The 57,200-nt window shown below is 71.2% G+C and carries 48 protein-coding genes and 1 pseudogene (1 of these 49 running past the window's edge); 27 read left to right on the forward strand and 22 right to left on the reverse strand.

Annotated elements, in window-relative coordinates:
- Window positions 1-40 precede the first annotated feature (40 nt).
- The 3 genes from WME97_RS07115 to WME97_RS07125 form a co-directional block, all read right to left on the reverse strand.
- Window positions 41-2,353 (reverse strand): di-heme oxidoredictase family protein, encoded by a 2,313-nt coding sequence (locus WME97_RS07115; protein ID WP_437550523.1) that lies wholly within the window; start codon window positions 2,351-2,353, stop codon window positions 41-43.
- Window positions 2,354-2,432: 79 nt separating this feature from the next.
- Window positions 2,433-4,010 carry a DUF1552 domain-containing protein gene (locus tag WME97_RS07120; protein ID WP_437550525.1) on the reverse strand — a complete coding sequence of 526 codons (1,578 nt, stop codon included), beginning with the start codon at window positions 4,008-4,010 and terminating at the stop codon, window positions 2,433-2,435.
- Between the two features lie 52 nt (window positions 4,011-4,062).
- Complete coding sequence (locus WME97_RS07125; protein WP_437550527.1) at window positions 4,063-5,523, reverse strand: DUF1592 domain-containing protein; 1,461 nt, start codon at window positions 5,521-5,523, stop codon at window positions 4,063-4,065.
- A 348-nt stretch (window positions 5,524-5,871) separates the two neighbouring features.
- Between WME97_RS07125 and WME97_RS07130 the strand changes: the two genes are divergently transcribed.
- Entirely contained in the window at window positions 5,872-6,708 is an 837-nt protein-coding gene (locus tag WME97_RS07130) for a LamG domain-containing protein (RefSeq protein ID WP_437550529.1), read from the forward strand.
- A 3-nt stretch (window positions 6,709-6,711) separates the two neighbouring features.
- Here the strand turns inward: WME97_RS07130 and WME97_RS07135 are convergent, their stop codons facing one another.
- From WME97_RS07135 to WME97_RS07150, 4 genes are read right to left on the reverse strand one after another with little or no spacing between them, the layout of a single operon-like run.
- The gene (locus WME97_RS07135) at window positions 6,712-7,731 is read right to left on the reverse strand and encodes a hypothetical protein (RefSeq protein ID WP_437550531.1); all 1,020 of its coding nucleotides are present in this window, start codon (window positions 7,729-7,731) and stop codon (window positions 6,712-6,714) included.
- 9 nt (window positions 7,732-7,740) lie between these two features.
- Window positions 7,741-8,649, reverse strand: a complete 909-nt coding sequence (locus WME97_RS07140; RefSeq protein ID WP_437550532.1) for a hypothetical protein — start codon at window positions 8,647-8,649, stop codon at window positions 7,741-7,743.
- Complete coding sequence (locus tag WME97_RS07145) at window positions 8,642-9,268, reverse strand: RNA polymerase sigma factor (RefSeq protein ID WP_437550534.1); 627 nt, start codon at window positions 9,266-9,268, stop codon at window positions 8,642-8,644. Before WME97_RS07145 ends, WME97_RS07140 begins: the two co-directional genes overlap by 8 nt.
- Window positions 9,265-9,438: a hypothetical protein gene (locus WME97_RS07150; RefSeq protein WP_437550536.1), complete on the reverse strand. Its 174-nt coding sequence runs from the start codon at window positions 9,436-9,438 to the stop codon at window positions 9,265-9,267. The genes WME97_RS07145 and WME97_RS07150 overlap by 4 nt, the downstream gene beginning before the upstream one ends.
- Window positions 9,439-10,236: 798 nt before the next feature.
- On the opposite strand from WME97_RS07150, the gene WME97_RS07155 reads away from it, so the two are divergent.
- The 6 genes from WME97_RS07155 to WME97_RS07180 all read left to right on the forward strand — a co-directional run bounded on the left by WME97_RS07155 (window position 10,237) and on the right by WME97_RS07180 (window position 19,673).
- Window positions 10,237-11,007 carry a hypothetical protein gene (locus WME97_RS07155; RefSeq protein WP_437550538.1) on the forward strand — a complete coding sequence of 257 codons (771 nt, stop codon included), beginning with the start codon at window positions 10,237-10,239 and terminating at the stop codon, window positions 11,005-11,007.
- 1,286 nt (window positions 11,008-12,293) lie between these two features.
- Entirely contained in the window at window positions 12,294-12,920 is a 627-nt protein-coding gene (locus WME97_RS07160; protein WP_437550540.1) for a hypothetical protein, read from the forward strand.
- Window positions 12,911-13,948, forward strand: coding sequence for a hypothetical protein (locus tag WME97_RS07165; protein WP_437550541.1), 1,038 nt, complete (start codon window positions 12,911-12,913; stop codon window positions 13,946-13,948). Before WME97_RS07160 ends, WME97_RS07165 begins: the two co-directional genes overlap by 10 nt.
- 62 nt (window positions 13,949-14,010) lie before the next feature.
- Window positions 14,011-14,577 carry a response regulator gene (locus WME97_RS07170; protein WP_437550543.1) on the forward strand — a complete coding sequence of 189 codons (567 nt, stop codon included), beginning with the start codon at window positions 14,011-14,013 and terminating at the stop codon, window positions 14,575-14,577.
- A gap of 5 nt (window positions 14,578-14,582) precedes the next feature.
- Window positions 14,583-17,432 carry a response regulator gene (locus WME97_RS07175; protein ID WP_437550545.1) on the forward strand — a complete coding sequence of 950 codons (2,850 nt, stop codon included), beginning with the start codon at window positions 14,583-14,585 and terminating at the stop codon, window positions 17,430-17,432.
- Window positions 17,433-17,525: 93 nt separating this feature from the next.
- Window positions 17,526-19,673 (forward strand): TonB-dependent receptor plug domain-containing protein, encoded by a 2,148-nt coding sequence (locus tag WME97_RS07180; RefSeq protein ID WP_437550547.1) that lies wholly within the window; start codon window positions 17,526-17,528, stop codon window positions 19,671-19,673.
- A gap of 181 nt (window positions 19,674-19,854) precedes the next feature.
- Here WME97_RS07180 and WME97_RS07185 read toward each other — a convergent pair whose 3' ends face one another.
- Entirely contained in the window at window positions 19,855-21,165 is a 1,311-nt protein-coding gene (locus tag WME97_RS07185; protein ID WP_437550549.1) for an ABC transporter substrate-binding protein, read from the reverse strand.
- A 387-nt stretch (window positions 21,166-21,552) separates the two neighbouring features.
- Between WME97_RS07185 and WME97_RS07190 the strand changes: the two genes are divergently transcribed.
- On the forward strand, window positions 21,553-23,253 hold the full coding sequence (locus tag WME97_RS07190; protein ID WP_437550551.1) for a hypothetical protein: 1,701 nt from the start codon (window positions 21,553-21,555) through the stop codon (window positions 23,251-23,253).
- Between the two features lie 102 nt (window positions 23,254-23,355).
- Here WME97_RS07190 and WME97_RS07195 read toward each other — a convergent pair whose 3' ends face one another.
- Window positions 23,356-24,543, reverse strand: coding sequence for a hypothetical protein (locus WME97_RS07195; protein ID WP_437550553.1), 1,188 nt, complete (start codon window positions 24,541-24,543; stop codon window positions 23,356-23,358).
- A 453-nt stretch (window positions 24,544-24,996) separates the two neighbouring features.
- On the opposite strand from WME97_RS07195, the gene WME97_RS07200 reads away from it, so the two are divergent.
- The 6 genes from WME97_RS07200 to WME97_RS07225 all read left to right on the forward strand — a co-directional run bounded on the left by WME97_RS07200 (window position 24,997) and on the right by WME97_RS07225 (window position 31,947).
- Complete coding sequence (locus WME97_RS07200; protein WP_437550555.1) at window positions 24,997-26,049, forward strand: FG-GAP repeat domain-containing protein; 1,053 nt, start codon at window positions 24,997-24,999, stop codon at window positions 26,047-26,049.
- A gap of 139 nt (window positions 26,050-26,188) precedes the next feature.
- Window positions 26,189-27,412, forward strand: a complete 1,224-nt coding sequence (locus tag WME97_RS07205) for a DNA polymerase IV (protein WP_437550556.1) — start codon at window positions 26,189-26,191, stop codon at window positions 27,410-27,412.
- Between the two features lie 29 nt (window positions 27,413-27,441).
- Window positions 27,442-28,695 carry an outer membrane protein assembly factor BamB family protein gene (locus WME97_RS07210; RefSeq protein WP_437550558.1) on the forward strand — a complete coding sequence of 418 codons (1,254 nt, stop codon included), beginning with the start codon at window positions 27,442-27,444 and terminating at the stop codon, window positions 28,693-28,695.
- Between the two features lie 45 nt (window positions 28,696-28,740).
- The gene (locus WME97_RS07215) at window positions 28,741-29,943 is read left to right on the forward strand and encodes an MFS transporter (protein WP_437550560.1); all 1,203 of its coding nucleotides are present in this window, start codon (window positions 28,741-28,743) and stop codon (window positions 29,941-29,943) included.
- Window positions 29,944-29,953: 10 nt separating this feature from the next.
- The gene (locus WME97_RS07220; protein WP_437550562.1) at window positions 29,954-30,424 is read left to right on the forward strand and encodes a hypothetical protein; all 471 of its coding nucleotides are present in this window, start codon (window positions 29,954-29,956) and stop codon (window positions 30,422-30,424) included.
- Window positions 30,425-30,852: 428 nt separating this feature from the next.
- Complete coding sequence (locus WME97_RS07225) at window positions 30,853-31,947, forward strand: hypothetical protein (protein ID WP_437550564.1); 1,095 nt, start codon at window positions 30,853-30,855, stop codon at window positions 31,945-31,947.
- A 544-nt stretch (window positions 31,948-32,491) separates the two neighbouring features.
- Here WME97_RS07225 and WME97_RS07230 read toward each other — a convergent pair.
- Window positions 32,492-33,004 carry a hypothetical protein gene (locus tag WME97_RS07230; protein ID WP_437550566.1) on the reverse strand — a complete coding sequence of 171 codons (513 nt, stop codon included), beginning with the start codon at window positions 33,002-33,004 and terminating at the stop codon, window positions 32,492-32,494.
- Between WME97_RS07230 and WME97_RS07235 the strand changes: the two genes are divergently transcribed.
- The 5 genes from WME97_RS07235 to WME97_RS07255 all read left to right on the forward strand — a co-directional run bounded on the left by WME97_RS07235 (window position 32,964) and on the right by WME97_RS07255 (window position 37,582).
- Entirely contained in the window at window positions 32,964-33,806 is an 843-nt protein-coding gene (locus WME97_RS07235) for a hypothetical protein (protein WP_437550567.1), read from the forward strand. The genes WME97_RS07230 and WME97_RS07235 overlap by 41 nt on opposite strands.
- A gap of 246 nt (window positions 33,807-34,052) precedes the next feature.
- The gene (locus WME97_RS07240) at window positions 34,053-34,598 is read left to right on the forward strand and encodes a dihydrofolate reductase family protein (RefSeq protein WP_437550569.1); all 546 of its coding nucleotides are present in this window, start codon (window positions 34,053-34,055) and stop codon (window positions 34,596-34,598) included.
- Window positions 34,599-34,907: 309 nt separating this feature from the next.
- Window positions 34,908-35,993, forward strand: coding sequence for a hypothetical protein (locus WME97_RS07245; RefSeq protein ID WP_437550571.1), 1,086 nt, complete (start codon window positions 34,908-34,910; stop codon window positions 35,991-35,993).
- Between the two features lie 304 nt (window positions 35,994-36,297).
- Window positions 36,298-37,158, forward strand: coding sequence for a HipA family kinase (locus WME97_RS07250; RefSeq protein WP_437550573.1), 861 nt, complete (start codon window positions 36,298-36,300; stop codon window positions 37,156-37,158).
- Complete coding sequence (locus tag WME97_RS07255; RefSeq protein ID WP_437550575.1) at window positions 37,136-37,582, forward strand: DUF3037 domain-containing protein; 447 nt, start codon at window positions 37,136-37,138, stop codon at window positions 37,580-37,582. The genes WME97_RS07250 and WME97_RS07255 overlap by 23 nt, the downstream gene beginning before the upstream one ends.
- 50 nt (window positions 37,583-37,632) lie before the next feature.
- On the opposite strand, the gene WME97_RS07260 is transcribed toward WME97_RS07255, so the two are convergent.
- The 8 genes from WME97_RS07260 to WME97_RS07295 form a co-directional block, all read right to left on the reverse strand.
- Window positions 37,633-38,556, reverse strand: coding sequence for a DUF808 domain-containing protein (locus WME97_RS07260; RefSeq protein WP_437550577.1), 924 nt, complete (start codon window positions 38,554-38,556; stop codon window positions 37,633-37,635).
- 189 nt (window positions 38,557-38,745) lie between these two features.
- Window positions 38,746-39,657 (reverse strand): ribosome biogenesis GTPase YlqF, encoded by a 912-nt coding sequence (ylqF, locus tag WME97_RS07265; protein ID WP_437550579.1) that lies wholly within the window; start codon window positions 39,655-39,657, stop codon window positions 38,746-38,748.
- Between the two features lie 30 nt (window positions 39,658-39,687).
- Window positions 39,688-40,398, reverse strand: coding sequence for a DsbA family oxidoreductase (locus WME97_RS07270; RefSeq protein WP_437550581.1), 711 nt, complete (start codon window positions 40,396-40,398; stop codon window positions 39,688-39,690).
- Between the two features lie 90 nt (window positions 40,399-40,488).
- Window positions 40,489-41,316 carry a hypothetical protein gene (locus WME97_RS07275; RefSeq protein ID WP_437550582.1) on the reverse strand — a complete coding sequence of 276 codons (828 nt, stop codon included), beginning with the start codon at window positions 41,314-41,316 and terminating at the stop codon, window positions 40,489-40,491.
- A 660-nt stretch (window positions 41,317-41,976) separates the two neighbouring features.
- The gene (locus tag WME97_RS07280) at window positions 41,977-42,687 is read right to left on the reverse strand and encodes a GNAT family N-acetyltransferase (RefSeq protein ID WP_437550584.1); all 711 of its coding nucleotides are present in this window, start codon (window positions 42,685-42,687) and stop codon (window positions 41,977-41,979) included.
- A 73-nt stretch (window positions 42,688-42,760) separates the two neighbouring features.
- Entirely contained in the window at window positions 42,761-44,458 is a 1,698-nt protein-coding gene (locus tag WME97_RS07285) for a rhomboid family intramembrane serine protease (protein WP_437550586.1), read from the reverse strand.
- Window positions 44,459-44,595: 137 nt separating this feature from the next.
- The gene (locus tag WME97_RS07290; protein WP_437550588.1) at window positions 44,596-46,245 is read right to left on the reverse strand and encodes a protein kinase domain-containing protein; all 1,650 of its coding nucleotides are present in this window, start codon (window positions 46,243-46,245) and stop codon (window positions 44,596-44,598) included.
- A 284-nt stretch (window positions 46,246-46,529) separates the two neighbouring features.
- Window positions 46,530-47,303 (reverse strand): endonuclease/exonuclease/phosphatase family protein, encoded by a 774-nt coding sequence (locus WME97_RS07295; RefSeq protein WP_437555335.1) that lies wholly within the window; start codon window positions 47,301-47,303, stop codon window positions 46,530-46,532.
- Window positions 47,304-47,382: 79 nt separating this feature from the next.
- Here WME97_RS07295 and WME97_RS07300 point away from each other — a divergent pair, with 79 nt between their 5' ends.
- From WME97_RS07300 to WME97_RS07335, 8 genes and pseudogenes are all read left to right on the forward strand, one after another.
- Entirely contained in the window at window positions 47,383-47,853 is a 471-nt protein-coding gene (locus WME97_RS07300) for a GNAT family N-acetyltransferase (protein ID WP_437550589.1), read from the forward strand.
- 277 nt (window positions 47,854-48,130) lie between these two features.
- A complete protein-coding gene (locus tag WME97_RS07305; protein ID WP_437550591.1) occupies window positions 48,131-49,120 on the forward strand; it encodes a hypothetical protein in 990 nt (329 codons plus the stop codon).
- Window positions 49,080-49,238, forward strand: a pseudogene (gene tnpA, locus WME97_RS07310) (IS66 family insertion sequence element accessory protein TnpA); the annotation flags it as partial. The gene WME97_RS07305 and the pseudogene tnpA, both read left to right, overlap by 41 nt.
- A 3-nt stretch (window positions 49,239-49,241) precedes the next feature.
- Window positions 49,242-49,364: a hypothetical protein gene (locus WME97_RS07315; protein ID WP_437555699.1), complete on the forward strand. Its 123-nt coding sequence runs from the start codon at window positions 49,242-49,244 to the stop codon at window positions 49,362-49,364.
- The gene (tnpB, locus tag WME97_RS07320) at window positions 49,361-49,717 is read left to right on the forward strand and encodes an IS66 family insertion sequence element accessory protein TnpB (protein WP_437550593.1); all 357 of its coding nucleotides are present in this window, start codon (window positions 49,361-49,363) and stop codon (window positions 49,715-49,717) included. Before WME97_RS07315 ends, tnpB begins: the two co-directional genes overlap by 4 nt.
- Window positions 49,718-49,767: 50 nt before the next feature.
- Entirely contained in the window at window positions 49,768-51,660 is a 1,893-nt protein-coding gene (gene tnpC / locus WME97_RS07325; RefSeq protein WP_437546099.1) for an IS66 family transposase, read from the forward strand.
- 63 nt (window positions 51,661-51,723) lie between these two features.
- Window positions 51,724-52,572 carry a sensor histidine kinase gene (locus WME97_RS07330; RefSeq protein WP_437550595.1) on the forward strand — a complete coding sequence of 283 codons (849 nt, stop codon included), beginning with the start codon at window positions 51,724-51,726 and terminating at the stop codon, window positions 52,570-52,572.
- 153 nt (window positions 52,573-52,725) lie between these two features.
- Complete coding sequence (locus WME97_RS07335) at window positions 52,726-53,841, forward strand: DUF4185 domain-containing protein (RefSeq protein ID WP_437550597.1); 1,116 nt, start codon at window positions 52,726-52,728, stop codon at window positions 53,839-53,841.
- A 42-nt stretch (window positions 53,842-53,883) separates the two neighbouring features.
- Here the strand turns inward: WME97_RS07335 and WME97_RS07340 are convergent, their stop codons facing one another.
- The 4 genes from WME97_RS07340 to WME97_RS07355 form a co-directional block, all read right to left on the reverse strand.
- Window positions 53,884-54,459, reverse strand: a complete 576-nt coding sequence (locus tag WME97_RS07340; protein ID WP_437550599.1) for a TetR/AcrR family transcriptional regulator — start codon at window positions 54,457-54,459, stop codon at window positions 53,884-53,886.
- Between the two features lie 10 nt (window positions 54,460-54,469).
- On the reverse strand, window positions 54,470-55,093 hold the full coding sequence (locus tag WME97_RS07345) for a sugar O-acetyltransferase (protein WP_437550600.1): 624 nt from the start codon (window positions 55,091-55,093) through the stop codon (window positions 54,470-54,472).
- Window positions 55,094-55,164: 71 nt separating this feature from the next.
- Window positions 55,165-56,733 (reverse strand): AbgT family transporter, encoded by a 1,569-nt coding sequence (locus WME97_RS07350; RefSeq protein ID WP_437550602.1) that lies wholly within the window; start codon window positions 56,731-56,733, stop codon window positions 55,165-55,167.
- Window positions 56,734-56,882: 149 nt separating this feature from the next.
- Window positions 56,883-57,200, reverse strand: the 3' portion of a protein-coding gene (locus WME97_RS07355; protein WP_437550604.1) for a DUF58 domain-containing protein. Its footprint extends 978 nt past the window's final position; only the last 318 of its 1,296 coding nucleotides appear in the window; its start codon lies beyond the right edge, outside the window; it ends in the stop codon at window positions 56,883-56,885.

A 57,200-nucleotide genomic window follows, 5' to 3' on the forward strand; every position in this document is an offset into this window, starting at 1 on the left:
GGGGAAGGGGCGCCCGGAGCGAGCTCCGCAAGGCGGGGGCTCAGAGCGAGCGCAGGAAGGCGACCACCGCGTCGCGATCTCCCGCGGGGAGCGCCATGAAGCGCTGCTTCGCGGCGTCCGCCTCGCCGCCGTGCCACAGGATCGCCTCGACGACGTTCCGCGCGCGGCCGTCGTGCAGCAGCTGGGTGTGGCCGTTCACGGCCTCGAGCAGCCCGATGCCCCACAGCGGCGGCGTCCGCCACTCGCGCGGCCCCGCGAGGTGGTCGCTCGTCGACGTGTCCGCGAGCGCTTCTCCCATGTCGTGCAGGAGCAGATCGCTGAAGGGCTGGATGAGCTGATCCCGCAGCTCGACGAGCGGGTGGCGGCTCCCGGTCTTCATCGAGGGGACATGGCAACTCGCGCACCCTGCCTGGCTGAACAGCGCCTCGCCGCGCTGGACGGCCGGGTCCGCCGTGTCGCGGCGCGGCGGCACGCCCAGCATGCGCATGTAGACGGAGAGCCTGTCGAGATCCTCGTCGGAGAGCTCGGGATCTCCGCGTGTGCCGGCCTGACAACCCGTCTGCGCCTCGCCGCACTCCTCGACAGGGAACAGGCTCGTCGTCACGCCCATGTCCGCCACCAGCGCGTCGGCGACCTGGTGGGGCACGCTCACCTTGCCCGCCTTCCAGCCGAAGCGCCCCATCCGCGTCACCCCTGAGACCGGGTCCGGGATCAGGTTCGGACGGCCCGAGATACCGTCCTGATTGCAGTCCATCCCGTCTGCGCGCTCGAGCAACGCGTCCTCTGCGATCGCCTCCAGAAGACCCATGCCCACGAGCGGGCGTGCGACGCGGACCGAGTAGCTCGCGATCGGCCCTGCGGAGAGCCCGTCGAGGCGGAACGTGGGCTTTCGCAGGACGTACGGCGTGCCATCGGGGAACTGCCCGGGCTCCTCGGTATAGGCCACGGTGGCCGTACCCTCGCTTTCGACCCCGCCCTGCGCCTTGTCCTGCAGCTGCCGGCCGTAGCTCGGGTCGGCGGCGGGCCCGCCGTCCGCGTTCGCGCCTGCGCCGAACAGCTTCACGACGGCGGTCTCCATCGCCTCGCCGGGCTCGGGCGGGGCGCCGCGACCGTTGTTGATATGGCAGCCCACGCACGCCGCCTGGTTCGAGAGCGGCCCCGCCTTGCCCGCGTGCTCGTCGAAGACGGGGTTACCGCCCTCGCTGTGCTCGCCGGTGGCAAAATCGGTATGGAACAGGCGGCGCCCCTCGAGGAAGGGCTGGATAGAGCTCTCCTGGATGTTGAGCGCCATCTGCTCGTAATAGAGATGAGGCTCCTCGTAGATGTACGGTATCGTCCCGTCGCCGCCCGACAGGGCCGCCTCGTTCGGCTCGTTGAACGGCGTCAGCTCGCCGCTCCCGACGCGGTAGCGGAACGTGTCGCTGTAATAGCTCGTCCTCCCCTCGACGGTGCCCGCGTCAAGGAACACGCCGAACTCGAACTCCAGCAGATCTCCCGCGCGGATCTCCCTGCTGTCCCTGGCGTTGCGATCGACGACGAACTCCCAGTGGGTGCTCGTGATGCGCTCCATGCCGTTGTTCGAGTCGAACACGTTGCCCTCGCCCGAGTACCAGCAGCGGAAGTTGATGGTCTGGTTGAGCGATGCGTTGGCTTTGGGGAGCCAGGTGAACTTGACGGTGCTGCCGCCCGCCGGGATCGTGTCCTCGACGATGAACTTGTAGCTCCGGTTCTCGAAATAGCGCGGCTGGTACGGGCTGAACTCTTCCTCTTTCTCGTGGCGCCCGCGCACGCGCCCTGCGGCCTCGAGCGTGATCGTCCCATCGGCGGCCGTCGTGGTGATCGGCTTGCCCGCCGTCGCCGAGGGGAACAGCGGGGAGATATCGCCGTCCACGCCGGAGCACTCGCCGGGATCGACCTCGCCGCCGTCGCAGGCCGGCGCGGGCGGCGCTCCCGCGGAGAAATAAGCGAAGATCGCCTCGATGTCGGCCGTCGCGATCTGCTGCTCGCCGAAGGCCGGCATGCGCGCGTCCTCCGTGCGCCCCGTGCGCACCTGCGCCGTGAATTCTTCCAGGGTGCCCTCGAAGGCGAACAGATCGGGAAACCCGCCGGCCGGCTTGCCGTGGGCGCTATGGCACCCGCCGCAGTTCAGCGCGAACGCCTGCGGCAGCGCTGGCCCGTCGCTCGTCTCCTCGCAGGGCGGCGCGCCTCCCGGACCGCCCCCGTCGCCCGGTGAGGGCGACTCCGGCGAAGGCGACCCGTGCGAGGGAGATGCGGGCGACGGGTCGCTCGAGCACCCGAGCTCTGCTGCGCAGGTCACGAGCAGCCCGAGCGCGACATGGAGACCCCCGGACACCAACCGACATGAGCGGCTTTCGAACATCGCGTTTCGACCTCCGGTGTGAGCCCATCCATCGAGACCGTGATCCGCCGAGCTACCGCAGGATCTCCTCGAGGAGCGCGTTCGGCACGCCGCGGCGATCCTCGCCGAACGACGCGACGCCCAGGTTGTAGTACTGGTTCATGATGGTGAACCACAGATCGCGGAGCTGGCGATCCTGGCCGAGGGGGCCATACGCGACGTGCGCGTCGTTCAGGAAGACGCCGTCGCCGCCCAGGAGGACGATGGGCAGATCGTACGCGTCGTGGTCGTGCGTACGCATCTCGCTCATGTAGACCATCACCGAGTGATCGAGCACCGTCCCATCCCCCTCGGGGATCGCGTCGAGCCGCTGCGCGAGCTGCGCTGTCTTCTGGCCGAGCCAGCAGTTGATGGCTGCGAAATCGAGGTTGCTCTCCTCGACGACCGCGTAGCGGCCGCCCTCGTCCGTGGCGCCCAGGTTGCCGGGGCCGTGCTGGCAGGAGTGATAATGGAGGCTGCTGCCCTCCCTGTACTCGAGTCCCACCTTCGCGCGGACGTCGGCCGGGATGCACCGGTACTCGAACTCGGAGCGCGCGTCGTCGAGCATGTGGGTGATCACGCGCGTCACGTCGCACTGAATGGCCATGACGATGAGATCGATCATGACGTTCGCGTGATCCTCGTGTTTGTACTCGCCCGCTTCCGTGCTGTCGTTCTCGTTGAGCCCCTCCTGCTGCCCCGGCGGCTCGGGGACCACGCCGGGCTGGCCGATCGGGCTGCAGCCCAGGCTCGACGGGGTCATCGTCGACTGGACGCGGGTCACGTTCTTCTCGGTCTCTCGCAGGGCGTCCAGGTACTGCTGGACGATCTTGCGATCGTCCGAGCCGACCCGGCCCATGAGCGAGTTCGCGTCCGCGAGCACCGCGTCGATGACGCTCTTCTCGGTCGCGGCGCGGCGCTCCGCCTCGATCCTGGCCTGCTCGTCGGTCTGCCCTGGCACGGAGGGCGCGCTCGCGGCGCCCGCGTTGATGAGCGCGTCGAACACCGCCTTCGGGTTGACCGAGCGCTTCAGCGGCTCGCTCGGGCTCTTCCAGGAGACGGCCTGATTGTAGGCGTAGCTGCGCCCGTCGAAGAAGCCGGGCTTCACCCCGAGCCCCGTCTGAAGCGACGGGATGCGGGTCGCCTGCTCCGGGCCTGCCTTCTGCACGATCAGCTGGTCGACCGAGACGCCGTTGCCCACCCACTCGCCGAGGTCCTGCCCGGCGGCCCTCCCGAGCTCATCGGCGTCCACGCAGGTCGACAGCGCGGCCATGCAGCGCGAGTGGGACGGCTCGAGGAACGCGTTCTGCTGCTTGCTCCACGTGTGGTTGCCGAGGCGGCTTATCATGAGCATCTTCGACTTCACCGGCGCGAAGTGCTCGAGCACCCTCGGCAGCTTGAAATCGGCGCCCCTCAGCGTCTTGCCGAACGCGGGCGCCGTCTCCCACCAGTGGTGGGGCGCCCCGTTCGGGAAGGTGCAGAGCAAGAAGCGCTTGGGCGTGCCGGGCTCCCCGCCGCGCGCGGTGCGCGGCGCGAGGCTCTCGAGAAACGGCAGCGCCAGGCAGACGCCCGCGCCGCGCAACAGGTTCCTGCGTGTCATTCCGCGTTTCATGTGCGCATCGCTCCTTCGTGCCTGGTTCCGTGAGGAAACAACGCCTGCGGCTTCACTTCGCCCCGACCTTCGCCGCGCGGAGGCGGAACGCCTCGCTGGTCACCACCTGCTTCACCAGATCCGCGATCGTCCCCTTCTCCCAGCGCGCGGCGATCGCCTCGAGCGCGCCCCTGTCGCCGCCGCTCGGGCGCCGGCGCAACGCATAGGTGAAGAGCTGCTCGGAGGGGCAGATCCCCAGCTGGGGGTCCTTCTGGAGCTCCGGGATGAGGCCCGAGATGTCCTGGAACTTCGCGCCCCCGTACTCGCCAGTCGCGTCGACGGCGTCGCCGTTCGGGTACGCGGTCCGGTAGGCGCCTATCGCGTCGAAATTCTCGAGGCTCAGCCCGATGGGATCGAGGACATCATGGCAGCCCGCGCAGTCGGGCGACTCGCGGTGCTTCTCGAGCTTCTCGCGGACGTTGTCGACGGCGCCCGTGTCGCCTCCCGCGGCCTCGAGCTCCGGGATATCCACGCCGGCGGGAGGGGCCAGCTCGGCGCAGTAGAGCTGCGCCAGGATCGTCTTCGCGCGCGACGTGGGGGAGGTCCGATCGGCGCGGGAAGACAGCGTGAGGAACGCGGGGAGCGTGAGGAACCCGCCGCGCCCGGCCCCGGGGTCGTTCGCGTAGAGCGGCGCGAGCAGCGGGCTCTCCGGGTGGGGCGCCGTGAGGAACTCGGACCACGGCCGCTCGCCGGTCGTGAAGCCGGTGAAATAGGCGTTGGCCTGGTCGATCATCGCGCCCTTCATCTCGTCGTTCCAGCCCGGGAACATCGCTGTGTCGACGCTGTGGCTCGGGAGCGTGCGGGTCCCGAGCCACTGCCCGAAGAAGTTCTGGAAGAACGCGGCGCTCTTCGGGTCGGCCAGCATGCGGTCCACCTGCTCCCGGAGCTCGTCCTCGGTGGCCAGCGCGTCGCCCTCTGCGGCGTCGAAGAGCTCCTCGTCCGGGAGCGAGCTCCAGAGGAGGTACGAGAGGCGCGACGCGATCTCATGGCCGCCGAGGGCGCCCGGCGATCGCTTCGAGTCGGGGCCGACCTCGATCCGCAGGAAGAAATTCGGGGACGTCAGCAGGCTCCGGACGACGTGCTGCACCGCCTCGACGGGGGACATCTCGAGGGTGGTGACCGCGTCGTCGTACTGCGCCGCGTACCGGTCGACCTCCGCCGCCTCGAGCGGGCGCCGGAAGGCGCGCAGCCCGAAGCGCTCGATGATCTGGCGCGCGCACGCGTCGTCCGCGCCCGCGCCCTCCGCCGGGTCGCACACGAGGATCTGGGCGCGCTGCGCCTCGTTCGAGAACGCGTCGGCCGCCAGGTTCTTGGCGGCGTCGTAATACCCCTGGACGAGGACCTGCGAGAGGCTCGAGAGCGCGCTGGCGTTCGCGTCGAAGCCCTTCGCGCCGGAGGCCGGGAACCCGTCCGCCGGCCGCAGGCGCGTGCCCAGGAGGTGGGCGACGGTGTTGTTGTACTCCGATGCTGTCATGTGGTGCAAAGGCATCCCGCCTGGCGCGACGGCGGCGTCGTCTCCCGGTTCCTGCCCCGGAGCGTCATCACCTCCGAGGATGCCAGTGCACGAGACGCTCAAGAGACATCCCCCGGCGACGAGCCAGGGACTCGCGAACACTCGGTCAAGTCGGCACATCATGGTCGGCTCCCGCGTGTGGAATCAGCACTCTCCCCCTCGTCGCCGGAGCGCGCGCCTTTCGTGATCGAATCGACCGCACACCCGCGCTACGATCCGCCTGTGTCGTGCGCGCGGAAGACTACGATGATGGTGCTGCTCCTCGGCCTGTCCGGATGTGGGGCAGATATGGATATTGCGGTGGGCCGTATGACTCCGACGTCGGTTGTGGGCGGCGGCGGGGAAGGTGGTCGTGGCAGCGGGGAAGGGGGGCGTGGTGGTGGGGCGCTGAGCGGCGGTGAGGCGGGAAGCGGCGGCGAGGCGGGCGGCGGCGGGGAGGGGGGCGGCGGCGCGGCCCCCTGCGATGCGCTGCCGTCGCTGGCTCATCGGTACACGTTCGACGAGGTGGGGGCGGTCGTCGCCGATACGGTCGGCGGCGCCGACGGCGAGATCTTCGGCGGCGCGAGCCTCGACGGCGGAGGGGTGCTCACCCTCGACGGAGAGGACGACTACGTCGAGCTGCCCGCGGGTCTCCTCTCGGGGCTCCGCGACGTCACCGTCATGGTCTGGGTCGCCCGCAACGGCGGAGGGGCGTACCTGCGCGTCGTCGACTTCGGCATCGGCAGCACAGGGGAGAATCCCGTCGAAGGCGACTCGAGCGTGGGGCGGTCCTACCTCGTCATCACCCCGTCGACGGGCTTCGACCCGCCGGGTATCGCAGCGCTCGCGAGCGACAGCGGCGCCGCGGGCCAGGTGCAGGTCACCACCGCGCCCACGCTCGATGACGCCGAGATCCATCAGCTCGCCGCGGTCTTCGACGGCGCGGCAGGGACCCTTTCGCTTTACCTCGACGGTGCGCTGCTCGGCAGCACGCCGGTCGGCTTTCCGCTCTCGGCGATAAAGGACGCGAACAACTGGCTCGGGCGGTCCCAGTTCGATCAGGATCCGTATTTCGGAGGGCGGTACGACGAGCTGCGCCTCTACCGCGGGGCGCTGGCCGGCTGCGCGATCGAGGCCGCGTGGCGCGCCGGCCCGGAGTTGCCCTGAGGCTCAGAAGGCGAGAGCGAGACCGAGGCGCGCGCTGAGGCCCGCGGCCGGGGGGCGGTAGACGATGCCGTCGAGGTTCTCGACGACGAAGCGGGGCCGCCTCAGCGGGACGACGGCGTGCAGCGCGCCCTCGACGCTCACGGGAGCGGCGATACGCCATTCGAGCAGCGTCCCGAGCCCTGCCGCGAAGATCGGCGTCGTGAGGGTGAAGGGCTCGTCGACGTCCCGCCCCCTGGAGCGGAGCCAGTGCTGGCGGCCGAGCGCGCAGACGTAGACGCGGATGGGGCGCTCGAGCGGGAGCGCGCACGCGTCGACCTCGAGGAACCAGAGCCGGAACTCGGCGCCTGCAGCCTGCCCCGCGATGTGGCTCGAGCTCGACGGCACCACGCCGGCCGCGCCGTCCACGCGGAACCAGCCGCTGCGGATCCCGCCGCCCGCGGCGAGCCCGACGCCGATCGTCGGGACGAGCGCCTGCTCGATCTGCGCGCTCACCCAGAGCGCTCCCTCCACGTCGCGCTCGTTCGCGGCGGACGGCCGCGCCGCCGCGGGAGGTGGGCGGCGCGGCGTGGGAGGCGGCGGGCGCGGCGCGCTGGCGGCGGGGGCGGCGATCGCCTGGGGCGGCGCGGGCTGCGCGGCGGCGCTCCGCGCGACCGCGTCGGGATCGATCGACATCGCGACGATCAGCGCCGCTGCCCGCGACATGGACGCGCAGTCGTCGCCACGGATCACCCGCTCGCCCGGCGCCGGCGCGCGGATGCGCAGGTCGAGCCGGTAGCGCTCGTGGCGCTCGCGAGCGATCGCGATCTCGACCTCGATCGGCTGGCGCTGCTCCGACGTCCCCAGCAGCCGGGCGATCTCGCTCCGGACCTCGTCGATCGGCGGGCACCCCGCCGGCGCTTCCCAGCGGAGATCGATGGTGCGCGGCTCGGCGGGCGCCGCGAGCGCGCGCGCGGGCAGGAGCCCTGCCGCGGCGATCAGCGCCGGAACGATCGACGGCGCATGCGCCCACCTCGAGACGTGCACCCGCGCACTCTACTCCTCCTGTTCCTCCTGTCCGCACGCGGCGCGCACGCGCGTCGCGAGCGGCGAGCCCGGGCTCTTCGCGAGCAGCCTCGCCGCGATCGCCCTGCCGGACGGCGCGCGGCCGGAGCGGCAGAGCGCGATCGCGCGCGACGCCTCGCGCTCGGTCGACAGCACGCCCCGCGGGTACCGGCTGGCGTGCTCGTCGAGCTTCGAGAGCGCCTGCGCGAACTGGCCCGCCTGCAGCGCCTGCTGCGCGTCGCGGAGCAGGGCGATCTCCGCGTCGAGCCCCTCGGAGCCCTGCCTCGCGGCGGCCGCCGCCCGGGGCGCGCGCGACGCCGTCACGCGCGCCCCGGCGGCCGCCGGGGGCGCGGCGCTCGGCTCGGCGGGCGCGCCGGACGCTTCGGGAGCGTCGGCCTTGCTGGAGGCGCTCGCCTCGGCGGACGCAGGGGTCCCGTCGCTCGGGGCGCTGGAGGGCGCGGCGGCGCGCGCCGCTCGGGGCGCCTCGGCCGCGCTCTCCGCCGCCTCCTGCGCGCGTTGCGCACCGGGCGCCTCGCCCGGTGTCGGGAAGTAGAGCGCGGCCCCCGTCGCGAGGCTCACGACCAGCGCCGCCAGCCCGATCTTCATCGGGGCGCCGAGCAGCGTGATGGCCGCGCCTTTCGCGACCGCGGTGCTCGCGCCGGCGGCCATGCTCGCGGCGGCGGGGCCGACAGCGTGCGCGGCCGCGCCGGCGCTCGCGGAGCCGGCGGCTCCGGCGCTCTCGGCGCTCGCGGCCACGGCCGTGGCCGTGGCCGCCGTCCCTGCGAGGCCGAGCCTCGCCCACACGGCCGCGCGCGTCCGACGTCTGTCTTCGTCGGTCGGCTCGTCCTCGTCACGAAGGGCGTTCAGGAGCGCTCGCTCCCCGGTCCCCAGCTCATCCATTGCGGCCTCCTCGGATCCTGGCGTGGTGGCGGTGCACCGCGTCGGAAAACGCCTGTCGAGCGGCCCTCAGCCGCGCATACACGGTGTTGACGTTCACCCCGATGCCCCGCGCGATCTCCGCTGCCGGCATCTCTTCCAGCTCGGCGAGGAGGAGCACCACGCGCTTCTCCTCGTCGAGCGACGAGAGCAGCTCGTGCGCGACGCGCGCGGCCTCCGCCCTCGTCATGGCCTCGTAGGGGCTGAGGTTGCTCGGCCCCGCGAGCAGCTCGGGATCCACGGTCTCTCCTGTCCCGCGGTGGGCGGGGCTCTTGCGGCGCAGCGATCTCCGGTGCGTCTGCACGACGTTCACGACGATCCCGAAGACCCACGTCTTCAGCGACGAGCGGCCCAGGAACTCCGGGAGCCGCCGGTGCACGACGACGAACACCTCCTGGCACACGTCCTCGTGCGCCGAGGCGTCCACGCCGAGCCGGCGCACGGTCCGCCAGACGAAGGGGAACATCTCCTCGTACACCTCGGCGAAGTCGAGCGGCGCGGCCTGCACGCCGGCCGCGGGGACGGCGGCCACCGCGCCGGCGGGCGGAGGCGTCGAGGGAGCGACCACCGCGCGGGCCGTCACGGGCTGCGCTCCTCCTCGCAGGGCAGCGAGACGGTGAGCTCGCCGAGCGCGGTGAGCTCACCGCTCGCGCCGAGCAGGTTCACGTCGGGGATCGCGTCGGTCCTTCCGGAGAACCAGGCGCGCAGGAAGACGTCGGGGTCCGATTCGAGGAGTGGAACCGCTGCTCGCATGGTCGCCGCCTGCGCTTCGAGCGACCGATCGTCGCTCGTCTCCTGGATATTTCCAGTGCCGCCGCCCCCGGTCGCGTCTGGGGGGAGCGTTTCCTCCACACATGCCACGGCGAAGCGGATCCCGAGCAGGGGGCTGATTCCGCAGCGGAGGGCTTGACGAGCTCGGCGCATGGATCGAGGGGCTGGTGACCGGAGCCGCCGCGTTCCGTGAAGAAAAGTGGAGGGACGGGGGGCGACGTTCATCGGGCGGTCGTCGATGGGCTGGCGCTTTACGGCTCGCGGGCGGATCATCCGCCGCGGCGCACCGCGACCGACAGCGCGTACCTTCGCGCGCTTGACGGCCGCGAGGAGCGCATCGAGGAAGACCGGATGACACCCCCTCGCTGGCTTGCCGCGCTCGCGGCGCTCACCGTTCCATTGGCGGTCTCGGCGACGGCCTTGACCCAGGGCGACGCTCCCCTCCCGCCGCCTCCTCCTCCAGAGCCGCTCCCGTCTGCCTCCGCGCAGCCAGCACCCCCGCCATCTCCTGCGCCGACACCGGTGCAGCCTGCGCCCGCGCCCGCGCCCGCGCCCGCGCCGACACCTGTGCAGCCGGCGCCCGCGCCGACACCTGTGCAGCCGGCGCCCGCGCCGACACCTGTGCAGCCGGCGCCCGCGCCGACACCCGTGCAGCCGGCGCCCGCGCCGACACCCGTGCAGCCGGCGCCCGCGCCGACACCGGTGCAGCCCGCACCTGCGCCCGCACCCGCGCCTGCGCCGATTCCGGTGCAGCCCGCGCCTGCGCCAGCGCCCGCTCCCATGCCGTTCCCGCCGCCATCTCCCACGCCGGTGCCGCCTGCGCCGCGGCCTGCGCCCGCGCCGCGGTCGACACCGGCGCCTGCACCGCCGCCCGCGCCCGCGCCCGCGCCGCGGTCCGCGCCGGCGCCTGCACCGCCGCCCGCGCCGCGGGCCGCGCCGGCCGCGGCCACGCCCGCTCCGGAGCCGCCCGCGCCGGTTCCGCCCGCTCCCGAGGAGCAACCGAAGGAGCCCGAGGACGACGAGAAGGACGGGATGCGCTTTCGTTTCGGTACGACGCTCGGCGGCGGGATCATCGAGTCACCCACGGGCGCGGGGGCCGTCTTCGCGCTCTCGGGGCGGCTCGGTGTCCAGGTCAACCACTATTTCGGGATATACTACCAGAACACACCGATGGTGACGCTCACCCCCGAGAGCACCGCGAACAGCGCTGGATTCGAGGCGGGGTTCATCGACTACAACTCGGTGCTCGCGGGCTTCACGCTGTTCCACTTCCTCGATCTCGGCGCGGGACCGTCCATGGATTACGTGGCCGTCGCGACCTGCGGCGCGGAGGTCCCGGAGGGCGGCATCCCGCTCCCGAGCGCCGGCTGTGAGAGCACGGCGGCCTGGTACCCTGGCGCTCACGCGCGGGGCGCGCTGATCCTCGGCGGCCTCGCCGGGAGCGGCGCGCGCCGGAGCGGCTTCGCCATCAGCGCGGATCTCCACCCGGTGTTCCTGCCAGAGGGGACGACATTCACCTTCACGCTGGGCCTCGGCAGCGAGTGGTACTGAGACGAACGGCGCGCCGGAGCGCGGCGCGCCGCCTCGCCGGGCGAGCCGCTCCGCTCGCCCGGCGCTCCGGGCAGCGGCGGGCAGCGGTGTGCCCGTCCGCTGGCTGAGCGCCCTTCGAGTGGAACCTTCGTTCCCCAGGTCAAGAGAGTTCCTCGCAAATACGCCGGGTCGCAAGGGGGCCCTGCCTCACGACTGCGCGGCGGTCGGCGCCAGCGCCTCTGTGGCGCGCCACCCGCTGTGATCCGCGACACCCCGACCCTGCGTTCGCGGTTCGCGAGGGTTGCTGTGTGGCGACCCGATGGACTACAATCCCATTGTCGGAGCGATTGTTGGCGGGACGCCGCACCGGAGAGCTGGGCGCCACGATCGTCCTGCGGCAGCGGCAAGCGACAGCAGGAGAGCGCCAGCGGCAGAGCGCTACCAAGTAGAGCGCCAGCGATAGAGCGCCAGCGGTAAGCAAGCGGTACGTAGATCGAGCGCGATGCGCGAGCTTTCGAGCTCGGTGGCAGGGAGCGAACGCGCACCCATGGATCCGCTGTTGTGCATGACAAGGTAAAATTACCGAGCATCACGATGCACCATCGCTCACCATGTAGGTCGACAAGGCAGGATGTGTCGCGCGAATCCGGGGCGCCATCTGCTGGTCTCTCGGAGGCGCCATCTCTTGCTTACGCTGTGCGGTGGGCATGCCGCTCCTGGGACTCGAGATCGAGCCCTGAGACCGAGGTGCGTGAGGAGCATGTCAAGCGCTCGCCTTCGTGTTTGGCGTGCTCGGCAGCGCCGGCGTGGTCGTGCTGGCCGGCTGCTGGGGGAGCGGCCGTCGGGTGTCGTCACCCTCTCCGGCGTCCCCATTTCGCCAAGCTCCGTGGGACCGCGGGGGCGCCTCCGAGGGGGCGCTTGACAAAGAGGGTTAACCATCGGCTACGCTCCCTACCCATGATGACCGGGAGGGCATGAGCCTGGTGGAAACGAGCTGCAGGCGCTCCACGGGGGCACGGCGGTCAGCGGTCGAGCGGGCCGTGGGGCACCTCGCGTGTCGGGCGCGAATCGCAACCCGCTGGGCATCATCGTGGGTGCCACGAAATAACCGCGCGGCTCCTCCGGTTCGGCACGGGGGATTTCGCTCACTCCTCAGGACCCTCGCCGAGCGCGCTTGGCCCGACAGGACCGGAGTTCCGCTTCGCCGGGGGCTCCGATCGACGCGCGCGCCGGCGGCCCTGCTCGCGGCGGCTCTGCTCATCGGGTGCTGTCTTCTGCTGCTCAGCCCGCCTATCACGGCTGGGCCCGTGGCCACGCTCTATGTGTATGCGGTGACACCGCTCCGCGCTCGCGCCCTCGAGCAGAAGATCGAGGAGTCGATGCCCGGCGTCGATGTCACCGTGTTCGGAAAGTTGAGCGATTTCAAAGCCGCGCTTGAGTCGACGCCGCCCGACGCGGCCCTCTCGCCAAAGCCGGTCCTGGCTTCGCTCAATCGGACCGCCGACATCCAGGGCATGAAGGCGGGGAGCGACGCGGAGCAGTACCTCCTGGTCTCGACGAGGGCGTTGACCAAGGAGATGCTCTCCGGTCTCAGATACGGGATCGTCGATCTGGTCGAACGGAAATCGCTCCCTAAGTTCGTGGCCGGGCTGCTGGGTGTGAGCACCGCGCCTGAGGTCCAGCGCGTCACGAAGATCGAAGATCTTTTGCAGCTGCTCCAGTTCCAGACGGCTGATGCGGTCCTCCTCCCCGAGCGATTTCGTTCTGACTTCGAGTCGAGGAGCAAGATGACGTTCACGATCCTCAGCCTCTCGACGGCGAAGGTCGGGCTGGTGGCGGTCACGTTCCTGGGCGAGCGCCAGACGCTGGAGGGCGCGATCCGGAGGCTTCCGAAACACGTGCTGGCCGATCTGGGGGTTGACGAATGGAAGTAAGGTCGACGCGTCCCCTCTCTCGGCGCTCGCTGCTGCGGGCCTCCGCCCTCGCGGGGCTCGTGCTGTCCCTGAGCTGCTCGTCGGGCCCAGCCACGCCCGTCGCCAGCGACCCGGCGCCGACGCTCACGCCGCCGCCTCCGGACGCGAGGCCGGTCATCTCCGTCATCGCCCCCTCGGATCCGCAGCTCGACGACATGCTGAAATCGCTCCGCGTCGAGCTGTCCGGGGAACACCGCGTCATCATCTCGCTGCTGCGCGGCGAGGCGTCGAGCCCCGATCTCGTGGCGCAGATCGTCGCCCGCGATCGCCCGCAGGCGGTGGTGCTTGTCAACAACTCGACCGTGCTCCTGTATCGCGAGTGGGCGCGCACCGTCCCGACCCCGCCGGTCGCGCTGATCCTGATGGCGTCCTTCGCCGAGGAGCTCCAGCGCACCGTCCCCAACTCGGTCGCCATCTCCTACGAGGTGCCGGCGGTCACGGCCATGGTGGGCCTGCGCACGCTGGGCCTCGACGCTCATCGGGTCGGCGTCGTCTACCGCCAGGGCTTCGCGGATCACATCGCGCGACAGGAAGCGCTCATGCACGTCGAGAAGCTGGCCTTCGTCAAGGAAGAGCTCTCGAACAAGCCACGGGTGCAGGACCTCCGCGCCGCGCTGGTGAACCTCCAGCGGGCGAAGGTCGACGCGATCTGGCTGCCGAACGACAATGGCCTCCTGAGCCCGAGGTTCTTGACCAACGTCTGGCTGCCCTACGTGGACCGGCTCGGCGCGCCGGTGGTCGTGGCCGTGCGTTCGCTCGTGAACGAGCACGCGGAGTTCGGGACGTTCGCTGCCATCCCCGACACCCAGGCGCTCGCGGTGCAAGCGGCGGATGTGCTTTACGAGCTCGCGGACGCCGACTGGAAGCTCCGGTCGTCGGGCGTCCGCCTGCCCATCTCGGTGAAACGCCTGGTCGACGTGAGGCTCGCACGGCGCTTCGGGCTGAATTCCAGTGAGTTCGGCCAGGTTGACTTTCTCATCGGTAGGTGAGCCCGTATCGGGGGGAATGGAGGCGCCGTGCGATTACCTTTCCAACCGGGCACATGGTCACGATGCGACGGGCCAGCTCGAACCATCGAGCTCCCGGGCTCGCCCGCCATCTGCTCGTCGCGTGGAGAGCGTCGCGCGCGGTGCTGCCGCCCCTGGAGCGCGTCGTCATGATCCGGGTGCTCGTGATCGATGACGACGAGATCGCTCGCGAGGCGATGCGCGCCGTCCTGGTCAGGGCCGGCTTCGATGTGGTCGAGCTCGCCACGCCCATCGGCGCGACGGCGGTCATCAAGCGAGACAAGATCTCCGTGGTCGCGCTCGACATCAACATGCCGACCATCAACGGCGACAAGCTGGCGAAGCTGCTCCGGGACAACGCGCAGCTCTCGAACCTGGGTATCGTCCTCGTCTCCAGCTGTGATATCGACAAGCTGAGCGCGATCGGCGAGAAGGTCGGCGCCGACGGCATCGTCTCGAAGGCGAAGCTGCACGTCGCGCTGGCGCCGGCGGTCGAGCGCGCGGTCGCCTCGCGCGCCGGGAAGACCAGCCCGCCGCCGCCTTCGTCTGCGGGGTCTTCTGCGGCGTCGTCCTCCTCTAACCCGCCGCCCTCGATGAGGCGTCCAAAGTAGAGTGCATGGCAACCCCGAACACCCACGGCTCGCTCCGCATCAAGCTGCTGCGCCTGATCCTGGGCGCGCTGCTGCTGCTCGGGGGCACCACGCTGCTCGCGAGCGGCGCGCTCATCTATTCGACGGATCGTGCGGTCCAGGCCAAGCGTGAGCAGGAGCTCCTGAGCGGCCTGGAAGAGAAGGCGCGCCTGCTCGGCTTCAACCAGGCGCTGGCCCTGCGCAGCCTGGTGGCTGACAACCTCTTCGGGGATGTCAAGGCGCTCATTCACCAGACCGTCTCGGAGAACAACGACATCGCCTACGGGGTGTTCTTCGACGCGGAGAACCGGGTCTGGGCGGCGAGCGGCCTGGCCCGGGCGCCCGCCTCGAAGGACGCGCCCGGCCCGGCGGCGCCGAACTACACAGCGGCGGACCTGGAGTCGCTCGGGATCAGCACCGTGCACCAGTCCCGGCTCGTGCTGCGGCGGCGGCAGAACCCCCTGGGTGGGGAGGACGTCGTCGAGGTCGCGGCCCCGGTCATCTCGGAGGGGGCCCACGCCGGGAGCGTGATCTACGGCGTCAGCACGAGGAGCGTCGTCGAGCGCATGGTCCAGGCCCGGGACCTCGCCGCGAACCGGCTCGTGACCACGCTCGGCCTGATCGTGGCGCTGATCCTCGGCAGCGGGGCCGCCAGCTATTTCCTCGTCAAGCGGGTCGCCGTCCACATCACCGAGCCGCTGCTCGCGCTGCGCACGGCGGCGGGGGCCATCGCCACCGGGCTCCGCTCGAGCGCGCCGCCGACCGAATCGCCCATCGTGGATCGGAAGAAGTGGGAGCGCGTGCAGATCACGAGCGGCGACGAGCTCGAGCTGCTCGGATCGGCCTTCAACAGCATGGTCGAGGCGAACGAGCAGGCGTTCGAGGAGCTGCGCGTGAAGACCGAGCAGGCGCTCGAGGCGTCGCGGATGAAGAGCGAGTTCCTCGCCAACATGAGCCACGAGATCCGGACGCCGATGAACGGGATCCTCGGGGTCATCCGGCTCATGCAGAACCAGTCGCTCGACGGCAAGATGCGGCGTTACGTGGAGACCGTCGACGCCTCCGCCAACACGTTGATGTCGATCATCAACGACGTGCTCGACTTCTCGAAGCTCGAGGCCGGCAAGTACGTGGCGCAGCACGTCTCCTACGATCTGCGCCTCGTCATCCAGGAGGTCGCGGAGCTGATGGCGAGCCAGGCGCACGAGAAGGGCCTCGAGCTCGTGTACCGCGTCGAGCGCCGCGTCCCCACGGGCATCGTGGGCGATCCCGACCGGTTCCGCCAGGTGCTCACCAACCTGGTCGGCAACGCGATCAAGTTCACCGAGCGCGGAGAGGTGCTGATCGACGCCTCGATCTCTCAGCAGGACAAGGCCACGGCGCTCATCAAGCTCTCCGTTGTGGACACCGGCCCCGGCATCGCGCCCGACGACCAGAAGAAGCTCTTCGCGGCCTTCTCGCAGGTGGACGGCTCGCTGGTCCGCAAGCACGGCGGCACGGGCCTCGGGCTCGCGATCAGCAAGCGCCTCGTCGAGGTCATGGGCGGCGAGGTCGGCCTCGACAGCACGCCGGGGCAGGGCAGCCGGTTCTGGTTCACGATCCGGGTCGGCGTCACCGCCGGAGGCGAGCAGATCCGCTCCGCCGAGTGGGCGAGCGGGCGCCGCGCGCTCGTGGTGGAGAACAGCAGGAGCTGGCGCGACGTCGTGGTGGAGCACCTGGTGGCCTGGGGCTTCGACGCCGAGTCCGCGGCCTCCGGCAGGGACGCGATCAACCGGCTCGAGCTCGCGGTGCTGGAGAAGCGGCCGTTCAGCGCCGCCGTCGTCGGTGTCCAGATGGACGACCTCGGCCTCGAGGAGTTCCTCAGGACGATCCAGTCGGTCCCGGCGCTGCAGACGTTGCCCGTGGTGGCGCTCTATCACATGGGATCGAGCGTGACGTTGAGCGGGATGGACTCCAGCATGGTCACGCAGCTCCCCAAGCCGCTCCGCGTCTCCGAGCTGTACAACACGCTGCAGAGCGCGCTCACGGGCGCCTCGACCCCGCCGCCCAGCAAGCCCGGCGCGGAGCCGGGTAAGATCGCGAGCAAGCTCCCCGTGCTGGTCGTCGATGACAACGAGATCAACCGCTACGTGGCGATGGAGCAGGTCGAGCAGCTGGGTCTGCGCGTGGAGACCGCGTGCAACGGCCAGGAGGCTCTCGAGTGCGTCAAGCGAAAGCGGTACGTCGCCGTGCTCATGGATTGCCAGATGCCCGTGATGGACGGGTACACCGCCACCCAGGAGATCCGCGCCTGGGAGCGCTCGAGGAATCGACACACGGTGATCATCGCGCTGACGGCGCACGCGCTCGTCGGCGAGCGGGACCGGGTGCTCGCGGCGGGGATGGACGATTATCTGGCCAAGCCGGTACGCCCTCAATCTCTGCAGAAGACCCTGTGGCGGCACGTGGTCCTGAGCCGGGACGAGCCTCCGTCGTCGCGGTCTCCCTCCGCCCCCGAGCTGGAGGCGGCGCGCGCGCCGGTGCTCGACCCGGAGGTCCCGCGCTCGCGGAAGCTGATCGAGCTCGTCCTCAAGAACGTGCCGGCGCAGCTCGATGGCCTGGAGGCGGTCATCCGGAGCGCCGTGGCTGCAGAGATCAAGGCGAACGCTCACAAGCTGAAGGGCAGCATGCTCTCGATCGGCGCGGCGCGCGTCGCGGAGCTGGCGGAGAAGATGCAGCTCGCCGCAGGTCAAGGCGAGCTGCCGCAGGCGGGCGATATCACGCGGCTACGTGACGAGTTCGACTCCGTGAGCGCTGCCCTGAAGGAGGAGCTCGCCGCGACCGCCAAGGCGACGTGACGATCGCGCCGAATCGACGATGGACGAATGTCTGGAGCCCACTGAACCCGCATGATGCTTGCCTCACTCGAAACCCGGTGGATGGTTGCGCTGGTGATCGCTTCGATCCCCGGTCTCGCATGGGCCCAGCCGACGACCGCGACGGCGCCGGGAGCGCCGAAGGCGGTGGGGGGTGAGCGCCGGAACGACGCGCTCGAGGACGTCGACCTCTTGAGGCTGCTCGACGTCGAGGTGTCCACCGCCACCAAGACGCTGGAGACCCTCGACGACGCGCCCGCCATCATGACGGCGATCACCGCCGAAGAGATCCAGCGCTGGGGATACACGAGCGTCGGCGAGGTGCTGGAGCACGTCGTCGGGTTCTATCTCATCGACGACCACATCCTGCCGAACGCCGGCGTGCAGGGGATGACAGGCGGGCTGGGGGCCGAGAGCGGCGGGATCAAGGTGATGATCAACGGTCGATCGGCGGCGTTCCGGACCACCAGCGGCAACTGGCTGGGCACGGAGCTGATCCCGCTGTCGGCCATCAAGCAGATCGAGATCGTCCGCGGTCCGGCGTCGGCGCTCTATGGCGCCGATGCGTTCCTCGGGGTCGTCAACATCATCACCCTCGATCCGGAGGACATTCCCTTCGTCGACGGCACGGTGCAAGCCGGCGTGACGAGGGACCACCCGCGCGGCCGCTTCGACCTCGTGGGCGGCATGTTCACCGACCGCTTCGAGATGATGCTGACGGCCGCGGGGGAGCTCGACGATCGAAGCGGCCTGGAGATGCCTACCCAGTCCCCGCTTCCCCGCATCCCGCCCTACAACGCGGGGCGCCTGGACGCCCAGAACCTCGAGCGTTTGTCGGGGGTCGTCGGGGCGCGCATCGGGTATCGCCATCCCGAGCGTGGGCACCACCTCAGGCTCAGCGCGTACTGGTCAGGCCTCCGGCGCGGCGGGGATTTTGCGCAATGGGCCCAGCTCACCGGCGGGACGGACGACGAGGGGAACCGTGTCGGCACGGTGGTCAGCCTCCAGCAGCGTCGGGTGGCGATCGACGGGCTTTACCAGCTGAACCGGGAACTCGCGTTCGCGGTGCAAGGGATGTACTTCCAGGGCGGCGTCCTGCCGGACGACCGCGTCGACCTCGCCGGCGGCTGGTACTACATCGAGCGGCGCATGGCGTATCGCGGCGTGGACGCGAGCGTCGAGGCCCGGTGGATGCCGTGGGACCGATTCAACCTGATATTGAATCTGGAGTCCGTCTACGACAAGGAGGACCTGCCGTCCTTCCGCCGGGTCACCAAGGAAACGGGGCAGTCCTTCGGCTCCCCGGAGCGGGAGCAGCAATCGGCCGAGCTCGTCGACATCGGGGCGCTCCTTAGCGCCAACCTCAAGGTGCTCGATCCGTGGCTGAAGGTCACGGGCGGGCTCCGCTACGATCACCACAGCAAGTATGGCAATCAGCTGACCGGTCGGTTCGGGGCGACCTCGCACCTGGGAAAGACGGTCGTGGCCAAGCTGCTGTACGGCAGCGCCTTCAAGGCGCCGTCCCCGTATCTGCTCTTCGCCGAGCCCCTCGTGCCGGGCGACGTGATCGGGAACGAGCGCCTGTCGCCTCAGCTCATCCACACCGTGGACGCGGAGCTGACGTGGAGGCCTGCTGTCTGGGCCTCGGCGAGCACGGGGGTGTCGTACAGCCTCTTGAACGACAAGGCAGAGTTCGTTCCGCGGGGCATCAACAAGACGGCGCTGAACATCGCCAGCCAGAAGTCCTTGATCTGGGCGACCCGCGCCGAGCTGCGGCACGGCGACGCCGTCGGGGGCTACGGGTCGTTCGAGACCGTGCATTCCACCCGGGACTCCGGCCAGGTGGGGTACCAGGCGGATCTGGTCGGCTCGTCGATGGTCGCGTACCCGCGCTGGATCGCCCGCGCCGGCGCCTATGTGAAGCTGCCGTCGCCGAGCTCCGTGCCGCTGGAGCTCTCGACGCAAGGGATCCTCGTCGGGCCCCGGCAGTCCGCGGAGGCGAGCACCCTGGAGGCCGGCGGCGCGTTCGAGCTGCCCACGTACCTCAGGTGGAACGCCAGCCTGGTCGCGCGCAACCTGTGGATCATCCCGGGGCACGAGACGACCCTGGCCGTGCGCGCCAAGAACATCCTCGGCACCTTCGGCCCGGATCCCGGCTTCTCGGGCTTCGAGTACCCGCTCGCGCCGCGCGAGATCTTCTTCGAGCTACGACACCGCTATTGAGCGGCGGTCACCCGCTTCGGATACGGGCCCATCTCGACGTTTTCGGTGCTCAGCGCACAGGAGTGCGCTTCCGCGCCGAAAACGCCGATCTGGACCCGTCTCCTGTGCGGGTGACCGCCGCTCTGCGACGCTCGTACTAGGCTCAGCTGAAAACCGCTCTAACAAGCTGCAGCGCTCTAGATCATTGCTGGACCACACACTTGGCGTCGAAGGGGTCGAGATCGCGGAACTTGTCGCCTTCGATGGTCCACGTTTGCATGATGTGATTCTGGCTCGCCCCGTAGGAGTCGAACTCGTATTCGGCGGCTGCGCCGATGTAGCGGAGCGGGGTCCCCGCGCGGAGCCTGGCCATCGCGGTGCTCAGATCCCACCACAAGGCGACGTCGTTCTTGGGGTCGTTGAGCTCGAGGATCTTCTGCCGCAGCTCATGTCCGGACGTGATGATCTGCCCGGTGGTCGCGTAGCCGTACACGAGGCCCATCGCGATGAGGACGACGCCGTCGTAATAGAAGTGCGCTGCGGGGAACGGCACCTCGCGGTTCCACCGGCGGGAGAAGTGATAGGTGAAGGCCGTGGTGTTCCAGTTCGTGCAATCGAGCTTCTCCCCGGTTTCGTCCTTGGGGGTGCACTCGCTCCGCAGGCTGAGGGAGGGCGAGATCCCGTAGGAGTCATCGAGCGCGCCTTGAGGGATGTTGGCGAGGAACACCTCGGTGTGCAACGCAGGTCCGAGGAGCCACCTGCCCGGACGCCCGTGGACGGTCCATTCGGTCACGATGGTCGAGGCGGCGGCGGGATAGGCGGCCAGCAGCGTGCGGCCGGCCGGCGCCCGCTCCGTCTCGTCGTCCAGGTAGAAGGCGGCTTTGATCTTGTCGTTGTACGTCTGTGCGCCCGGCTTGAACGTCACCGAGGGGAGGATCCTGCCCTGGAGCGCCGCGAAATGGGTCGTGAACTCGGTGCTGACGGCTGTGTTGTAGTCGTCCCGCGCGGAGAGGCTATTGGCGGTGCGGACACCCTCGCTAACGATGTGTTTCGCGAGCGCGCAGCCGATGCCGAACGGGGAAGGGGCGAGCCTCATCCTGCCGCCCACGTCCTCACGGCGCGCGATGGAGGGCGCGGCATAACCCGTCAGCATGTGGAGGATGTCCTCCTTCTTCACCTCGATCGCGATGTCGCGGGCGAGCTCGTTCTCTTCGGGCCCTACCAGGTAACGGACATCATCCGTGTAGATCAGCGAGAGCAGCTGGTCGAGCCCGCGGTCCTGGGTCGAGTGGCTGTCTCGGCTCACGATGTCGAAGGGCCTCCCTTCGAGCCCGCCCGCGGCGTTCAGGTCTTGGACCGCGAGCAACATGGCTTGCTCGAGGTTGCGGCCGATGGCCGACTCGCCCCCGGAGAAGGGGAGGAGGGCCCCGATTCTGATGGCGTTCTCGGGCTCATCGGGCTCATCGGGCGCCGTCGACGAGCAGGACGTCGAGAGCAGGGACGCGAGTCCCACAATCAGCCCGGTCTCCATACAGCGCATGCGTCGCCTGCGAGCGCCCAGCCACGCGCCGGCTCGATGGAGGCAGTCCCGAACGGTAGGCATCGCAGTGTACATGGTTGTCCTTCGAGACGATGACATCGCATTGAGGACGGAGCTGTCAAGGGCCGTGGGTGCGATGCGCACCACAAGGTTTGCTGTTTGCGTTCTGCGATCGATGCCCGTCGAACGCGGCTGTCGGGCCGTGGTGAGAGCGTGACCGGGAGAGAGACCCCGGGTCGGGCGCCGGCCGCGGCGTCGTGCCGTCGCCGGCGCCCGGGTTGCGCCCCCGCTCGGATTGTGATGGACGCCCGCCGCTCCTCCGCGAAACCTTTGCGGACCGCCCGTGTCCAAGGAGACGTGATGCCCTCCCACCTTCGCTCGCACTTCGCCTTCAACGCCCTCGCCGCCGCGATCGGGCTCTCCCTCGCGGCCTGCGCCGGGGCGCCTCCGCCCGCGCCGAACGCGCCGGTTTCGCCGGGCGACGGCCGCCCGGCGACCCCGCCGCCGGCGCCGCTCCCGGAGGAAGAGGCCTTCGCCGTCCACGGCACGCTCAAGGACGAGTGGCTCCCGATCCTGAAGCCGGCGCCCTTCGACCCGAAGACCGCGCTGGTCCCCCCGGCGCCGGCCGGCGTGCCCGCCGCGCCGCGCGCGTGCGAGGCGTTCGTGCGGCGCGCCGCCGTCGCGCCGGCGCAGCCCTGCGGCGACGCGCAGGGCGCGATCGAGGCGCTCGACGCCGCGCTCGCCGAGGACGACGCGGCGAAGCGCGACGCGCGGCTCGCGGGCGTCGAGGCGTGCGCGGGCCTCGAGGCGGGCCTCGCGCGCGCGCTCCGGGCCGAGCTCGCGCCCATCACCTGCGGCGACGCCATCGCCGCGCCGCTCCTCGAAGCGCCGCCCGCCGCGCTCCGGGGCGACCTCTACCAGGTGCTGCTCGGCCTGACGCTCTCCGCCCGGCTCGCGCGCACCGCGACCGAGCCGCCCACGCTGCGGCCGCCCTACGATGTCCAGCGCGTCCTCGCGTTCACCAAGGGGCCGCTCTTCGCGTGGGTGACGGAGCAGGCCCGGGCGATCGAGGATCTCGGGCGGCGCGGCGTCGAGCTTCCGTTCTACGCGAAGGGCATCGTCGCCGTGGAGTCGGGGCGGGCCGACATGCGGCTCGTCGAGGCGGTCCGGTCCGCGCCGCTGCCGGACGCCATGCGGAAGGACGCGGAGCTCGCGAACGTCTATTACGGCGAGCTCGATCAGCTGCTCGATCCCTGGAAGGCCCGCGGCCGTGACGCCGCGCTCGTCGGCCTGCGCGAGCTCTCGTCGGTCGGCGTCCTCCGCGACGCCCGCGTCGACGGCGCGCGAGAGATGCTCTCGCGCCTCTACGGCGGCCGGCGCGTCGACGCGCTGGACGCGCTGGAGCTGCCGCCGCTCGCGGCGGGCGCCGCCCCCTCGTCGGCCGTCGAGCGGCTCGCGGCCCGGCTGCCGACGTACTACGCGGGCCGCCTGATCGCGCCCGAGGCGGCGGCGCGGCCCGAGCTCCTGCGCGTCCTGCTCGGCCGGGGCGTCCCGCTCCAGCACCGCGCGGCGCTGCGCACCGCGCAGCTCTCGCCCGAGTCGAGGCTCCTCTACGCGAGGGCGCGGCTCGAGCTCGGCCGGCTGTACTGGCGGGCCGTGGACTTCGATCAGGCGACCGCGCTGCTCGCGGCGTGGCCCAAGGACACCCCGCGCCCCGCCGAGGCGACGGCGCTGCTCGCGGTCGCGCTCGGCCTGCGCAACGGCCCCGAGGACGCGGCGCTCATGATGCGGCGGGCGCCGCTCGCGGGGCTCGGCCTGGGCGAGCTCGCCGCGCTCGACTGGGTGGCCCGCGCGAAGCCCGCCTCGGCGTACGCGGGCATCGCGGCGTACGACGCGGCCGTCATCAAGCAGATCGCCGCCCCGCAGAGCGCCGAGGCGAGCTACTGGTCCGACGTGGCGGCGCGCTTCCGCGAGGCGCAGGCGCTCCTGACGGGGCCGCTCGCGAAGGCGGCGGAGGAGAGGGCGCGGGCGGCCGACGAGATCGCGCGGGCGGCGCGGTAGGGGCGGCGCGCTGGGCGGCGCGTTGCATCGTCCAGGTCGGCTGCTTTGCGAGCCCCCGCCGGTGCCGGCCGCCCTACCCGGAGCGCCGGCACCGCCAGCTGTCTACGGATCGATGATCCAAGGACCACCCGCGCCGCCCGCGCCGCCCGCGCCGTCGTTGGCGCCGGCGCCGCCCGCTCCGTCGCGGCCACCGGAGCCGGTTCCCGAATCGCCGGGGCCGCCCGCGCCGGCTCCCGTGCTCGCGCCGCCGGTGGCCGCGGCGGTGGCCGCGACGCCGGTGGTCCCGGCGCCGCTGGCCTCGTCGTCTCCGGGGGAGGTCGAGCCGTTGCCCGCACCGCCGGTGCCGCCGCCCGGGTCCACGTACGGGCCCGGGTCGATCAGACCGCCGCCGATCGCGGCCAGATCATAGATGAGGTCGGTATCGAAATAGATACCGATCGGCCTGTAGGCGATGCCAGAGCCCACGACGACGGTCTCCGCTGCATGGGTCTCCCAGTTCCAGCCGGTGGTGCTGACGATATCCCAGGTGTATTGCTGGTAGACCGGATAGGCCGAGACCCGCGCGAGCGCGGCCGTGGGCACGAACAGGACCGAGGTCGCGTCGAGCCCGACGCTCGCGCTCACGTCGAACCCGACCGCCCTGGTGATCTGGTCGTCCGACGGCACGCAGTCGTCCAGCGGGCCCGGCGTGGGCTGGGCGCCCGGGGACGTGTCGTCGCCCGGCGTGGCCGAGGTCGGCTGAGGACCCCAGGTGCCGCCGCCCGGCATGCCCGGCGCGGGCTGATAGCTCCAGCCGCCGCCGCTGCCCGGCATCCCCGTCGAGGGCTGAGGGCCCCAGGTGCCGGTGCCGCCCGGGGCGCCCGGGAAGGGCTGGAAGACCCCGAACGGGTCCTCCTCCGCGAGCGCCGGCAAGGGCCAGAGGTTGTTGGGCGCGCGACTGGCCCGTGTGCGCTCCGCGGGCGGGGGCACCCTGGGTGTGACGGTGCTCAGCACGCGCACCGCCGGCGAGACGCTCGCCGACACGGAGACGCTGAGGGTCCGCGGGCCGAACCCCTCCGCCACGCGGAGCAGGTGGGCGGCGTCCTCCCAGTGGAACGTCTCCGGCAGGACGAGGACGTTCGTGATCGTCCGACCAAAACACAGGGCCTGCCGGGCCTCGCCGACCCCGGCCCGTACGCCGCTGTCCGCGCGCTCGGGCACCTCGGACGCATCCCGCGGGCTCACGCAAGTGATGGATGGAACGAGCAGCATCGCCGTGCCGAGCACGAGCTTTACGTCGGGAACAAACATGTTCACTCCCCTGGGTTGCGAGCAGAGCAGCGAAGAGACGGAGCCACTCAGGCGTGGAGTGCGCCGAGGAGCCGAGCGTCGCCTTCCGCGTCCCGGTGTCCCGGGAGGCCTCTTCTTCCGACTCCGAGGCGACGGCGGCCAGAGTGCAGCCAGCCCGTGAGCGCCGTGAGCTCGGGAGTCCTCCGTGAGACCAGCTCGATGAGCATAGAAGTCCTATCGGGCGACGCTCCCTGCAAGAAGCGTGGAGTGGAGCGCGCTCCCCTGCGCGCGCCACGGCGGCGTCCACAGCGCGAACACTCCCGGCGCAAACGCCGGCCTCGAATGGACTGGCGCTTGCCGGTCCAGGACGCGCGTGAGCGGCGTGCCCACGGGCGAGGTCGCGCATCCCCCCGGGATCGGCGGCCTTGCCGCGCACGCGGCGCAAGAGAGGCGAGCGTGACGAGTCCTGTGGTCGTGAGCAAGTATCTGTGTGCCGCCGCTGCGATTCACGCCGTGCTCGGCTGCGCGGCCGGCCTCGACCTGCCCGACGAGGGCGGATCCGCGGCGGCTGCGACGTCCACCCTCGGGGTCGCAGAGCAGCGGGCCAGCACCTACGGGTGGCGGGTCATCGAGGTGATCGACTACAATTTCGACGGAAAGCAGGATGTGCTCTGGATCGACCCCGAGCGCAGCCTCATGGCCGTATGGTTCATGGAAGGCGTACAGCTGCTCACGCCGGGCCCGATCCTTCGCGGGCCGGCCGGCGGAGGCTGGTTCGCCATAGGGCACGACTTCAACCTCGACGGCCTGGCGGACGTGCTCTGGCGTCACGACGAGCGGGACCTGATAACGATCTGGCTGACGGACGGAGGCCGGCCGTTCGCGCAGGGCCCGATGCTCCCGGGGCCGCGAGGCGGAGGCTGGGTGATCCGGCCGAACGACTTCAACCGCAACCTCGCCTCGGATGTGCTCTTTTACAACGAGGAGCAGAACCTGATGACGGTGTGGCTGCTGGACGGCGTCCAGCTGCTCGCACCGGGCCCGTTCATCCCCGGGCCGGGCGGCGACTGGGAGATCGGCCCCATACCCGACTTCAACTTCGATCGCATCGCGGATGTGATCTGGAACGACGAGGTGCGCAATTTGATGACGGTGTGGCTGATGAGCAACACGGAGGTCATCGGGCGGGGGCCGGTGATCCCGGGGCCGAGCGGCGATGGATGGAACGTCCTCTGGGCGGCCGACTTCAACGCTGACGGCATGTCGGACGTGCTCTGGAGCAACGAGGAGAGGGGCCTCGTGGCGATCTGGCTGATGAACGGCGTCGAGCTCCTCGACGCGGGGCCGGTGGTCCCCGGGCCGATCGGCGACGGCTGGACAGCGGTCGCTGCCGGCGACGTCAACGGCGATCTGATGTCGGATGTCGTGTGGCAACGCCTGGGGACGAGCCAGATTGCGGTGTGGTTGATGAACGGCACCCACGTCCTCTCGCCAGGACCGGTGATCCTGGGCCCCCCCGGCGGCTGACCGACCCGGGCGGCTCGCGGCGCGCGCTGGCGCGCTCCGGCGGTTGACCTGCCCGCCCGTGTGCCCGGGTGGAACAAGATGAATCCGGACAGCGCCGGTTGATCCCGGCGCGCTCCTCGAGTGCGATCGGCGCCCCGCGATGCGACAGATCCTCCACATCGACATGGACGCGTTCTTCGCGTCGGTCGAGCAGCTCGACGACCCGTCGCTGCGAGGCCGCCCCGTCCTGGTGGGCGGCGCCTCCCGGCGGGGCGTCGTCGCGGCCGCGTCGTACGAGGCGCGCGCCTCGGGCGCCCGCTCGGCGATGCCGATGGTCGAGGCGCTCCGCCGCTGCCCGCAGGCGAGCGTCGTGCCGGTGCGGCACGCCCGCTACGCCGAGGTGAGCGCGCAGGTCTTCGCGATCTTCCGCCGCTTCACGCCGCTCGTGGAGGGGCTGTCCCTCGACGAGGCGTTCCTCGACGTGACCGCGAGCCGCGCGCTCTTCGGCGACGGCGAGGCGATCGCCGCGCAGATCAAGCGCGCGATCCGCGACGAGACCGGGCTCACGGCCTCCGCGGGCGTCGCGCCCTGCAAGTTCGCCGCGAAGATCGCGAGCGATCTGCGAAAGCCCGACGGCCTCGTCGTGGTCCCCGCCGACGTCGCCGCCTTCCTCGGGCCGCTGCCGCTCGAGCGCATGTGGGGCGTGGGCCCGCGCGCGGCCGAGCGGCTGCGCGCGGCGGGGCTCGCGACCATCGGCGATCTCGCGCGCTGCCCCGCGCCGCGCCTCCACGAGCTGCTCGGCCCCGCGTGGGGCGAGCACGTGCGGCTGCTCGCCGCGGGCGTCGACGAGCGCGCGGTCGTCCCCGGCCGCGCGGCGGAGTCGATCGGCGCGGAGGAGACCGTGGAGGAGGACCTCCGGGGCAGGGAGCCGATCGAGCGCTGGCTGCTCGATCTGTCGGGCCGCGTGGCGCGGCGCCTGCTCAAGGCGGGCCTGTCCTGCCGCGCGGTGGTGGTGAAGCTCAAGTACTCGGACTTCACGCTGCGGACGCGCCAGACGACGCTGTCCGAGCCGGTCAGCGACACGGACTCGATCTACACCTGCGCGAAGGGGCTGCTCTCGCGCTTCGATCTCTCGCGGCCGGTGCGGCTCGTCGGCGTCGCCGCGAGCGACCTGACGAGCGAGACCGGCGGCCCGACGCTGAGCCTGTTCCCTGTCGCCTCCGAGCGCCGCCGCCGCCTCGAGGGCGTCGTGGCGGAGGTGGCCGAGCGCTTCGGTGGGATGGGGCTCACCCGCGCGGCGCTGCTGGAGCCCCCGCCCTCGGGCCGCGCGGCGTCGCGCGCGGCCCCGGGCGAGCGCGAGAAGAAGAGCGAGAAGAAGAAATAGACAGTCGCGAGCTCGTGTAGAGTGGGACGATGGCCAGGATCGTCGATTCCAGGTGTCCGCGCTGCGGCGCCCCGCTGCCGATTCAGCCGGCGATGGATGCAGTCACCTGCCAGTACTGCGGCGCGCGGTCGCTCATCGATCGCGGCAGGAAGCCGACCACCGCGCCGATCCCGCAGGGCATGCACGTCGTCCGGGTCGCCCCGCCGTCCAGCAACGCGGCGGGGGTCATCGTGATGTCGGTCGTCATGGCCATGGTCGTGGCCGGCGCGGCCGCCGGCGCCTTCATGTTCAGCGCGTCGGGGCCGTCCAAGGGCCGGTCGACGCCGCTCCTCGGCCTGGGACCGAACACGTACTTCAGCGATCGGCCGATGCTCGCCGACGTGAACGGCGACGGCGCGCCGGACGTGATCGGCAAGAGCAACGTCCCCGCCGGCGAGGAGTGGATCGCGGCCTACGACGGGCGCGACGGCAAGCCGATCTGGAAGACGGCGGCGCTCACCAAGGACGCGGCCAACCACGAGGCGCGGCGCGCGATCGTCTCCGGCCGCCTGATCTCGATCGACGCGCTCGGCAAGGCGCAGGCCTATGATCTGCGCACCGGGACGCCGTCGTGGTCGGCGTTGCTCGGTGAGAAGGCGAGGCGGCTGTGCCAGGGCGACGGCGTCATCGTCGTCGAGACGGTCGACGACGCGAAGCACGGGCTCGATCCGGCGAGCGGGACGCGGCGCGAGCTCGCGAAGGGCGCGGCCTGCAAGACGGTCCCGAGCTCGATCCAGGAAGAGGCGCCCGGTTATCGGTTCGCCCGCTGGCACGAGTTCGACGAGCTCGGCCTGCCCGGGTCACATGAAGTCGAGGGCATGTCGGTGAGCGGCGCGATCATCCCGAGCGGGCCCGGGCCGCGGTTCCTGCTCGGCGGCCGGAGCAAGGGCAGCCAGGTCGGCATGGTGGCCGCGGTGGACAAGAAGAAGGTCCTCTGGAAGATGGTGGTGCCCGGCGTCGACCCGCTGACCACGAGGCCGACGGGGGCGGATGCGGGGGCCTATGAAGGCGGGTTCCTGGTCGTCCCTTACGACATGAAGGATCACAAGGACGGCACGCGCCTCGCCTGCTTCGAGGCCGGCACCGGCAAGCGGCTGTGGGACGTGCAGGTCCACAAGAAGTCGCAGGTCTCGTCCGGGATCTCGATCTCGGCGAACGACGTCTTCTTCGCCAGCTGGACGGCGCTCTACGTGTTCTCGCTGAAGACGGGGCAGCTCAGGTACATGATCGGGACCGAGTTCTAGGCGTCCGGCGCGCCCGCGGCAGCGCGGGCTCAACGACTCCCCGCCATGTCGTCCGTCCAGCAGAACCCCTGGCGCATCTGCGTCTACCACGGCGTTCAATCGCTGATGTTCCCGGCGGCCATCTTCCCGCTGTTCTGGACGCAGGACATCGGCATGAGCGTGGCCACCATGATGGCCGTGCAGGGCGCGTTCAGCCTGAGCATCGCGCTCTTCGAGTTCCCGTCGGGCTACATCGCCGATCGCCTGGGTCACCGACGCGCGCTCGTGATCGCCTCTTTTTGCATCCTCGCCGGCTGGGTCCTCTACGCGCTCTCGCGCGGGCTCTGGTCGGTGCTGCTCGCCGAGCTCGTGCTCGGCGTCGGGTTCTCGCTCGTCTCGGGGGCGGACTCCGCGCTCCTCTTCGACTCGCTGCGAGAGCAGGGCAAAGAGCACGAGTTCGCCCGCTGGTACGGACGCATGCGGTCGATCGCGCAGATCGCCGCGGGGAGCGCCGCGCTCGCCGCGGGCTTCCTTTACGCGCGCTGGTCCCGCCTGCCGTTCGCGATGGAGGCCGCGGCCTGGGCGCTCGCGGCGGGGATCGCCCTCCGGTTCGGCGAGACCCGGCGCGCCGAGCCGAAGGTCGAGGACCACCTGGGCCGCATGCGCGCGATCGTGCGCGACGCGCTGTTCGAGCGCGCCGACTTCCGCGCGGTGCTGCTGCTCGGCGTCGCGCTCGCGCTCGCGTCGTACCTGCCGACGTGGCTCATGGCGCTGTACGCGACCGAGGCAGGCGCCCCGGTCGCGTGGATTGGCCCCATGTGGGCCCTCGCGAGCTTCACCACCGCGCTCGGCTCGATGCTGAGCGAGCGCGCCGGCCGCCGCCTCGGCATGACGGGGACGCTGCTCGCGTGCGTCGTCCTGGTCGCGGTCGGGTACCTCGGCCTCGCGCTCTCGCGCCACGTGCTCGGGGTCGCGTTCTATTTCCTGCTGACGCTCGTGCGCGGGCTGCACATGCCGCTGCTCCACCACGAGGAGCAGCGCCTCGCGCCCGACGGCGATCGCGCGAGCTGCGTCTCGCTCCGCAGCTTCCTCTTCCGCCTCGCCTTCGTGCTGCTCGGGCCCGTCGTGGGGATGGGCGTCGATCGCTACGGGCACCGCCCCGTGCTGTGGGCCTCGGGCGCGCTCCTCGTCGCGCTGACGGGCGCGGCGTTCGGCCTGTTCGTCGCGCGCGCGGCGCGGCGTGATGAGGCGCGGGCGCCGCGGTGCTAGGGCGCCTGCCATGAAGAAGATCGAGAGAGAGGAGGAGGCGGACCGGCTCATCGAGCTCGTGGGCGCCGGGTCCTGGGACGTCATCCACGGGATCCTGGAGCGGCAGTTCGCCGTGCTCCACAACCGCGCTCAGGTGCTCATCGGTCTGTGCGGCATCGTCATCACCACGACCGGCTTCTCCGGCCGCCTCATCGCCGGCACCAGCCCCCACGCGCAGGGGCTGATCATCGCCGGCGTGGCGATCGTCCTGCTCTCCGCGACCCTGATCGTCTGGGGTGTGCAGCACATCCGCTGGCTCACCGAGCAACCGGGCGACGACCTGCGCGGCTGGGTCTTCGCCTCGCTCGCCTACCGCGATCGCAAGACCACGATCTACCGTGTCGCGATCGCGTTCCTGCTCGTCGGCCTCTCGTTTTATGTGATCGCCATTGCCATGATGCTACTCCACCCCACCGCCGCCCCGTCGCCGGGTGGGCGCTGAGCCCTGCGCCCCCGATGAGGCCGCTCTCTCTATCGGTGCCGCGCGCCGCCGTCGCCTCGACACCGCACCACGGCCAAGCAGCCAGGGACGCTCGGCCGCTGGCGCAGGCGGGCGCCCGGGCTCCGGACGCGACTTGGCAGGTGGCATGATGTGGCCTCTTCACGCGCATTGGCGCCGGCGTCGGTGATCGCGAAATGAGCTGAACTGTAACGACGGATCCGCACGTCCGTGTTGTTGAGAAGTTGCTCTGTCCAGGATAGTCTCGTCCCGTGCTGTTTGGCTCGGAGGAGCTCGGGCGTGGTCGGAGCCGCTGAAGGCGAACGGCGGCATTGGCCGCGGGGCCTCGCGGGAAGGATCTAGGAGGGGCTAGGATGAGAACAGTTCGTTCTACGGCGGGGTGTGGGTTGTTGGTTTTCGCGTTCGCCGTCATGGGTTGCACGGACAACCCCGCGATCGAGGACGGTACGGGCGGGGGCTTCCCCTTCCCCCCGAGCACATCGTCGGGCTTGACGGGCGCGAACAGCAGCTCGAGCGGCGCAGCGACCTCCGGTGGTAGCGGCGCAGCTGGTGGTGCCGGCGGCGGTGTGGGTGGAGGCGTGGTTGATCCGGGCGATGGCTGCCCTGGCTGCGCGCGGCTCTCCGTGCCGCTCACGAGGGCGATGCAGGCCACGCAGTTCATGATCTTCTTCCACGAGAAGGTCGACCTGACCGGCGCGACCGTCACGTTCCGCGTGAGGACCCGCGCCGGCACGAGCGGCGGTCTGCAGCCGTTCGTGCAGAACGGGGGTGATCTCGGCTATGCGAACATCGGCTACTCGTGGAGCGCGCTTGCCGACCTGGGACAGTGGACGGACCTCAAGATCGATGTCGATGCGCTGGCTCCGGCAAATACACGCTTCAACAGCACCGTGGTGGAGATGATCGGGATCCAGGTCACGGCGGGCAACACGGGGCCCTGGGCCAATCCGACCGTCGTCGATGTCGACTACGTCACGGTCACGAGACCCGGCACAGGCGACGGGGCTCCGAGCAGCGAGCGCTTCTTCTTCGGCCCTAGCGGGGAGCGCGGCGAAGGCGGCGCCGGGGGCGAAGGCGGCGCCGGGGGGATGAGCGGCGCAGGCGGCGCAGGCGGCGCGGGCGGCACCAGCGGCGATGGCGGCGCGGGGGGTATGAGCGGCGCAGGCGGCGCGGGTGGGGTGGCCGGGGCCGGAGGCGCGGGCGGCGAAGGCGGCGAAGGCGGCGGCAGCGCGAGCAGCAGCAGCAGCAGCGCGAGCAGCAGCAGCAGCGCGAGCAGCAGCAGCAGCGCGAGCAGCAGCAGCAGCGCGAGCAGCAGCGCGAGCAGCGGAGGTGGTGGCGAAGGCGGCGGAGGTGGCGAAGGCGGCGGAGGTGGCGAAGGCGGCGGCCCCAGCGTCGATGTGATTCATGTGATGGGTCCGTACGAGTTCACGACGAGCGAGGAGCCGATGGAGGTCAACAATTACCAGCCCGTGGAAGGCTCGACGGTGACCCACGTCGCACCGTGACCCCTGGCTATCCCGTGGCGCCGCTGTACCTCGTCAGGGAGGTCCACGAGACGTGTTGAAGCATCCATCTGCACCGATCTGACGACGGTTCCGGGCGCGACGGCGAGGGGCTCGGCACGCTCGACGAGCCGAGCGCGCTGCCGCGTCCGGAGGTGCCTTGAATGAACGAGGTGCGCTTTCGGTGGCGTCGTCGCGGCGACGACGGTCGCTGATGAAGCGATTGGCATGAGAGCGCGCTGATTGGCGCTCTCGGGATGCCGCGCTGTGCTCGGGCTCGACTCCACAGGTGGTCTCATGTGGCTGCCGCGCCCCGCTTTGCTCGACTCCACAGGTGGTCTCATGTGGCTGCCGCGCTCGCAGCGGCGCCAGCGCCGGGCGACGCCAAGCGCGTTGGGTTTTGGTGACGGATTCGCACGTCCGGGCTGTTGAGAAAGTCGTCTGTCCAGGATATTGTCGCTCCTTGCGGGGCTGGCTCGGCAGAGATCGAGTGCGGTGAGAGCCGCTCTGGCGAACGGCGGCTTCGGCCGCGCAGCCTTGCGGGGGCCTATCCAGGAGGGGTCACGATGAGATCAGTTCTTTCTTTCGCGGCGTACGGGGTGCTGGTCGGCGCGTTCGCCATGACGGGTTGCGGTGACGACGAGTCGACCGGCAGCGGCGGTGCGGGCGGGACGGGCGGCGGAAGCTCGTCCACCTCCAGCACGTCGTCGAGCTCGACCAGCTCGGGCTCTGACGGCGGCGGCGGCGCGGGTGATGGCGGTTCAAACGCGGATGGCGGCGGCGGTTCGAGCGACGGCGGCGGCGGTTCGAGCGACGGCGGCGGCGGTTCGAGCGACGGCGGCGGCGGGTCGAGCGACGGCGGCGGCGGGTCGAGCGACGGCGGCGGTGGTTCGGGCGACGGCGGCAGCAGCCCGGGTGTTGGCGGCGGCGGCAGCTCGGGCGAAGGCGGCGGCAGCTCGGGCGAAGGCGGCGGCGGCTCGGTCCCGGAGGAGCGTTGCTCCGGCTGCGCGCGGCTGTCCGTGCCGTTCACGACCGCGAATACCGCGACGCAGTTCTTCATCGAGTTCGCCTCGGTGGTCGATCTGACGGGGAGCACGGTCACGTTCCGTGTGAAGACCCACGCCGGCACCAGCGGCGGCGTGCAGCCGTTCGTGCAGAACGGGGCGGACCGGTCCTATGCGAACATCGGCTACTCGTGGAATCCGATCGCCGGGCTGGCAGACTGGCAAGAGATCACGATCGATGTCGACGCGTTGGCCGGGTCGAAGCCCTCCTTCGAACGCAAGGCGGTGAAGTTGATCGGACTTCAGCTCACGGCGGGCGGCACCGGGCCCTGGACCAACCCGACCGTCGTCTACGTCGACTCCATCACCGTCACGAAACCCGGCACTCCGAGCGCCGCGCGAGGCGCCGCACCGAGCGGTGAGCGCGGCGAGGGCGGCGCCGGAGGTGCGGGTGGCGCAGGCGGGTGGAGCGGCGAAGGTGGTGCCGGCGGCGAGAGCGGCACGGCCGGTGTCGGCGGCGCGGGCGGCGAAGGCGGCTCGGTCGGTGTCGGCGGCGAAGGCGGCACGGCCGGTGTCGGCGGCGCGGGCGGCGAAGGCGGCTCGGTCGGTGTCGGCGGCGAAGGCGGCACGGCCGGTGTCGGCGGCGCGGGCGGCGAAGGCGGCACGGCCGGTGTCGGCGGCGCGGGCGGCGAAGGCGGCACGGCCGGTGTCGGCGGCGCGGGCGGTGAAGGCGGCGGCTCCAGTGGAGAGGTGATCCACGTGATGGGTCCGTTCGAGTTCACGACCAGCGCGGAGCCGATGGTGATCGGCAACTACAGGCCGGTGGCCGGCTCGTTGCTGACCCACATCGCCGAGTGATCCCCGGCCAGCCGGGGAGCACGCTGCGCCGGACGCAGCGAAGCGCGCAAGGCGCGCCAGAGCATCCAACAAAAGCCTGAACTCGTGACAACGCCAGCCGGAGGGGCTCGACAGCCCCCCGGCGAGCTTTCTCTGGTTGCGCTGGCGCGAGCTGCGCGATGAGAATGGCTTCGACGCGCCACGACCCGGCGCGCTCGATGGACCGACCCACGGCGAGCTCAGGACAGCGTTTCAAGGAGGATTCGAATGAGAAAGATCGTCTATGACGTCGCGGTGACGGTCGACAACTTCATCTCGCACGAGGACGGCTCGGTGGACGGCTTGGTGATGCAAGGAGAGCACGCTGCCGATTACGTCGAGCGCCTGAAGGGCTACGACACCGTCGTGATGGGGCGAAGGACGTACGAGTGCGGCTATCCCTTCGGGCTCGTCCCGGGGAAGCGAGCCTACCCGCACATGGCACATTACATCTTCTCGAAGACCCTCCGCTTCGGCGAGGGCGCCGAGGTGGAGGTCGTGGACCGTGACGAGATCGCGGCCCTGAAGGGGCTGAAGGAGGGCGACGGGACCGATATCTATCTCTGCGGAGGCGGCGCCTTCGCCGGCTTCCTCCTCGATCACGACCTCATCGATCAGCTCGTCCTCAAGGTGAATCCCGTCGTCTTCGGGCACGGGGTACGGCTCTTCGGCGGCAGCACCAGGAAGGTCGAGCTGGCGCTCCTCGGCGCGACGTCGTACGCGAACGGCGTCTCGCTCCTCCGGTACGACGTGAAGCGCGGGAGCGCCGCGTAAGGGGTCGCCCGCGACGATCGCGTGCCGCTCGATTCCACTGCGGCGCGATCGTCGGGCCCGCCGCGGCGCTATGGTCGGGCGGGCGCTGAGCGCAGCGCCTCGACGGGGCTCATCTGGTTGTCAGGCTCACACGTTTGGCCTGTTGAGAAAAATTTCTGCCCAGGGTAGCTTGCGCCACGCGGCTGGCTCGGAGGAGCTGGCGGGCGGTGGCAACCGCCATGGCGAACGGCGGCCCGGGCTGCGTGGCCTCGTGGTGCACATCAGGAGAGGGTCAGGATGAGATCAGTTCTTTCTTTGGCAATGTGCGGGATGCTGGTCGGCGCATTCGCCATGACGGGTTGCGGTGATGACGACACCACCGGCAGCGGCGGCGCGGGCGGTGCGGGCGGTGGGGCCAGCTCCAGCACGACGTCGAGCTCCACCAGCAGCTCGACCAGCTCGGGCGGCGGCGAAGGCGGCGAAGGCGGCGCGGGCGGCAGCGACGGTGGCGCGGGCGGCGAAGGCGGCGCGGGCGGCAGCGACGGTGGCGCGGGCGGCGAAGGCGGCGAAGGCGGCGCGGGCGGCAGCGCCCCCAACATCGGGCCCGGTCCGGAGGAGAGCTGCTCGGGTTGCGCCCGGCTGGCCGTGCCGCTCACCATGGCTTCCACGGGGACGCTGTTCCAGTTCGACTTCCCTCAGCTGGTCGACCTGACCGGCGCCACCGTCACGTTCCGTGTGAAGGCTCATGCCGCCACCGGCGGTGGTCTGCAGATCTTCGTGCAGAACGGAACTGCACGGAACGAAGATGAACAGAGCTGGGCGGGCGTCCCCTGGGCGTGGACGAGCTTCGGCGACCTGAAAGAGTGGACCGACCTCACCATCGACGTCGATGCCTCCGATGCGGCCGATGCCGCTGCTGGCGGGAAATTCGCGAGCACCGCGGTGAGGCGTATCGGCGTCAAGGTGGACGCAGGTGCCGAGGGGCCCTGGGCCAACCCGACCATCGTCTATATCGACTCCATCACCGTCACGAGGTTGGCTAGCACGAGCGGTTCGGGCGGCGCGGGCGGCGCGGGCGGTGCCGGCGGCGCGGGCGGTGCCGGCGGCGAGGGTGGCGCCGGCGGCGCGGGTGGCACGAGCGGCGAGGGCGGCTCGGGCGGCGAGGGCGGCTCGGCGGGCGCCACGGGTGAGGGCGGCGCTGGCGGCACGAGCGGCGAGGGCGGCTCGGCGGGCGCCACCGGTGAGGGCGGCGCTGGCGGCACGAGCGGCGAGGGCGGCGCCGGCGGCGCGAGCGGCGAGGTGGTCCCTGTGATCGGTCCGTTCGAGTTCACGGACGGGCTGCAGAACTTCCTGCTCGGCGATTACCAGACCGTGCCAGGCTCGCGGCTGGATCCCCTCGGTCCCCTCAGCGAGTGATCCAGGAGGGCCTGCGGCGCTCGCTCTCGCGCTGCTGCGCGGAGCGAGCGCCCGGGCCGCCTCATCGACCATCGAGGGCGCGCTCCCCTGCGCGCTCCAGCTCGACCCAGCTTCCCCGTCTCACGTAACTGCGGTGCGACGGCGTACTTTGGCCGAAGGTGGGGCTTTTGAACCGCCAAGGACGCCAAAGACGCCAAAAAAAACATAAAAACCTTGGCGTCTCATGGCGTCTCATGACGTCTTCGAGGCCCCATCCTCCCGGCGGGACAGGGAATTCCCCCGCCACCCGCCACGCTGCTGAAGCATGATCCGAACCGTCCACACGACCCGCTACGTCACCCCGCTCCGCGAGGGCGGCTCGTTGCCGGCGCTCGTCGAGGCCGATGACGACGGGCTCTATGTCCTGAAGCTCCGCGGCGCCGGCCAGGGGCCGAAGGCGCTCATCGCGGAGCTCGTCGCCGGGGAGATCGGGCGCGCGCTCGGGCTCCCGGTGCCGGAGATCGTCTTCATGGAGCTCGACCCCGCCTTCGGGCGGGCCGAGCCGGATCCGGAGCTGTCCGACCTGCTCTCGGCGAGCGCCGGCTTGAACCTCGCCCTCGACTACCTGCCCGGATCGCTCGCCTTCCAGCCGCTCGCCGGCCCGGCGATCGACCCGGGGCTTGCGGCCGCCGTCGTCTGGTTCGACGCCTTCATGAGCAACGTGGACCGGACGCCCAAGAACCCCAACCTGCTCCTGTGGCACCGCCGCCTCTGGCTGATCGACCACGGCGCGGCGCTCTATGTCCACCACGCCTGGACCGACGCGACCGACCCGCGCGCCGACGCGGGCGACCGCTTCCCGCTCGTCAAGAGCCATGTCCTGCTCCCGTTCGCCGGCGATCTCGCCGCGGCCGACGCCGCGCTGAGCGCCCGGCTCACGCCCGAGCGCATCGCGGGGATCGTCGCCGCGATCCCGGACGCGTGGCTGGCCGACCAGGACCCCCGCGCCCGGTCCTCGGGCGAGCGGCGGTCCGCGTTCTCGCCCGACGCGGTCGATGCTCCGCAGCCCGACGCCGCGCCGGTCGCGGCGCGGCGCGCGGCGTACGCCGCCTACCTGACCCACCGCCTCGCGTCGCCGCGGGGCTTCGTCGAGGAGGCGCTCGATGCAGCCCGTGCCCGGCGGTAGCCCTCCGGGCGCGCGCGACGTCGACGCCGCCGACCCGTTCGATTACGCCGTGCTGCGCGTGGTCCCGCGCGTGGAGCGCGGCGAGCGCGTCAACGTCGGGGTGGTCCTCTTCTGCCGCGCCCGGGGGTTCCTCGAGGCGCGCTTCGAGCCCGACGAGCGGCGCCTGCTCGCCCTCTGGCCCGACCTCGACCTGGAGGCGGTCCGCGGCCACCTCGACTTCATCCGCCGCGTCTGCGCCGCCGATCGGGCGTGCGGGTACGTCGCCGAGCTCCCCCAGGCCGAGCGCTTCGGCTGGGTGGTGTCCCCGGCGAGCACCGTCGTCCAGCCCTCGCGTGTCCACGCGGGCCTCGGCGTCGACCCGGCCGCGGCGCTCGACCGGCTGGTCGCGACGCTGGTGAGGCCAGCGCGCTCCGGACAGGGCTGATCGGCGCGGCGCGAGCCCGCGCTCCAGGCGGCGCGAGCCCGCGCTCCAGGTCAGTGGCCGTCCTTGTCGCGGTTCATCGCCTGCTTCACCGCGGTCACGACGCCCAGCACGACCGCGCCGGCCGCGACGCCGACGATCATGTTGGCGAGCGACGGCACCACGGCGCCGAGCACGGCGCCTGCGCCCTGGGTCATGTCCTCGATGTGGTGGTGCAGCCACGGCACGCCGTGCGTCAGGATGCCGCCGCCGACCAGGAACATCGCCGCCGTGCCGGCGACCGACAGGCCCTTCATCAGCCACGGCGCCGCCTTCAGGATGCCGCTGCCGAGCGACTGCTGCAGCGCGCCGCTCTGGCGGCTCAGGTAGAGGCCGGCGTCGTCGAGCTTCACGATGCCGGCGACCAGGCCGTAGACGCCCACGGTCATGAGCAGGGCGATGCCGGTCAGCACGGCGACCTGCGTGCCGAACGGCGACGCCGCCACGGTGCCCAGCGTGATCGCGATGATCTCGGCCGACAGGATGAAGTCGGTGCGCACCGCGCCCTTGATCTTGTCCCTCTCGAACTCGACGAGGTCGATCTTCGGATCGGAGAGCGCCTGCACGAGCTCGGCGTGGTGGGCCTCGTCCTCGTGCTTGCTGTGCAGCACCTTGTGGGCGACCTTCTCGAAGCCCTCGTAACAGAGGAAGGCGCCGCCGACCATCAGCAGGGGCGTGACGGCCCAGGGCGCGAAGGCGCTGATCGCCAGCGCCGCCGGCACCAGGATGGCCTTGTTGAGCATCGAGCCCTTCGCCACGGCCAGCACGACAGGCAGCTCGCGGTCGGCGTTGACGCCCGTCACCTGCTGCGCGTTCAGCGCCAGATCGTCGCCCAGCACGCCGGCGGTCTTCTTGGCGGCCACCTTCGTCAGCACGGCAACGTCGTCCAGCACGGTGGCGATGTCGTCGATCAGGGCGAGCAGGCTGCTTCCGGCCATGGAGTGAGGTCCTCGTCGGGTGAATGGGGGTGGAGCGTGGGGAGCGTGTGGAGCGTGGCGAACGTCACGGGCGGCGCCGCACCGCAGCCGTCGCGGTGGGCATGGTAGCGGGCGTCGGCGGCCTTCGGGTCGAAGATCCTGGGCGCTCGCGTCGATCGGCCGGTCTGGCCGCCGGCGCCGTGCTTCGGCTCACGCGCTCTCTTCGATCCCCGACGGCGACTCCAGCCCCGGCGGCTCTTCCAGGCTGATGCGCCCGAGCCGGCCGGCGCGGAAGTCGTGGACCAGGATGTCCGACGCCTTGTGCAGGTCCACCGCCCCGCCGCTGCGCAGGCAGCCGCGGCGGCGGCCGATCTCCTCGATCAGCGCGGCGGCCGTCTCCGGCAGCTCCTTCAGCTTGTAGCGGGCGACGAGGAGCTCGGGGTAGCGCCGCAGGAAGTACCCCGCCGCGAACAGGGCGACGCTCTGGTAATCGATGGCCGTGTCGGGGATCGCCCCGCCCACGGCCAGGCGGAACGAGGCCGCCTCGTCGTCGATCTTGGGCCAGAGGATCCCCGGGTTGTCGGAGATGGCCATGCCGGTCTTCAAGGTGACGAGCTGCTGGCTCTTCGTGACCGCGGGCTCGTCGCCGACCTTGGCCACCTTGCGCTCCATGAGCGCGTTGATGAGCGTCGATTTGCCGACGTTGGGGATCCCCACGATCATGGCCCGCACCACCTTGCCGGGGCCGTTCTTGGGGGGCGCGAGGCGCTTGCAGAGCTCCGGGATCCGGCGCCGCGCCTCGGACGACTGGCTCGCGGAGATCGCGATCGCGAGCACCTGGCCGCCCGGCGAGGCGCCGCGCTCGGCCTCGTCAGGCGGCGCGGTGTTCTCCGCCTCGAAGTAGCGGAGCCACGCCGTGGTGACGGCCGGGTCCGCCAGATCGCTCTTGTTCAGGACCTTGATGCACGGCTTCTGGCCGCGCAGCTCGGCCAGGACGGGGTTCTCGCTGGCCAGCGGCATCCGGGCGTCGAGCACCTCGATGACGACGTCCTGCGACGGCATCGACTCGGCGATCGAGCGCCGAGCCTTGGTCATGTGGCCTGGATACCATTGGATCGACATCCGCCGCGGAGCTCTATCACGCCCGGCGGGTCACGCGCACCCGTCCGGGCCGCAGGCCGCCCCCTCGGCGAGCGCCTGCTCGGGCGCGCCGGCCGCCTCGTCCCACGTCTTCTGGAGCACGCCGAGGAGGGCCTCGGCCGGCTGCGCGCCGGAGACGCCGTACCGCCCGCCGAACGCGAAGAAGGGGACGCCCGTGATGCCGATCGAGCGCGCCTCGTCCTCGTCGGCCCGCACCTCGCGCGCATGGGCGTCGCTCGCGAGCGCCGCGCGGACCTCCTCCGGGTCGAGCCCCGCCTCGCCGGCGAGGCGCGCGAGCACCTCCGGCTCGCCGATGGCCTCGCCCTCGGTCATGTAGCCGCGGAGCAGCCGCTCCTTCACCGCGTCCTGCACGCCGCGCTCGGCCGCGAGGTGCAGCACGCGGTGCGCGTCGAAGGTGTTGCCGGGCCGGACCTTGTCGAAGCGGAGATCGAGGCCGTCCGCCGCGCCCATCTCGGTCATCTGGCGGATCATCGCCTCGGCCTTGGCGACGGGCACGCCGTACTTCTTCGCGAGGCGCCCGGCGTACGAGACCTCGGTGCCATGCACGCGCTTCGCCGAGGGGTCGAGCTCGAACGCGCGCCAGACGACCTCGACGGCATCCCGGTGAGGGAACCTGGCGAGCGCGGCTTCGAGCCGGCGCTTGCCGACGTAGCACCACGGGCACGCGATGTCGGACCAGACATCGACACGGAGCTTCTTCATGGCGGTCAAGGTAGGGCCGCGCGGCGCCTCCGGCCAGGCGGCGTGCGTCGCGGGCGGGAGGGGCGTGCGGGCGCGGTCACCTGGCCGGCGTCAACGGCAGTCATCATCCAGCGCGTCGGTCGCGAGGTCTCGGTCGTCATCGAGGAAGTTGGAGCAGTTGGTCTCCGTAAACGTGACCTTGTACAGCTCTTTCGCCGTCGTGAGCACCCAGAGCTCATCGGCCCTGGCGGCCGAGATATCCATGGGCACGCCCGCCGCCACAGGCAACGAGGGGGTGAGCTGCCTCAGATCGGACAAGCCTTCGTTTGCGGAGTAGATCTCGCCGCTGTCGGTGAGCAGCCAGTAACGGCCTCTCGGCATGGAGACCTCCTTCACCCCAGGGAGCTCGCCGACGTTGATCCAGGGACTCCCTGCCGGTGGCCCGGACCAGACCCAGATCGAATCGTCCAGGTTGACGGCGGCGACAGACCCACCGCTCCCGATGGTCTTCGCCGCGAAAGGCGTGTCCTGGTATATCCATGTATTGCGGGTCGGTACGTCGCGGTGCAGCCATAGGGTCTTGTTGTCGTTCAGCGCATAGAGGAGACCGCCCGCGACCGCGATATCACGGGCTTGGGCTGGGTGGTCTTCGAGGGTCCATGTGCCGTTTTGGCCGCTGAGGCTGCGGTACAGCTTGAAGCTCGTGGACAAGGCGAAGATGACGTTGTGGGCCGCCGCGATCTTCAACGCGTTGTCGAGGCGCCCGACCCGGGTCCAGGTCGCGGTGACCCCCGTGAGCGCGAGCCGAGCGGAGCCCAGATCTCCCTCCTCGCCGAGCGAGTCGTCCAGGGGTTCGCCCTCCACCACGACGCAACCGCCCAGGCATGCTGAGAGCAGCGCCATGGATGTCGAGCATGCAATGACAAGCCGTCTGATCATGTGGTCCTCCAGGTGCTCCGGTCTCCGGCGTCGCGCGCCGGATATCCTGCCGGTTCTGTCGCCGCCGGCTCGCTGCGGGATGCGCGGGGCATCCTGCTTGTTTCCTCGTGATCCTCCCCGAGATTCCGCGTCCGCTGTGCCGGGCGTTGCTCGGGTTCTGAAGGCCTGTCCGCCTTCTGTGCGCTGTCAGCTGGTTTCAAGAGCGATAACTCAATTGCAACGATTGCAAGGGGAGTACCAGCCCCATGCTCGCCTGCGCCGTCACGCCCCGTGGACACCTGCGCTTGGACCGCCGCGGCTCCAGCACGGCAGATCCAGCCAGAGAGAGCTCTCGCCCCCGTGCTGTGAACCAGGCATGGTCCCGGCGCGGGGGGCCGAGGGCGCGGGGAGCGCCGAGCCGTAGGCGTGACATGTCACGCCGGCCATCACACCTCCAGCGTGACATGTCACGCTGGAGGTGTGACATGTCACGCTGTCGATCGGCAGCCTGCCGGTGGAGACGACCCCCGTCGGTTGCGAGAGCGGCCGCCGTGACGCCTGACGTCGGCTTGAACGATCCTGACTGCCCGGCGAGGCGCCGCGCTCGGCCTCGTCAGGCGGCGCAGCGCGCTCCGCCTGTGTGAATGATGCGCCGCCTCGCCCTCGCCCGGTGACCCCCGCTTACCGCCGCTCCTCCACGCCCATCAGCGCGGAGAGGCTCTGCCGCTGGCGGCCCGCTCCGTCGAAGTTCGACGGGTCGAGCCAGCGCTCGAACGCCGCCTTCGCCGCCGGCCACTCCTTGTCGATGATCGCGTGCCACGCCGTGTCGCGGGTGCGCCCCTTGACCACCGCGGCCTGCCGGAACACGCCTTCGAAGCGGAAGCCGAGCCTCGCCGCCGCCGCCCGCGAGCCCGCGTTGAGCGCGTCGCACTTCCACTCGTAGCGCCGGTAGCCGAGCTCGTCGAACGCCCGCCGCATCATCAGGTACATCGCCTCCGTCGCGGCAGGCGTCCTCTGAAGGAGCGGCGAGTACCTGAGGTGTCCGACCTCGATCACGCCGCTCTTGGAGTCGATCCGCAGGTACGCCGCGACGCCGACCGCCCGACCGGTCGCCGCGTCGATGATCGCATGGAACAGCGGATCGTCGCCCAGGCAAGTGGCATCCATCCAGGCGCGGTAGTCCGAGAGGGTCGCGAAGGGCCCATAGGGCAGGTAGGTCCAGCCCCGCCCCTCCGCGTCCGCGAGGTTGGCCGCATGGAGGTCCGCCGCGTGCCTCTCGGGGTCGATCGGCTCGACCCGACAGGTGCGCCCGAGCAGGATCTCGCGCGGCGGCAGCGGCCGCGGCGTCCAGCCGGGGAGGGGGTGGCCGATCGGCTGCATCAGAGAATTCATGTGCTCCACGGGATCGCTCTCTCCGCAAGGTGGTTTGCTCACGTCGCCGGCCGCGGGCGCCGCCCGCCGGGTGTTACTGCGCCACGATCGTCGCCGCCACCTTGTCCTCGATGCCTTCCCACGTCGCCGGCCGATCCGCCGTCGAGTAGGCCTGGAGCATCACCTCTCGGTCCCCGAGCACGACGACGTAGCTCACCATCTGCACCCCGTTCTTGAGCCCGTTCTTCACGCTCACCGCCGGCCGCCCGCCCAGCGTGATGCGCGCCGCCGGGCCCTTCGTGACGGTGTTCGCCGGCCGTTGCTCGTCGAGCACCTTGCGCTCCTGCTCGAGGAGGGCGTCCAGCTGATCGGGCGGCACCGCGCCCTCGAGCGGGAAGACGGCGACCTGGAACACGACGGGCGTCCGGGGCAGCTGCCCGTACGTGTGGAAGCGGACGCCGGACAGCTCCTCGACCGACGCGGCGCTCGCGAGCGCCTCCGGCAGGTCCAGGGCGACGCCCGTGTCCGCGACCGCGGTGCGCGTCAGCGCCGGCGGCGCGCGGAGCTCCCACGGGCGGCCGGCGGCGAACGCCGTCGCCACGGACAGCGCCATCGCAGCGGCCGTCAGGGCGGCCGCCGCCGTGAGGAGGGGGCGCGGCCTCGGCTCGGCGTCCGCCGCGCGCTCGCGCTGGTCCACGGGCGTGAGGCCCCGGGGGAGGACGGTGACGACGAGCGCGAAGCCGACGACGCCGCCGCCCAGGTGCGCGAGCAGGTCGACGCCGGGCTGAAAGCTGTAGACGAGGTTGAGCCCGAGCGGCAGCCACGCGCGGCTGCGCATCTGCGCGATCATCGCGGGGGGCAGGAGCCCGTGCGGCCGGAGCGCGACGCCGATGCCGGCCGTCATGAGGCCCCAGATCGCGCCCGACGCGCCGACGCTCCACCGCTCCTCCAGCATCGCGCTCGCGAGCGACCCGCCGAGCGCCGAGGCGCCGTAGAGCAGGAGGAAGCGCCGCGGGCCGAAGAGCGCCTCGAGCATCGGGCCGAAGGACCACAGCGCCAGCATGTTGACGAAGAGGTGCATCGGGTCGGCGTGCAGGAACGCCGACGCGAGGAGCCGGTAGAGGTGCCCTTGACGCACCGCCTCGCCGCTGTTGGCGCCCATGCGCCACAGCGCCGCCTCGTGGGTGCCCGAGCCGAAGGCGTAGCTCACGGCGAGCAGCACGGCGCACGCGATCATGAGCGTCGCCGTGACGCGGCGGCTGCCCCTCAGCCTGTCGACGATCGCGCGCTCCTGCTGCGCCAGCGCCTGCCCCTCGGCGAGCGCCTCGGCGAGCGCCTCAGGCTCGAGCGGGCCCGCCTCGGCGAGGCGCTCGTGGGCCCGCTCGAGGGCCGGCAGGGCCTGCCCCTTCACGCGCGCGAGCTCGCCCGCCGCGTCGAGGTGGTGGAAGCCCATCGGCACGGGCTGCACGAACGGCGCGACCTTGGCGAGCGCGGCCCGGCCCGGGGCAGCGCCGCCGCCCACCAGCACGACGTGCGTCGGCGGCCCGCCGGGCTTCACCGCCTTCACGAGCGGCTCGAGCAGGGCGTGGAGCTCGTCGGCCGTGGGGTCCCCCGGCGCCGTGACGAGCGCGATCTGGAGGGGCGCCGACCTGCCCGCGAGGAACGCCAGGACCGGGTCGCAGCGGAGCAGCACGAGGGCGTCCGGCCCGCGGAGCAGCGCGGTGAGCAGGCGGTCGCGTCGCGCCGCCGCGTCGTCCCCGGGCGCACGGTCCATGATCGGCAGATCCACCACGCTCGCTCCTCCTCCTGCTTCCCCCTCCCGCGGGAGGTCGCGCGGCGAGCGTAGCCGAAAGGCGGCGCGCGCAGCACGGCGGAGCGCGCCCGGCGAGCTGCCGCGCTCGTCCCGGGTCGGCGCGCCCGGCCTCCTCGCTAGGGTATGTGCGACGCCCGCGCTGCGTGCGCCGCCACCTCGCGGCGGAGGGCCTCCGTGACCCCCGGCAGCTCCCTGAGCCAGTCCCGCGTCGGGCGGTTGCGCATCAGCCAGGCGACGGCGTCGTCCATGGTGCTGAACACCTCGTAACGAAGCCGCGAGCGGCTCAGCAGGATGAACTCGATGGCCACGTTGCGCACGAGCGACGCCTTGAAGCCATGGCCCTCGAACACCAGCGCGGCGCACATGCCGTGGGCCGCGAGCTCCCTGGAGAGCTCCGCGAGCGAGCTCCGGACCTCCCGCCCCGCCGGGACGGTGTTCTCCTCGAGGATGACCAGCGTCGCCTGCAGCTCGCTGCCGCGCTCGCGCAGGATGCTCCGGACCTCGCTCACCGCGGCCGCCGTGGTGTGCCGGCGCCAGATCTGGAAGAGGAGACCCTTCCAGGTGGCGACGCAGTGATCTTCGTCCAGCGCGTGGAGGAAAGGCCTCGTCGCCCTGCTTCCGCCCTCGCTGCGCGGCGGCGGCGAGCTCGCGGGCGGCGCGGGATCGTCGTGATCCCTGAGCGACGGGGCCGCGATCGTGCTGTTGAAGCAGGCGGCGACGGGGGCGGGCGGCCTCGCCGTGACCATGCCGGCCGGGGAGGCCTCGGGCGGAGGGAGCGAGCTGCGGCGACGCGCCGCCGCGGCGCCGGACGACGACTCCGGCGGCGGGAGCGAGGTGCGGCGGCGCGACGCCGGCGCGGTCGACGCCGGCGCGGTCGGCGCCACGCGCGTGGCGCCGTCGAGGAGGCGATCGAGGACAGGGCACATCGCGGACGCGCTGGTGAAGCGGGCGAGGGGGTCGCGCTCGACACAGCGAGAGAACCAGGCGTCGAATCCGGCGAAGAAGGGCGGCAGTCCGAGCTCTCCCGCGCGCCGGCTCGCGGTGGGGATGGGCGCGAACAGGATTTCCCGGAGCAGCGCCGGGAGGTCTCGGCCCTGCCAGAAGGGCTTGCCCGTGAGGGCGAAGAACGCGACGAGCCCATAGGCCCAGACGTCGCTCTGGGGGAGCGCTCCCTGGCTCTCGCGCGCTTGCTCGGGGGCCATCCAGAGGGGCGTGCCGACGGCGGCCGTCAGCGAGGCGCGCGCGTCGGCGATGATCTTGGCGATGCCGAAATCGAGGAGCTTGACCCGCGGCGCGGCGCCGTCGCCGGCTTCCTCCAGAAAGACGTTCTCGGGCTTGAGATCGCGGTGAACGATGCCCGCGCCGTGCGCGTCCTCGAGCGCGCGCCCCAGCTGCCCGAGGACGCGGCGCGCCTCCGCGATCGGGAGCGGGCCTGCCCGCTCGACGCAGGCCGAGAGGGTCTCGCCCTGGAGGAGCTCCATCGCGAGGTAGGGCAGGCCCGTCACGCCGTCGACGCCGGCGATCAGCACCTCGACGATGTGCGGCGACCCGATGAGCCCAGGAGCGCGCGCCTCTCGCTCGAAGCGGCGGCGCTCCTCGGGGTCGACGGCGCGCACCGGGTGCATGACCTTCACGGCGCGCTGGCGCGCGGTGCTGTGCTGGCGGCAGAGATAGACGCTGCCCGTGCCGCCCGAGCCGAGCGTGCGCACGACCTCGAAGTCGCCGCCGATGATGCTGCCAGCTTGCAGGCCGTAGGGTGAATCCATGGCGCGGACCGAAGCGTTTGCGTAACGGATGCGTAACGGAGCCCCCCGCGCGGGTCGCGCGCGATACCGCCGATTCAATCATGTTGTCGGCCGATGGCGAGCCGAAGACATCGCGTTGTGTGCTGTTCCAGTGGCGTCGTCCCGGTCCGACCCGGTCACACCGGCGCTCCGTCCATGGCTCGGGCGCTGCCGCCACCGCGCTCGCCGTGAGGATTGCTGAGCGAACGGTGCTTCGCTGTTGCAGTTGCAGAGGCGTGGACGGATCGTCCGCGCGGCGCGCGGTGTCAGGAGAGCTCGGCGACGACCGCGTGGTGGTCGGACGCGGCGCCGACGTCGATGACGTCGGCCAGCGCGAGCCGGCCGGCGAGCCGCGGCGACAGCAGCACGTAGTCGGTCCGCGTCTCCACCTGCGCGCCGTTGCGCCCGCGCAGCGCGGTGAACCAGCGCGAGGAGCGCGGCCTCAAAAGCAGGGCGTCGGCCCAGCCGAACGTCTCGATCGCATCCATCGTGTCGAACCGCGGCGGGCTGCCGTACTTCTCGATGCCGGCCGCCGCGAGGCGCGCGCCGAGGTCCGCGGGGTAGGGGTCGCGGCGCGACAGCGCGTTGAGGTCGCCCGCGAGCGCCCAGAGGCCCGAGGCGAACCGGGCGGGCGGCACGAGCGAGAGCAGCCAGCGGGCCTCGGTGAGCCGGCGATCCTCGCTTCCGGCGTTGAGGTGGGTGCCGAGCACCACGAGCGGCTCGCCGCCCAGCGAGAGCTCGACCTCGACGAGGCAGTGCGCCAGCGCCTCGGGCGCGTGCACGCGCGCGCCGGCGAGCGGCGCCCGGCTGACGACGGCGACGTGGTTGCGCCTCCCGTTCGGGCGCGGGTTGGCGTTGCCCAGGACGGCGTGCCGCTCGCCGGCGGGCGCGCCGATCGCCTCGGCGACGGCCCGGAGCCGGGCGCCGTCCTCCCAGCCCACGCACTCCTGGAGGACGAGCAGATCGGGGCGCGCGGCGGCGACGATCGCGAGGATCGCCTCGAACCGATCCTCGCCGCCGAAGAGGATGTTGAAGGTCATGATCTTCACGGTCCGATCAGGCTAGCTCCTCCGAGGCCGGGGCGTCTGCGCGGAGCAGCCAAAAGGCGCGCTGAATCGGGTGGACGCAGCGCCCGAGACGGCGCACGAAGCGGGCATGGCCGGCGACGTCCTCCCGATCCGCAGCGACTCGCCGCTCTACGCCGGCGCGCTCCGCCTCCGGCGCGAGGTCTTCATCGTCGAGCAGTCCGTGCCCGAGGACATCGAGATGGACGAGCTCGACCCCGTCGCGCGGCATTTCGTTGTCCTCGACGGCGGCGAGGTCGTCGCGACGATGCGGCTCGTGCCGTACGAGGGCGCGCTCAAGGTCGGCCGCGTCGCTGTCAGGAGAGACCTTCGCGGCGCGGGCCTCGGGCGGCGGCTGATGGAGGAGGCGATCCGCGTCGCCGGGGCCGAGGGCGCGCGCGCGCTGGTCCTGAACGCCCAGGTCGCTGCAGCGGCGTTCTATCGCAAGCTCGGCTTCGTCGAGGAGGGGCCGATCTTCGACGAGGCGGGGATCCCGCACACGAGGATGGTCCGGCGGATGGCCTGAACCGGCGGGTGCTGGGGATAGAGTAGAAGTTCGGCCGAGGATGGCGACGGCCCTCTGCGCGCTCGGCGCGCCACAGCAGATCGCGACCTCTGCCGTTCCATGCGCGGCCGGACGGCCCCCGCCGTTTTGCCTGGGCTGCCCCTGTACGTATCGCAGACCCGAAGATGCCAAAAAGACTCGTGGAGCGCGGTGCTGGGAGGCGTGACGAGAAAGCAGCGTGTGCCTTCTAGCGCACGTTGCGCATCGCGGTGTTCGAAGACAATCTACCTGATCAATGATGTCGAAAGCGGGCGGGCGAAGCCCCGGACTGGATGGGCCTGGCTGCCCGCGCGAAGGCCCTGCTTCAGCTCTGATCGGCTGGATTGGGATCGTCCCACGAGCCGCGTGCGCCATCACCGTCGTGACCGCTGCTGCCGTCCTGGTGGGCTGGTGGCTCGATGTTCAGACTCTCAAGAGTGTTCATCCGACCTTCGTGACCATGAAGGCGAACACGGCGCTGGCGTTCCTTGCCGCCGCCGCGTCGCTGTGGCTCCACTGCCGCGCGGGATCGCGCCTGTGGACGCGCCGGCTTTCGCGGGCGTGCGCCAGCGGAGTCGCTGTCGTCGGGTTGCTCACGTTCCTGGAATACGCGCTGAACCGGCCGCTCCATATCGATCAAATTCTCTTCCGGGAGGGGCCGGGCGCCGTCGGCACCCCTCACCTCGGGAGGATGGCTATCACGACGGCCATCTGCTTTGTCCTCGTCGGCTCGGCGCTGTGGCTCCTCGACGCGAAGGCGCGGCGCGTGCGCCGGATTTTTTCGGCGCTCGTCGTGCTGATCGCGCTGTTCGGGCAGCTGGTGGTGCTCGGATATGTGCTCGGGGTCGGGTACCTTTATGGCGTCGGGGCGACGACCGAGGTCGCGTTGCATACGGCGCTGCTCTTTCTGGTGCTGTCTGCCGGCGTCCTGTGCGCGCGGCCCGAGCTGAGCGGCGTCGAGCTGTTGACGAGCGCGGGGGCCGGCGGCGCGATGGCGCGCCGCCTGATTCTCGCTGCGTTCGGCGCGCCGTTCGTCCTCGGCTGGGTGATCGTGGAGGGGCGGAAGCTCGGCCTCTACGATTCGGCGTTCGAGTCGTCGCTCCTCGTCATCGGCTGCATCGTAAGCGCTGCGCGAAGCGCCGTCTCCCCCTGGCCGCGCTGTCCAGTTCATGATGGCGTGCATGACAAGGACGAAGGCGACCGAAGTGATGTGGTCCGAGCGCGTTCGGGCGTGGCGCGAGAGCGGTGAAACGGCGGAGGAGTTCGCGCGGAGCCGCGGATTTGCGGCCTCGACGCTGCACGGCTGGTCGAGCCGGCTGTCGCGGACCGAGCGGCCGCGCTTTCTGCGGCTGGTGCCGAAGGCGCCCGCCGTGACAAGCAGCGCTTCGGAGCTCGTCGTCGAGGTCGGTGGCGCGCGCGTGCGCGTGGCAGCGGGCTTCGACGCCGCGCTGCTGGCCGACGTGGTCCGCGCCCTCGGCGGTGGCGCGCGATGATCCCGGCCGGCGTGCAGGTGTTCGTCGCGCTGGAGCCGGTGGACATGCGCTACGGCTTCGAGCGGCTCTCGGGGCTGATTCGCGAGCGTGTGGGGTATGAGGCGCGCTGCGGAGCGCTGTTCGCGTTCATCGGCAAGCGGCGGACCAGCATCAAGATCCTCTTCTTCGACGGCAGCGGACTCTGCCTGTTTTCAAAACGTCTTGATCGCGGGGCGTTCGTGCTGCCCGACCCCCCGACCGAGGGCGCCACGCACGTCGAGGTGGACGACGCGACGCTCGAGACGCTGCTCGACGGCATCGAGATCGCGCCGACGTCCAAACCGCGAAGGCGTGCATCGCGCCGCGTCCACTGAGCCGCACGAATTCACTCGACAAGTACGCTCCGCTTACGTAGAGCGGCGTCGTGCACGACGCTGCCGCAAAGCCGACGCCGACGCCCGAGCAGCAGCGCATCGCGCAGCTCGAAGCGGAGCTCGCAGCGGCCAAGAGCGAGCTCGTCGGAGCGCGCGATGCGCTCGCGCAGCTTCGGCGCGCCTACACCCGTGCGCTCGAGCAACTCCAGCTTTTGCAACGTCGACTGTTCGTGGCGAAAGCGGAGCGCGCCGAGGTGAGCGCGGAGCAGCTCGCGTTCGAGTCGATGTTCCTCGAGGTCCAGCGTCTCCAGAAGGCACTCGACGACGCCGAGCGCAAGACGGGCGACGAGCGGCAGGACGACGACCCCAAGGGGCCGAAACGAAGGACCGGCAGCAAGGGCCGTCGCGACCTGTCCGAGTCGGACCTGCCCGTCGTCCGCATTGAGCTCTCCTGTCCTGAGCTCGATGCGACGGCGACGCGCATCGGGGTCGAGGAGACCTCGCGACTCGGCTACGAGCGCGGCGGAATGCGCCGCATCGTGCTCGCACGCGTCGTGTACAAGGCCGAGCGGTCCGTCACGGATGCGAGCAGCGCTGGCGAGGGGGAAGCTGCCCCGCTCCAGGTCGTCGCGAGAGAGGTCCCGGCGCCGACGCCCGCAGCGAGCGTCAGCCCCGAGAACACGGCAGCGGCCGGCGAGCCGAGCGCTTGCTCCACAGCGCTCGATGCGCCGCCGCCGGCGCCGAAGGGCGAGACCTGCACGGTCTTCATCACGACGCCGCTTCCGAAGGAGCTGTTCCGGAGGTCGCTTCTCGCGCCGTCCATCATTGCGCACATCCTCATCAGCAAGTACCTGCTCGGTGTCCCGTTCTATCGACTGGAGCAGCAGCTGGAGCTTCAGGGCGCGTCGCTCGATCGCGGCACGATGTGCCGCTACGCCGAAGACGCGGGCGCGACCCTGGGCGCCATCGTCGAGGCCGCGCGCAAAGAGGCCTTCGAGACCGCCTTCTGCCTGTCCACGGACGCTACCGGGGTCTCCATCCAGCCTGGGCCCATCCAGGAGCGCAAGGACAAGAAGCCCGGGCCGTGCCGCAAAGGACACTTCTTCGTCGTCCTCGCGGACAAGGATCACGTCTTCTTCGAGTACCAGCCCAAGCATACCAGCGCTGCGGTTTGCGAGATGTTCCGCGGCTTCTCTCGGTACATTCAAGCCGACGCTCACGCCATCTATGACGCCCTCTTCCGCGGCACACCACCAAGAGGCGCTGCTGCCGACGAGAAGCGCGGTCCGCCCCCGACCGAAGTCGGATGCTGGTCGCATTGCCGTACCAACTTCTGGGAGGCGGCGGTCTGCAAGCACGAGCTCGGCGTCGAGGGGCTGCGTCGCATCAACGCCATCTTTGCGGTCGATCGCAAGCTCGCGGATCTTGCGCCCGCACAGCGCAAGGTGCGCCGTGACGCCGTCGTCCGCCCCTTGGTCGACGCGTTCTTTGCGTGGGCGAGGGCCGAGCACGCGCGTCCCCGCGAGCGCGGCCTGGTCTCTACTGCGCTCGGCTACGCCCTCAATCAAGAGCAGCCCCTGCGGCGCTTCCTCGATGATGGTCGGCTGCGCCTGGAGAACAACGCGAGCGAGCGAGCTCTGCGATCCATCGCGGTTGCAAGGAAGTCCTGGCTCTTCTTCGGCAGCGACGACCACGCCTCGGCCGCCGCCAACCTCTTCTCGCTCGTGGCAAGCTGCAAGCTCCACGGTCTCGACCCCGAGGCCTACCTCGCCGACGTCATCCGCGTGATGCCCTACTGGCCGCGGGACCGCTACCTCGAGCTCGCCCCCAGGTACTGGGCGCGCACCCGCACCCGGCTCGTCGCCGACGAGCTGAAGCTCGCCCTCGGGCCGATCACCGTCCCGCCCCCGCTTCCCGCGGAAGAGCAGCACGCGACGGGCTGACTGAGCCGGTTCCATCGCCCCCATCTTGCACCAGCTGACCGAGGTTGGGGCCGACGGCGCTTCATGCAGCGCTTACGCTGCATCGTCCTCATCGTGCGCCACATCTGGAAGAGCGCTGCCGCGTTGGAATGCATCGACCGGGATCGGGGGAGGGCCGTAGAAGATCGCGGCCGACTCGCTCTCCGTGAGGAGGCCGCGCAGGCTGCCGTCCGGGAGAGAGACGAGTTTCTCTCCATCGCGTCCCACGAGCTCAGAACGCCCATCGCCGCGCTCCAGCTCACGCTGCAGGCGCTGGAGCGCAGGCTCGGAGGCGACGAGTCAGCGACCCTCCGGCACGACGGCACCGCCCGGGCGGTGGAGGGGAGCCTTCGACAGGTCGCGCGGCTGACGCGGCTCGTCGAGCAGCTGCTCGATCTGTCGCGCATCAAGGCGGGTCGTCTCAAGCTCGAGCCCGAGAGGGTCAATCTCGTCGAGGTGGTGCGTCAGGCCGTCGAGCCCCTCCAGGGGGTGCTGGCGCAGGCGGGCTGCTCGCTGTCTCTGCGCGTCGAGCGCGAGATCCTCGGTCGCTGGGATGCACTGCGGATCGAGCAGGTGGTGACGAACCTCGTGTCCAACGCGCTGAAGTACGGCGCGAACGCTCCCGTCGAGCTCAGCGCACAGCGGCGTGGGGACACGGCCGTGATCGCGGTGCGCGATCATGGAATCGGCATCGCTCCGGAGAACGCGGCGCGGATCTTCGAGCGGTTCGAGCGCGCTGTCTCGTCGCGCGACTACGCCGGGGTGGGCATCGGCCTCTTCATCGCCAGGCAGATCGTCGAGGCCCACGGCGGCTCGATCCGGGTCGAGAGCGCGCTCGGCGTGGGTTCGACCTTCGTCGTCGAGCTGCCCATCGAGCACGTGTGGGCTCGCTGAAGGCAACGCGATCCCAGCCGGAGCTGAAGCGGTCGCCGGCAGAGCGACGCGAGCCGAAGAGGGCGAAGTCGGTCGTCGAAGTCGGTGTCGAGCGGAGCGCCAGGCGGGTCGATCGGCTCGATGCGCCGCCCGCTGTCGTGGGAGGATGGCGTGATGCGCTCCACACGCCGATCCCTCACGCTCTCCCGTTCTGTCCCCATCGTCCTCGCGCACCTGGTCGTCGCGTGTGGCGGGGAGCCGGGTCCAGGCGTCGAGTCTGCCGAGGAGATCGGCGTCATCGAGAAGAGCTCATGGATCGAAGGGCGCGACGGTGGAGACAGCGCTGTCGCGTGGGGCAAGTCGGTCTGGGTCTACGGCGATACCGTCCTCACGCAGGCTGACGAGGCCGGGACCAACTGGCACCATAACTCGTTCGACATCTCGGACGATCTCGACGCGTCCGACGGCATCGGTGGCTTCTCGTCCCCGGCCGACGGCGCGGGGGCGCCGGGGTATTTCATCGCGCCCACCGCGGACGAGCAGGCGTTCAACGACGCTCACGCCGGCGACGACTGCGCCGAGGCGCCGTGCGGCGCCCGATGGGCGGTGTGGCCCGGGGCGCCGGTGTTCGATGCGGCGCGCGACCGCGCCTTGATCCCCTATGGCCTCATCTACGCGGAGCCGGGCGACTTCAACTTCCGCGGCGTGGGCCAGTCGTTCGCGATCTGGGAGGGCCTCGACGAGGCGCCGGTGCGGCCGATCGTGGACGCGAGCGCGGAGCACCCCGACCTGCTCTTCGGGGAAGGCGAGCCCGGCTGGGGTGCCGCGCTGGTCGCCCACGGCGACGACCTGTACACCTTCGCGTGCGACGGCAGCCTGTCCAAGCCGTGCCGCCTCGCGCGCGTGCCGCTCGAGACGCCCGTCGATCGAGGCGCCTTCCGCTACTTCGACGGCGATGGCTGGAGCGACGACGCCGGGGATGCCGCGGAGCTGTTCGACGGCGCGCCCATCATGTCCGTCTCGTACTGTGAGCACCTCGGGGCGTGGCTCGCGGTCTACTCGCCCCCGTTCGAGCACCGGATCGTTGCGCGCACCGCCCCGGACCTCACCGGCCCATGGTCGGACGAGGCCACCCTCTATACGGCCCCCGAGGAGCGTGCGCCGTACGACTCGGTTCACCACGCGGAGTACGAGGAGGACGGCGGCCGGGTGCAGTACATCACGTACTCGCGGCCGACGACCGGCTGGTTCGGGTCGGAGTTCGCGCTCCTGCGCGTCGTGCTGAAGTGACGGGCGAGCGCTCGCCCCTGACGGGCAATCTCCTGCGGGAGCTCAGCGGGTGAAGCGGCGGATGGCGTGCCGGATCTGCTCGGGCGCCATGGGATCCGTCGACAGGGCGCTGTGCAGCACGAGGCCCTCGATCAGCGCGTCGAGCTCCCGCGCGGTCACCGGGTCGAAGTGGAGCTCCAGCGCCCGCCGGCTCCGCAGCATCCAGGCCTGGGTGACGGCGCGCAGCGCGGGCCTCCGGGCGGCGGCGACATAGAGCTCGACGCTGAGCACCAGGTCGCGCTCCGAGCCGAGCAGGGCCGTGGTGAGGTGCTCGACGAGGAGCTCGACCGCGGCCCCGCGGTCGCACGCGGCGCGCATCTGCTCCTCGAAGCGGGCGGCCATGTCGTCCGCGTGCCGGGTGAACGCCGCGGCGAGCAGCTCGTCGATCGAGGCGAAGTGGTACGTGGTCGAGCCGAGCGGCACGTCGGCGGCCCGGGCGATCGAGCGGTGGGACGCGCCGGCGACGCCCTGCTCGGCGATCACGTCGAGCGCGGTCGCCAGGAGCCGCTCCCGGCGCCCTGGGTCGTGGCGGCGGGCCCGCCGCGCGGGGGCGGCGCGCCTCGCCCTGGCGGCGCTCATCGCGCCTCCGTCACCCTCGCGCCCCGCCCGGCGCCTGCGTGGCCCCCGCGGCGTGCGCGACGTCGAGCGCGCGGATCACGCGGGCGGGGTTCCCGACCGCGATCACGTTGGCCGGCAGGTCGCGCGTCACGACGGAGCCCGCGCCGACCACGGTGTTGTCGCCGATCGTCACCCCCGGAAGCACGATGGCGCCGCCGCCGAGCCACACGTTGTTCCCGATCGTGATGGGCTTCGCGGCCTCCCATTTCTGCCGCCGGGGCTCGGGCTCCACCGGGTGGGTCGGCGTCAGCAGCTGCACGTTCGGGCCGAACTGCACGTCGTCGCCGATCGTGATCGGCGCGACGTCGAGCGCGACCAGCCCGAAGTTCGCGAAGCAGCGCGCCCCGAAGGTGATGCGCGAGCCGTAGTCCACGTAGAACGGCGGGCGGATCTCGGTGCCCTCGCCGATCGCGCCGAGCAGCTGCTCCAGCAAGCGGCGGCGCAGCGGGCGCTGCCGGGGCGACGTCGCGTTGTAGGCCGCCATGAGATCGAGCGCAGCCGCGCTCTGCTCGGCGATCTCGGGATCGTCGGCGATGTAGAGGTCGCCAGCGAGCATCCGCTCGCGCATGGACCGGGGATCGTGAGGCGTCGACATATGGACGAGTGTACACTGTATGGGAACGGGCAGGGCGGGCTCGTGCACGGCCGCCCCGGAGAGGTCCAGTCTCAGGGGTAGACATACGGCGCGTCCAGCCCGAGCGGGAAGCCGAGCTGCCAGTACGCGAGAAGGAACAGCGTCCAGGCGACGAGGAAGGTCACCGAGTAAGGGACCATCAGCGCGACGAGCGTGCCGATCCCCGTGCCCTTCACGTACTTCTGGCAGAAGACAACGACGAGCGGGAAATACACCATCAGCGGTGAGATGATGTTCGTCGTCGAGTCCCCGATCCGGTACGCCGCCTGCGTGAGCTCCGGCGAGATGCCGATCGACATGAGCATGGGCACGAGGATCGGGGCGAGCAGCGCCCATTTCGCCGACGCGGACCCGATGAGGACGTCGGTGATCGCCGTGAGCAGGATGACGCCCACGATGGTCACCGCGCTCGGGAGCGCCAGCGCCTGCAGCCCCGCGGCGCCCTTCAGCGCGAGGAGCGCGCCGAGGTTCGAGCGGTTGAAGAGGTGGATGAACTGCGCGGCGAAGAAGGCCATGACCAGGTAATAGGCCATCGTGCTCATCGTCTTGCTCATGCCGTCGATGACGTCGCGGTGGCTCGTGAACGTGCCGGCCGCGTAGCCGTAGACGAGCCCAGGGACGAGGAAGAAGAGGAAGATGAGCGGCACGATCGCGCCCATGAGCGGCGCGCCGCTGACCGTGAGCTGCCCGCTCGGCGCGCGCAGCGGCGACGAGGCCGGCACGCTCGCCGCGACCAGCAGCGCGACGCTGGCCGCCATCGACGCGAGGGCCAGCCAGAGCGCGCGCGCCTCGCGCGGCGTGAGCGCCGCCGTCATGCGCTGCTCCCCCTCGGGCGCGGCGTCCACGGGGGTCCGGGCGACGCGCGGCTCGATCACGCGGTCGGTGATGTACCAGCCGGCCGCGACGATCACGAGGCAGGAGGCGCTGCAGAAGAACCAGTTGCAGAGCGGGTTCACGGTGCGCTTCGGGTCGAGGATGCTCGCGCCGGCCTGCGTGAGGCCCTGCAGCAGCGGGTCGAGGCTCGACGGGATGAAGTTCGCGCTGAAGCCGCCCGACACGCCCGCGAACGCCGCCGCGATGCCCGCGAGCGGGTGCCGGCCGGCGGCCTGGAAGATGACGCCGCCGAGCGGGATGACGAGCACGTACCCCGCGTCCGCCGCGGTGTGGCTCGCGATGGCCACGAGGATCAGCATCGGCGTGAGCAGCACCCTCGGCGTGACCGCGAGGACCTTCTTCAGGCCGGCGTTGATGAACCCCGAGCGCTCGGCGATGCCGACCCCGAGCAGGGCCACCAGCACAACGCCGAGGGGCGGGAAGCTCGTGAAGGTCTGCACCATGGTCGAGAGGAACTCGGTGATCGCCTTGCCCGAGAGCTGGCTGTGGATCACGAGCGGCTGCTTCGTGCGCGGGTCGATCTCGCTGAACGTGAGCGTCGCCAGCGCCGCGGAGAGGACCACGACCACCGCGGCCAGCAGGACGAAGAGCACCGCCGGATCAGGCAGCTTGTTGCCGGCGCGCTCCAGCGCGTCGAGGACGCGGCTCGCCCCGCGGAGCTCGGCGCGGGGCAGGGGAAGGGACTGCTCGGGTTGCTCGCTGGACATGCGCTCATCTTAAAGCGATCTCCCCGCGGAGCGTGACGCGCCGAGCCGTGATCGGCCGCCCGGGCCGGCGCCGGTGTGCTCGTGCAGGAGCAATGGATCAGCACCGATTGCTGCTGGAGCAGCAATGGGCGCCGGGGCCCCCGCGCAGATCAGAGCAAATGGCGCGCTTTGATCTCGAGATACCGGTTGATGAGCTGCCCGGTGAGCTGTCCGGGCGCGACGTCGAGCACCAGCGCGCCCTGGTTCTTGAGGTCGCGCACGAGCCGATCGCGGAAGCTCGAGAGCTCGGCGGCGGCGCCGCGCGTGTACGGGTCGGCGTCGCCGCCCTCGACCAGCGCGTCGATCTCCACGTCCCGCAGCAGCACCATGAGCGGCAGGTGGCGCGGCATCACCCCGCGCATCAGGCGGAGCAGCTCGCTCGCGGCGACGTCGTCGACGACCTGCGTGAAGAGCACGATCAGGCTCCG

The organism is Sorangium sp. So ce367 (genome assembly GCF_051520455.1).
GTDB lineage: Bacteria > Myxococcota_A > Polyangia > Polyangiales > Polyangiaceae > Sorangium > Sorangium cellulosum_B.

Bases quoted from the DNA above. Each gene is read 5' to 3' on its own strand.
- WME97_RS07120 (WP_437550525.1), bottom strand. From the start codon at position 4,010: ATGAAACGCGGAATGACACGCAGGAACCTGTTGCGCGGCGCGGGCGTC.
- WME97_RS07125 (WP_437550527.1), bottom strand. From the start codon at position 5,523: ATGACAGCATCGGAGTACAACAACACCGTCGCCCACCTCCTGGGCACG.
- WME97_RS07130 (WP_437550529.1), top strand. From the start codon at position 5,872: ATGACTCCGACGTCGGTTGTGGGCGGCGGCGGGGAAGGTGGTCGTGGC.
- WME97_RS07140 (WP_437550532.1), bottom strand. From the start codon at position 8,649: ATGGATGAGCTGGGGACCGGGGAGCGAGCGCTCCTGAACGCCCTTCGT.
- WME97_RS07150 (WP_437550536.1), bottom strand. From the start codon at position 9,438: ATGCGAGCAGCGGTTCCACTCCTCGAATCGGACCCCGACGTCTTCCTG.
- WME97_RS07155 (WP_437550538.1), top strand. From the start codon at position 10,237: ATGCCGTTCCCGCCGCCATCTCCCACGCCGGTGCCGCCTGCGCCGCGG.
- WME97_RS07165 (WP_437550541.1), top strand. From the start codon at position 12,911: ATGGAAGTAAGGTCGACGCGTCCCCTCTCTCGGCGCTCGCTGCTGCGG.
- WME97_RS07170 (WP_437550543.1), top strand. From the start codon at position 14,011: ATGCGACGGGCCAGCTCGAACCATCGAGCTCCCGGGCTCGCCCGCCAT.
- WME97_RS07175 (WP_437550545.1), top strand. From the start codon at position 14,583: ATGGCAACCCCGAACACCCACGGCTCGCTCCGCATCAAGCTGCTGCGC.
- WME97_RS07190 (WP_437550551.1), top strand. From the start codon at position 21,553: ATGCCCTCCCACCTTCGCTCGCACTTCGCCTTCAACGCCCTCGCCGCC.
- WME97_RS07195 (WP_437550553.1), bottom strand. From the start codon at position 24,543: ATGTTTGTTCCCGACGTAAAGCTCGTGCTCGGCACGGCGATGCTGCTC.
- WME97_RS07205 (WP_437550556.1), top strand. From the start codon at position 26,189: ATGCGACAGATCCTCCACATCGACATGGACGCGTTCTTCGCGTCGGTC.
- WME97_RS07210 (WP_437550558.1), top strand. From the start codon at position 27,442: ATGGCCAGGATCGTCGATTCCAGGTGTCCGCGCTGCGGCGCCCCGCTG.
- WME97_RS07215 (WP_437550560.1), top strand. From the start codon at position 28,741: ATGTCGTCCGTCCAGCAGAACCCCTGGCGCATCTGCGTCTACCACGGC.
- WME97_RS07220 (WP_437550562.1), top strand. From the start codon at position 29,954: ATGAAGAAGATCGAGAGAGAGGAGGAGGCGGACCGGCTCATCGAGCTC.
- WME97_RS07225 (WP_437550564.1), top strand. From the start codon at position 30,853: ATGGGTTGCACGGACAACCCCGCGATCGAGGACGGTACGGGCGGGGGC.
- WME97_RS07230 (WP_437550566.1), bottom strand. From the start codon at position 33,004: ATGAAGAACTGCGTCGCGGTATTCGCGGTCGTGAACGGCACGGACAGC.
- WME97_RS07240 (WP_437550569.1), top strand. From the start codon at position 34,053: ATGAGAAAGATCGTCTATGACGTCGCGGTGACGGTCGACAACTTCATC.
- WME97_RS07245 (WP_437550571.1), top strand. From the start codon at position 34,908: ATGCTGGTCGGCGCATTCGCCATGACGGGTTGCGGTGATGACGACACC.
- WME97_RS07250 (WP_437550573.1), top strand. From the start codon at position 36,298: ATGATCCGAACCGTCCACACGACCCGCTACGTCACCCCGCTCCGCGAG.
- WME97_RS07255 (WP_437550575.1), top strand. From the start codon at position 37,136: ATGCAGCCCGTGCCCGGCGGTAGCCCTCCGGGCGCGCGCGACGTCGAC.
- WME97_RS07260 (WP_437550577.1), bottom strand. From the start codon at position 38,556: ATGGCCGGAAGCAGCCTGCTCGCCCTGATCGACGACATCGCCACCGTG.
- ylqF (WP_437550579.1), bottom strand. From the start codon at position 39,657: ATGTCGATCCAATGGTATCCAGGCCACATGACCAAGGCTCGGCGCTCG.
- WME97_RS07270 (WP_437550581.1), bottom strand. From the start codon at position 40,398: ATGAAGAAGCTCCGTGTCGATGTCTGGTCCGACATCGCGTGCCCGTGG.
- WME97_RS07275 (WP_437550582.1), bottom strand. From the start codon at position 41,316: ATGATCAGACGGCTTGTCATTGCATGCTCGACATCCATGGCGCTGCTC.
- WME97_RS07280 (WP_437550584.1), bottom strand. From the start codon at position 42,687: ATGAATTCTCTGATGCAGCCGATCGGCCACCCCCTCCCCGGCTGGACG.
- WME97_RS07290 (WP_437550588.1), bottom strand. From the start codon at position 46,245: ATGGATTCACCCTACGGCCTGCAAGCTGGCAGCATCATCGGCGGCGAC.
- WME97_RS07295 (WP_437555335.1), bottom strand. From the start codon at position 47,303: ATGACCTTCAACATCCTCTTCGGCGGCGAGGATCGGTTCGAGGCGATC.
- WME97_RS07305 (WP_437550591.1), top strand. From the start codon at position 48,131: ATGTCGAAAGCGGGCGGGCGAAGCCCCGGACTGGATGGGCCTGGCTGC.
- tnpB (WP_437550593.1), top strand. From the start codon at position 49,361: ATGATCCCGGCCGGCGTGCAGGTGTTCGTCGCGCTGGAGCCGGTGGAC.
- WME97_RS07330 (WP_437550595.1), top strand. From the start codon at position 51,724: ATGCAGCGCTTACGCTGCATCGTCCTCATCGTGCGCCACATCTGGAAG.
- WME97_RS07335 (WP_437550597.1), top strand. From the start codon at position 52,726: ATGCGCTCCACACGCCGATCCCTCACGCTCTCCCGTTCTGTCCCCATC.
- WME97_RS07340 (WP_437550599.1), bottom strand. From the start codon at position 54,459: ATGAGCGCCGCCAGGGCGAGGCGCGCCGCCCCCGCGCGGCGGGCCCGC.
- WME97_RS07345 (WP_437550600.1), bottom strand. From the start codon at position 55,093: ATGTCGACGCCTCACGATCCCCGGTCCATGCGCGAGCGGATGCTCGCT.
- WME97_RS07350 (WP_437550602.1), bottom strand. From the start codon at position 56,733: ATGTCCAGCGAGCAACCCGAGCAGTCCCTTCCCCTGCCCCGCGCCGAG.